Origin of the sequence: Clostridium intestinale (assembly GCF_035905475.1) — a bacterium.
Classification (GTDB): Bacteria; Bacillota; Clostridia; order Clostridiales; family Clostridiaceae; genus Clostridium_T; species Clostridium_T intestinale.
The window spans coordinates 689,749-746,785 of sequence record NZ_CP121166.1; the positions used below are offsets into that span (position 1 = coordinate 689,749).

A 57,037-nucleotide genomic window follows, 5' to 3' on the forward strand; every position below is an offset into this window, starting at 1 on the left:
ATTGAAAAAGCTCTAAAAAGGTACGGTAGTTACAATGCAGCAGGAAAGGTGTTAGGATTAACTCATAAAACAGTAGCTGCTAAAGCAAGGCAATATGGAATAGAAAAAAAGATAAGTTGGGAATAAGTATCAGGGTAAAAAGGAACAACTTGATATTTATTCCCAACTATAACTTAAACATATTTGTAAACATTTACTGAATAATGAAGATTAACAATGATTGGTTATTATTGGCTTGAGTTTTGCTATATATATTATTGGGGCAATTAATTTATATATTTAAGGGAGGAAGAGGTTTATGAAAAAGATAATAAATAATCCAGAATTAGTAGTTGAGGATATGTTAGCAGGAATGATAGCTGCTCATCCGGATTATGTGAGAAAGCTAGAGAATGCAACAGTGCTAGTAAGAGCAAATTCACCAGTTCAAGGAAAGGTAGCTTTAGTTAGCGGTGGAGGAAGTGGACATGAACCATCTCATGGTGGATATGTTGGAAAAGGAATGCTTGATGGAGCAGTTGCAGGAGCAGTATTTACATCACCAACTCCAGACCAAGTATATGAAGCTATAAAAGCTGTTGATTCAGGAAATGGTGTGCTTCTAGTTATCAAAAACTACACTGGAGATGTAATGAATTTTGAAATGGCAAAAGATATGGCTGAGATGGAAGGAATACAAGTAAGCACTGTAGTTGTAAATGATGACGTTGCAGTAGAGAATAGTACTTACACAGCAGGAAGAAGAGGAATTGCAGGTACAGTATTTATACACAAATTAGCAGGAGCAAAGGCTGAAACTGGAGCAAGCTTAGAAGAAGTTACAAGAGTTGCTGAAAAGGTAATTGATAATGTAAGAAGTATGGGTATGTCTATATCCTCTTGTATAGTTCCAGCAGCAGGAAAACCAAACTTTACTTTAGCTGAAAATGAAATAGAAATAGGTATGGGTATTCATGGAGAACCAGGCACTCATAGAGAAGAAATAAAAACATCAGATGAAATCACAGAACATCTAGTTAATAAGATTTTAGATGACATGCACCTAGAAGATGGTACAGAAGTTGCAGTAATGGTAAATGGACTATGTTCAACTCCTCTTATGGAACTTTATATAGTAAATAAGAAGGTTAATGAAATGCTAACTGAAAAAGGAATCAAGATTCATAAAACATTTGTAGGTGAATTTATGACATCTCTTGAAATGGCAGGATTCTCTGTAACCATATTAAAACTTGATGATGAACTAAAAGAATTATTAGATGCACCTGCTGATACTCCAGCTTTAAGGGTACTTTAATTACAATACAATCTATGGGGGAGATAACATGAGTATAAACGGCAAAAAAGTTATAGAAATATTAACACAAATAGCAGTAAAAATAGATGAAAATAAAGGGTATCTTTCAGAACTAGATGCAACCATAGGGGATGGGGATCATGGTATAAACATGAGCAAGGGCTTCAAGGCTGTAACTGAAAAGTTAAAGGAGGATAATGGCGTAGATATAGCAGGAATTCTAAAGAAAACAGGAATGGCTTTAGTATCCACTGTTGGAGGTGCATCGGGCCCTTTATATGGAACAGCTTTTATGAAATCATCCATGAGTGTAAATGGAAAAACAGAAATAGATATCAAAGATTTTTCAAACATGCTTAAAGATGCTCTTGACGGAATTAAGATGAGAGGTAAGGCTACGGAAGGGGAAAAGACAATGATAGATGCTCTAGAACCGGCACTAGAAGCTATAAATAAAGGAATAGAGCAAGGATTAGAATCTAAAGAAATATTAAAACTTGCTAAAGAAGCTGCTTATAATGGAGTAGAATATACTAAAACTATAATAGCTACAAAAGGAAGGGCAAGCTATTTAGGTGAAAGAAGTATAGGACATCAAGATGCAGGAGCAACTTCATCTGCAATAATACTAAAAACAATATATGAAGCTATTGAATAATAAGGAGAGTAGTCATGGTAGGAATAGTAATAACTTCACACAGTAAAAACATAGCAGAAGGCGTAAAAGAACTAGCTCAGCAAATGGCACCAGAAGTTCCTATAGCTGCATCTGGAGGAACCTCTGATGGAAGAATAGGCACAGATTTTATGAAAATAATGAATGCAATAGAAAGTGTTTACTCAGAAGATGGAGTAGTTCTCATATTTGATTTGGGAAGTGCCTTTATGAATGCAGAAATGGCAATCGAGATGATGGATGAAGAAAAAGCAAAGAAAATAAAAATAGTAGATTGCCCAATAGTTGAAGGAGCTGTAACTTCAGCTGTAGAAAGTAGTATAGGAAAGTCAATAGAAGAAATAGAAGAGGCATTAAAACCTATGAACCTAGGGAAAATGCCATAAAATAAACCGCAAATAGTTTAATACTGTTTGCGTTTTTTTTGCTATTAATTTATTAGTCATCATCTTTTATTAATAATTTCTTTATGTTTTTTAAGATTTATTTAGAAGCCTCTTAAGAATTTACTGATAAGATTATCAACAGACAGTTAAATATTTAGGAGGGAAAATAATGGAAATTAGTAATAGAAAAGCTGGTATAAAGTTAACTAAGATATTGTTTATAATTTATTTAATTGCATTATTTTGGATTATAGTATTTAAATTTAATATACACTTACCTTCTTTGAGAAATATGAGAAGTATAAATTTAATTCCATTCAGTGAACCTCTAATCTTAAATGGTAGACTTGCCTTTGGTGAAATGATTATGAATGTAGTAATTTTTATACCACTTGGAGTATATGCGGGAATTTTATTTAAAAGATGGGGTATTTGGAGAAGAATTATCTTGTTTTTCTTAATTAGCTTAGTATGTGAAATATCCCAATATATTTTGAATATAGGGGCTTCTGACATTACAGATATAATTAATAATACTCTAGGCGGAATAATTGGATTAATCATATATAAAATCATTGAAAAACTATTTAAAAATGGTGTTAAAGTTGAAAGATTTATAAATATAATTGCATCAATAGGAACTGTTTTAATGATTTTATTTTTATCATTACTGAAGATAAATAACATATGGCTATTTAGGCATTAATACTTTGTGTTGGGATAATATGTTATAATTGATTTAAATAAGTATGGTTAATTAATGGAGAAGTAGTTTGTTATGAATTAATAGAAATAAAACGTTAAGACATAACTTTCATTATACTATTTAAAAAGGAGAAAAAAGATGAACACAGAACAAAAACACAAAAAGATTATAGAGATAGTTAAAGATAAATTAACTTGTTCAGCACATAACTTAGATCACGTATTTAGGGTTTATAACCTTTGTTTACTTATAGCTAAACATGAGGAAAATGTTGATTTAGATATTTTGATTCCATCGGCATTGTTACATGATATTGCTAGAGTAGAAGAAAGCAATGATAAAACAGGAACAGTAGATCATGCAGTTTTAGGTAGTGAACAAGCAGAAGAAATATTAAAACAATTAGGTTATGATGAAGAAAAAATTCAAAAAATAAAACATTGTATTAAGACCCATAGATTTAGGACAGGTAATGTACCAGAAACTATAGAAGCTAAAATTCTATTTGATTCAGATAAATTAGATGCAATAGGAGCTACTGGAATAGCTAGAAGTTTTATGTTATCAGGACAATTTGGACAAAGGTTAGCATTTGATAGTTCAATTGATGATTATTTAAAGGAAAATACAGCTGAAAATGGAAGAGTGAAGGACATGTCTAAACATTCTCCACTAATTGAATATGAAGTAAAGCTTAAAAAGATTCCAAACAAACTATTTACAGATAAAGCTATAGAAATAGGAAAAGAAAGAATTAAAATTATGGAAGCTTATTTTGATAATCTGAAATTAGAGTTAAAGGGACTTAAGTAGAATGGTTATGATGGGAAAAGAGTTATAGATTATGGGAGGAAATATGAATAAGGTTTATTTTGTGAGACATGCTAAACCAGATTTTTCAGTTAAAGATGATTTAATAAGACCACTTACGAAAGAGGGAATTAATGATTCTAAAAAGGTAACTGAGTTTTTGATGGATAAGAATATAACAAAAATATATTCAAGTCCATACAAAAGAGCAATAGATACAATAAAGGACTTTTCAGAAAAATTCAAATTAGATATTAATGTTATAGATGATTTTAGAGAGCGAAAAATAGATAGTATGTGGATTGATGATTTTGTAAGTTTTTCTAAAAATCAATGGAAGGACTTTAATTATAAACTTTATAATGGCGAAAGTTTAGGAGAAACTCAAATAAGAAATATAAAAGCTCTTATAAACATATTAAAAGAAAATCAAGAAGGAAATATTGTGGTAGGGTCCCACGGAACTGCATTAAGTACTGTAATAAACTACTTTAAAAAAGATTTTGGATACTACGAGTTTGAAAGAATAAGAGATATAATGCCTCTTATAGTTTGTCTCACCTTTGAGGGACAAGATATTATAGATATAGAAGAGTTTACTTTATAAAAGAGGATTAAAAAATGATTAAATACTTAATGGAAAATCGACTATTACATATAGGAATGCTTGAAGTAATTAATAGAAATTCAGCAGAAATATTATATTCTGAGGATGATGGAGTGTTATTAAAAGAAAAGATAAGCGGAGCATATATGCTTTCAGTTGAGAGTTTCTATAAAGGAAAAAGTTTAATAGATGAGTTAAATGAAGGTAATCTATTTTTAGTTCATCAAGAATTTATGACAGATTATATTATTAAAAAGTTTAACTTAGCGCATAAGCTTGAATGTTTTCAAGCTTCCTACATGGGCAAAAATAAACTTAAAGTGAAATCTGAACTTGAAATAAGACCTTTAAATATAAATCAAAAAGAAGTTATTTTAGAGAATTATAATAAACTATCTGAAGAAGAAATAGATATTTTATTAAATACTGAAAGTTTATTTGGAGGTTATAAAGAAGATAAGCTTGTAGGATTTATAGGTAATCATCTAGAAGGCAGTATAGGACTTTTAGAGGTTTTTCCAGCTTATAGAAGGCTTGGCTACGGGGAAACACTTGAATGCTACATGGTAAATCATATGCTTGAACAAGGTAGGGTACCTTTTGGACATATAGAGATAGATAATGATAAATCCATAGCACTACAAAAGAAGCTTGGATTTACTTTATCAGAAGATAAGCTTTATTGGTTATTCTAATATTTAGATTTATTAGAAGATGCCAATTATATAAAACAGTTAAGTTTCAGGAGGTGATTCTAATGAGATTACTTGGTAGTTTGTTTTTTATATGTGTAGGTGTAGTACTTCTTATTATTAGTTTTAATACCTACAAAAAGAGAAATGAATATAATAAAGGTACTGTTAAGTTAGGTGAGAGAGAAAAATTTAGAATAGGATTGTCTGTAGTTGAGAGTATGATAATTATAGTAATAGGATTAAATTCATTAGTAGTTAATATTGATTTTCAGTTAATTATTCTAGTTTTTTGTGTAACTGGGCTTGTAGATATTATAATAAGTCGTAAACTAGAGAAAAAGATAAGTGAAGAATAACTGTAAGTTATATAAAAAGATATATGATTAATGACAAAGATAGGTTTAAAGAAATATTTAAGAATGTAGAGGTATCTAAATTAATGTTTAAGATATCAGATAATTTTGAAGATAAAGAATATATTAGTAAGCTTCAAGAGTTATTTAATAATTATTGATTTAAACACTATTACTAAAGTAATGGTGTTTTTTAATTTCAGATATCTTAAAAGACACGTAATCTAGGTGCCTTTTAAGATAGGTATACTTCACCATTACCTACAATGACAAGCCTATAATCAGCTTTTAATGGAGCTAAATTATACTTATCTGACCTTGGAGGTAGCTGAAAAGCCTGAATTCCAACTTGATTTTCATTAAAAACTATAACGTAGATATTTTCGTTTGAAATGTTTTGAATAAAGTACTTATTATCAGGAGCTGGATTAAAGTCAGATAACTTATAAACCCCTTCTTTAAATGTATTAGGAGAGGCGTTAGATATAATAAAGTTTAAATTTACAAATATAAATAAGGTTATTAAAAATGAATAGATAAATTTTTTCATATGAGTGCACTCCTTTCAAGCTTAGTGTGATTAAATGAATAGTTAAATATACCTTTTAAAGCAATAAATAATTTAAAGGAAAGTTTTATGGATAATTACTGTTTTATTGCTTAAAATTAACAGGTAAATTGTGTATAATATTTATAGGATAAAAAATATGCAAAAATAAGGAGATGATATATAGTGATAAATATATTATTAAGTGGCTATAATTTTGGGGAAGAATGGGCAAAAGAAACGATTAAAAAGTACATAAGCTCAGAAGATAAAATTGTAGTTATTCCTTTTGCATTTAGTGAAGCGTGGATAAATAATTCTAACGAATGGGACAATGCTTATAGTAGAGAGTATGGTAAGTATTATAGAGAACTAATTAAACCATTTGGAGAGATTGGAGTAAGTGAAGATAACATTACATGGATTAATTTTTTTAAAGATAAAAAAGAGGATATGAAAAAAGCTATTGATGAGAGTGATGTTGTATTTTTTACAGGAGGGCTGCCTGATAGAGCTGTTGAGCGTGTATTAGATAAAGGACTACTTAATTATATTTCTAAAGCTAAAATAGTAATGGGTGCAAGTGCAGGCGCTTTAATGCAGCTAAAGGATTATCATATATCACCTGATGAAGATTATTCAGAATTTAGTTATCAATCTGGATTAGGTTTAATAAAGAGTAATTTTTATATTGAGGTGCATTATGAAGATACAGAAGTTCAATATAGTTGCATAAAGAAGGTTTTAAAAGAAAAGACTGATACAGTTTATGCTATAAAAGAACAAGGTGGAATTATTTTAGATGATGACAAGCTTATATTACTGGGAGACGTAACTACCTATCAAAATAATTAGGAGGTTAATTATGATTAAAGCAAAAAAAGTTATTATCACTTTTATTATTTCATTTATAGTTTCTTATTTGATAGTAGGATATGCTGCAAATAGTATGTTTGTAGGTATAAAGTGGGTAGAAGATATCACTATTTGGGGGAAGCTTAAAGAGTATTATGTGAGAACTGCTTCTTTTAATACATTACCTACATTAATATTGTCTATAATAGCTACTTGTATTATTAATTATCCCTACAATAGAACTAACGAGAATATAGTTTAAAACTGAATGTTGAATAACCTTTAGGGAATAAAAGGAGTTTAGTATGGAGTTAGATATTTTTACAAAGTTAGATGGAATTTCAGTAACTAAAGAAAATAAAACTAATGTAGACTATTTTATTTTTGATGAATTTGAGATTCACTTAAATAAAATTCCTCCAAATACAAAACAAGAATGGCATAAACATAAGACCATAGAGGAAGTATTAGTTGTAACTAAGGGGGAACTTATAGTTAGATGGAAAGAAAATGAGTCAATAGAGACAACAACTGTATTTAAAGATAATATAGTAAGGGTAAAAAAATCTATTCATACTATTGAAAATCATACTGATGAATGGGCTGAGTTTACTGTGTTTAGAATGGTACCATCAGGTGAAGACAAGAGAGAGATAATAAAGAGAGATAAAGTAATCATAGATATTTAGATTAAGGAGAAAGATAATTGAAAAATCCTTGGGAAAAAATAGATTTAGAAGTTTATGAAAAGCATATGTCTCATGACAATGTATATCAACTGCAAAAATTAAATGAAATTATGAAAGAACAGTTTCAAGATAATAAACATGAAAATGTTGGAGTTCTTGGAGTAGCAGGGGGAAATGGACTTAATAATATAGATATTTCCAATGTCAGAAAAGTTTTCGCCATAGATGTTAATAGAGAATATCTTAATGTTTGTAGAGAAAGATATGATTATATGGGAGAGATACTGGAAACTATTTGTAGAGACATAAATGACAAGGAATTTAGTTTTCCAAAAACAGATTTGATTGTGTGTAATCTTATTATTGAATATATTGGGGAAGAACAGTTTGTAGCTATTGTTGAGAGAAATAAGGAAAATATAAAATTGATATCTTGTGTCATTCAAGATAATGAGAAAAATTCTTTTGTAAGCGACTCAGAATATTCTTCACATTTTACACCTATAACATCAATAAATCATGACATAAATGATAATAAACTTAAAAATTTGTTTGCTAAGATAGGTTTTAATTGTATTAAGATTAAAAGCTACAATCTTCCTAATAATAAAAGTTTCATTAGAATGGATTTCAAGAAAGTATAGTGTTATTGATAACAAAATATTTAATATATATCAAACACCTCCCATGTATAGTGGTATTAAAAAATACACAGTATACATGAGAGGTGTTTTTTATGAAAGTAGCAATTATGGGAGCTGGAATATCAGGTTTATCTTGTGCTATAACTTTAGAGAAAAATGGAATAGAGCCAGTGATCTTTGAGAAAAGGTCTAGAGTTGGAGACCGATTTATTAATGCTGAGGCAATGTTTAGTATTTTAAATAGACCAGCTAAAGATTGTTTAAAGTTAATAGATGAAGATTATGGAATTCATTTAAGGCCTATAGATGAGGTTAATAAGTTGTTTATTCACTCAAAAACCGAAGTGTCAAGTATAAATGGAAATATAGGATATACAAATATTAGAGGAAGACATGATGATTCTTATGAGCATCAGTTAGAAAAACAAATAAAAAGTAAAATAAATTTTAATTCCAAGGAAAGCTATGAAGACCTTTGTAGAACTTTTGATTATGTAGTTTTAGCAACAGGAGATGGAGCTTATGCATCAAGTATTGGAAACTATAGAGCAGATCTTACCTGTACTATCAAAGGTGCAATAGTAGAAGGTGATTTTCAAAAAGATAGTTGTAATGTATGGTTTAACTATGAAATTATACCTAAGGGATACGCATGGCTTATACCTTTTAATGAAAAAGAAGGAAATCTAGTGATTGCTTTTCCTGAGTATCCCACTAACATAAAATTATCTATTAAAGATACGTGGGAAAAGTTTTATGGCTTAGCTTGTAAGGGTTTGCAACAGAATTTTAAGATAACTGATAGCTTTGAGGTTAATAATTATATTATGGGAATATGTAATAAACCATGTATAGAAAATACTTATTTTGTAGGGAATTGTTTTGGAGCTATATCTCCTGGATTCGGGTTTGGTCAATTTGTATCAATTTTAACAGGTATATATGCTGCCTATGATATATGTGGCTTAGGTGATTATGAAAAACTCACAAAACCATTATTTGACAACTATAACAGCTCATTGGTTTTAAGAAAAAGCTTAGAGAAACTAGATGATAATAAGCTTGACAACATAATTAGATCTATAGACAGCAAGTTATTAGATAAAGCTATAGATAAAATGTTTAGCAATGATAAAAGTATGGATTTGTTAGGGTTACTTACTCCATTTATGAAAATTAATAATAAGAGGTAAGGTATTAAAAGGGTATTAAAGATGTTATAATTAAAAAGATTATAAGGCGATTTATAGTAATAATTCCATTTCGTGAGAGAGGTAGGAAAAGTAGTATGAAGAAAATGTCTATAAGATTTAAACTTATGATATTAACATTAATACCCTTAATACCCTTCACCATTCTTCAAACTATAGGAATAAAAAATAACTTCAATAGAAGCATAGAGCAGAAATTTGAAGAAAGTGAAGAGTTAGGCAGATCGATATCTAAATCATTTGTTAATTATATAGAAGAATTATGGTTTCAAGAATTGATTATAAGTAAACATATAGTTGAATATGAAGATAAAATAGATGATATTCAAGCATATTTAGATAAAGTATTAGATACTGATGAAACTACTATGGAAAGATTGTCTTTTATAAATACTAATGGGGTTATAATTGCAAGTACTACTAAAGAGCTTGTCGGAAAATCAGTAGTTAATCAAGATCACTATGAAAGAATAAAAGCTGGAGAAGATAAAGTTTTAACTAATCTTGTTAAAGAATATAATGGTGGATCAGTTGTATTTCCTGTATCTAGAGCAGTTAAAAAGGATGGACAACTTATGGGGGTAGTAGCAGGTGTTATAGATGTTAATAAATTTGTATCAAAAATGCCTGATTTTAAGAAAAATGAGGGTGATATTTTTTCATTAATTGATGGAAATGGCTATAGAGTGTATTATAGTGCAAATTTAAATATGTCCTTTGAGGAAAGATTAAGTCCAAAGGATGCTCCTACATGGGAGGCACTAAAGGGAGAGGAAGTAAGAATTTACAAACGGAAATCTTCTTTTGATGGTAGTTATAGAATGGGCATAGATTATCCTATTAAAGAATTTGGATGGGATATTATGATAAATTCAAAACGTAGTGTAGTTTTGAAAGACGCCTATATACAAGTTATAGAATCTATAATTACTCTTATAATTATAATAATAACAGCACTAATAGCTTCTTATATATTTGGCAAAAGAATTGTTGATCCTTTAATGTTGTTAAAGAGAAAAACAGATGAATTAAAAAATGGTGATTATAGTGTTAGAACTAATATTAAGGGTGAAGATGAGATTTCATCTATGGCTGAAGCTTTTGATCACATGGCACAAAGCATACAAGAGTATGACAATATGAAAGGGCAGTTTTTTGCTAATCTGTCCCATGAACTTAAAACACCTATAAATGTTATATATTCAAGTACCCAGCTAATAGATAGTATCAAGAACTCAAAGGATTTAAATAAGTTTAAAGAAAAAACTATAAAATATATGATAGGAATAAAGCAAAATAGTTTTAGGCTTATGAAACTAGTAGATAATATGATTGATGCAACAAGATTTGAAAATGGATATATAAAAATGTCTTGTAGGAGTACAAATATAATAGGTGTAATAGAAGATATAAGTTTATCTGTTGTTAGATATGCAGAACAAAAAGGAATAAAGATTATTTTTGATACTGATATAGAGGAAAAAGAAACTTTCTGTGACCCATATATGATAGAGAGAATAATATTAAATATCATATCTAATGCTCTTAAGTTTACTGATGAGGGTGGGTACATATATATAAATGTTGAGGACCATGAAAACAAGATAATAGTATCAATAAGAGATACAGGTATAGGTATACCAAAAGATAAGCTAGAAGAGATATTTGATAGATTTAGACAAGTAGATACATCTTTAAATAGAAATCATGAGGGTAGTGGATTAGGGTTATCAATAGTAAAATCATTAGTTGAAGCCCATGGCGGAAATATAAATGTAAAAAGTCAGTTAGATGATGGTACAGAATTTATAATAGAATTACCAATAGTTAATGCTCCCAAAGATTATATTAAAAATAAACAAGAGGTTTTAAATAGTGAAAGCAACACAATTCATAAGATAGAAATTGAGTTTTCAGATATTTATTCAATACAATTTGATGATTTTAAAGATGATAATTGATGGTACATCAAATGAAAAAGATTAGGTCACATAATAATGATGGGCCTAATCTTTTTTTGTTACTCAGTTTTATGAACAGGTAATAAAAGTGCTGGGAATAATGCAATAATTGCAAAACCTACAGACCATAAAAATGCTACGTGATAGGCATCTAATAAACCTTGAATACTTGTCGCATTATTCACTAAAATTTGATGTTGAACAATTGTTGCAAGAACAGCTGAACCAAAGGCTCCTCCTATTGTTTGAAGTATTCTTGTAGCAATACTAGCATCGGGGATTTTACTTCTATCTACCCCTTCATAAGCAGAAGCCAATATAGGTATTGTTACGCCTCCTAAACCAGCACCGCGTATAAGCAAGGCAAGGAATAAAGTAAAACTTTTTGTATCTTGATTAGCAAAAGCAAAAGGCACAGTCCCTAATATAGTTACAACTAAGCTAACAAGTACTATTACCCTAGAGCCTATTTTATCAGTTAATTTACCAACTTGACTTCGAGTTAATAGCATACCTACCCCTTGAGGGATAAGAGCTACTCCAGTTAAAAAAACACTTTGCCCTCGAACTTGCTGATAATATAAAGGTAAAAGCAGCATTGCTCCATTTACAGCTATTCCTGATAAGAATAACAAAAAGGAGGAGGCAGAAAAGTTAACTATTTTAAATAGACGAATATCTATTACAGTGTTTTCTTTATTTAGTGAATACACTGTAAATATAACAAGGAGAATTAAGCCAATCATAGAGGGGATGATAACTTCTTTATTATTAAATCCTCCATTAGAACTTACCTTTGATATTCCGTAAATAAGTACAGCAAAGCCAGAAGATAATAGAGAAATACCTATAACATCTAGCCTTTGTTTTAATTCTTTGCTTTTATCTTTAGGTAATCCAAACCATGATAGAAAAAGTGCGATAACGGTTATAGGGATATTAACATAGAAAATCCATCTCCAGTTTAAACTATCTACAATTATTCCTCCAAGCATAGGACCAAGTATAGGACCAAGAACTGCTGGAATACCAACTAGAGACATTAAACTTCCAAGGCTTTTTCCACCAGAAGCTTGTACAAGAAGTGTTTGAAGAGTTGGTATTAATAGACCAGCTCCAGCTCCTTGAATGATTCTAAAAGCTATAAGGCTTTCTATGTTCCAAGAAACAGCTGATAAAACAGAACCAACTAGAAATAAAAAAAGTGAAAACATATAAACATACTTTCCGCTAAATCTTTGTATAGCCCATCCTGATATAGGAACAACAACTGCCATAGCAAGTACATATCCAGTTGTTACCCACTGAATAACTGATACAGTACTGTTTAAATCAACAGCAATTGTTTTAATTGCTATATTTACCATGGTGGAGTCAAGTAGTGGAGCTAAAGAGCCAAATATCATTATTAGTGAGATTTTAACTAATAAAGGATCAAGTTTTTCTTTTTCCAGAGATGAAATTTTTTCTGCATTATTTTCCATGATTAAACTTCCTTTCATAAAATAAGATACGATTAGTTTCTTATTTTATGTTATAATAAATTTATAAGTAATGCAATATAAAAAAGTTTTTGAGGTAATTTAGGCATGGATAAAAATGATATAGATAAAAGAATAATAACAAGGCGGCGTGGAGATGAGCTTGTTGATGCAATACTTAAGGCTTCTTGGGATGAACTTTCAGAGATGGGATATACAAGCTTAACCATAGAAGGTGTTGCAGCAAGAGCAAAAACTAATAAGGCTGTAATATATAGACGATGGGAAAATAAAAGTAGGCTTGTCATTGAAACATTAAAAAAATATATCCCTAGATCTGAAAAAGTAACTCCTAATACAGGAAATCTAAGAGATGATGTATTTCTACTATTAAAAAGAATTGCAGTACCACTACAGATGATAGGGGGAGAAACTATTCATGGTCTTATGGTAGAGTATTTCAGTAAACATATAATAAATTCATTTCCTCAGATTATGAGCGGAATTGAAGGTAGATTTGAAAATTATATGAGAGATATTTTAAAAAATGCTGAATTAAGAGGAGAGGTTGATTTAGAAAAAATAACTTCTAGAATTATTTCCTTGCCTTTAGATTTAGTAAGGTATGAAATTCTTACTACTCATAAACCAATAACAGAGAATGTACTGAATGAAATTGTGGATGATATTTTTATGCCATTAATCAAATAAGTGGCTTTTTATTAGTTTGTAAACAATTTCTGTACCATATTAAAGTATACTGGTCTTAAATTGTTGACATAAATTATTAAAATATAGGGGGAGAATTAGTATGTTAGAAGAATTAAAGAAAGAAGTTGTAAAAATAGCTAAAGAAGCAGATCAATCAGGGTTATGTAAGCACAAGTCAGGAAATTTTAGTATAAGGGATAAAGAAACAGGATATATTGTAGTTACACCAGCTGCTGTAGATAGAGCAGAATTAACTTATCATGATATTTGTGTAGTAGATTTAGATGCAAACATTATAGAAGCAGTAACTGATTTGAAGCCTACAAGCGAACTTTTAATGCATTTAGAAATTTACAAAACAAGAGAAGATGTAGGGGCTGTTGTACATACACACTCACGTATTGCAACCTCATTTGCTGTAGTAAATAAACCAATACCTGCAATAATATATGAATGCGCAACTTTAGGACTTAAAGATGCCATGATTCCTGTTGCACCTTATGGAAGACCAGGTACAAGGGAACTATCAAACAGTGTTATAGAACCTATAAAAAGATCTGATTGCATTCTTTTAGAGGCCCATGGTGCAGTAGCTGTAGACAGTGAACCGAAAAATGCATTATTAAAAGCTCATTATATAGAAGAGCTAGCTGAGGTATATTATAGAGCTTTGGTTATAGGTGGAGGAAAAGAACCTAGAGCTTTTGCTCCTGAAGAACTTGAGAGATGGGAATATCCATCTGAAATTAAACTTAAATAAGTAAATCAAAATACAATAGGGACTTAATTATAAAAACATCTGGAAATAATTGTCTAAAAATGTTGATATAAGTCAAAATATTTATTTTCTTAGGAACAATTATAAATATAAACGCGTATTATGAACAGAGTGCACTCACATTAAATCATTTTAGAGGAGTGATATTTTGTGAATAATATAGATTTTAACAAAATTAGAGAAGAAGTGCTAGAATCACTAGGAACTAAAAATGGATCAAGTTGGGATTATAATGATTTTGCATTAGCTTTTTCAGCTGCATTTGCTTTAGCATTTGCAAAAGCTGAAGCAGAGGCTAGGGCAGAAGCTAAAGCAGCTGCTGAGAACGAAATTTATGATTATGAAAAGGAAATAGAAGAAGAATATCATAAACAAAAACAATACAACAAACAAATTAACTATAACTATATCTCACAGAGGCAATATCAGGGACAAAAAGCTGAGAACGATGCAGATAATGATGCAGATAACGATGCAGAAAGTTATTCAGACAGTGATGCCAAAGCAGAAGCAGAAATCAAAATCGAAAAAGAAGAAGACAAAAAGAAGTGCTAGAAAATAGCAGAGTATAGTGGAGAGTTTCTCCGCTATACTTTTAAACTAAGAACACCTTAATTTTAGGAGGTGCAAAATGTATACAAGCAATAGAGGAAATGAAAAAGTTCCTATGGTAAAGGTTCCTCAAAATAGAGAAGCAGATAATAATATTCAAAAAAGTTCACAAGAGAACATCCAAGATCTTGATCAAGAGCAAACTGTAAATCCAGTTCAATTTAGTTCACAAAATATACAATTTGTTGTTGGAGATAATAAGATTAATTATTCAGCAAAAATCTCAGGAACAACTTATATAGAGAAATATAATAAAATAGTTGAAAATGTGATTATATGGTTGTTTTTTGGTAATGATACCAAAATTCCAGTATATAAAACTAGCTCTGATAAGAATGGAAAATTCTATATAGATGATATTCCACCTGGATACTATACTATAAAGGCATATCTTGAAGAAGATTATATATATTCATCTCATTATATTAGGGTTTTGCCATGTGAAAGTATAGACCATTCTATATTCTTGAAACTTGGTAGAAAAAGAAGCGACTATGAGTAATTACAAGTAAGTAGGGGATTAAGCGTATTTAAAGATAACTTCTAAAAATATATATAGGAGTTATCTTTTTATTTTTGTAATAAAATATGAATAATTGGGAAAAATACCAAAGTCGCGTTAATTATGGATAGGAGGTGCATTATGATAGGTGTATCTAAACTGCTATGTGGAACAGAAAGTTTTGGAGATAAACTTAGATATACTCATGGTGCAAATGAAGCTAAACATGGCGTTAGTTTAGATAGAGGCCCAGTAGTTGTTTGGAACTGTACTAGAACTTGTAATTTGAAGTGCAAGCATTGTTATGCAGACTCAGATAACAAGAAATATGAAGGTGAACTTACTACTTATGAAGGAAAAAAACTAATAGAGGATTTACACCATTTTAATGTACCTGTAATACTATTTTCAGGAGGTGAACCCCTTATTAGAGAAGATATTTTGGACTTAGTTGATTATGCTAGAAGGTACAATATAAGAAGTACCATATCAACTAATGGAACACTTATTGATAAGGAAATGGCAAGAAAACTTAAAGAAAGAAAAGTTGGGTATGTTGGAGTTAGCTTAGATGGAATAGGAAAAAGACATGATGATTTTAGGGGCAGTAGAGGTGCTTTTGATAGTGCACTTCAAGGTATAAGAAACTGTCAAGAGGCCCATCAAAAAGTCGGATTAAGATTTACTATTAACAGTAATAATTATGATGAACTTGAAGAGATTTTTTACCTTGTTAAAGACGAGAAAATTAAGAGAGTATGTTTTTATCATTTGGTGTATTCAGGCAGGGGTAGTGAAATGATGAAGGAAGATATATCTCATGAAGAAACAAGAAGAGCTATGAATATAATAATTAATAATGCAATGAAACTAGGAAGTGAAGTTGAGATTTTAACGGTAGATAATCATGCTGATACAGTATATCTATATCTAGAGGCAGAGAAAAAATACCCTCATCTATCTCAAAATATATTAAAGTTAATGAAAATGAATGGGGGAAATCGCTCAGGGATAGCGATAGCTAATATAGATTACAGGGGAAATGTACATAGTGATCAATTCACTACGCAGTATACATTTGGAAATGTTAAAGAAAGAAATTTTAAGGATATATGGACAGATATATCAAATCCAATTTTAGCAGGATTAAAAGATAGAAAGAGACTTCTTAAGGGAAGGTGCAGTAAATGCAACTGGCTTAATGTGTGTAATGGCAATTTTAGATCTAGAGCAGAGGCTGTGACGGGAGATTTTTGGGCATCTGATCCTGCGTGTTATTTGACTGATGAAGAAATAGGGGTAGGGGAGAAACTTGGATTAGTTTAGGAGGATATCAATGATTATATCATGGAACACAACTAATAAGTGTAATATGCATTGCAAACATTGCTACAGAAACTCTGGAATTAAAGCTGAGAGAGAATTAAACACCTTAGAAGGAAAAAAACTTATAGATGAAGTTAAAAAAGCTGGCTTTAAAATAATGATTTTTTCAGGTGGAGAACCTTTAATACGTGAAGATATTTATGAGCTTATTGAATATGCTTCTAATAGTGGACTTAGGCCTGTTATAGGAAGTAATGGAACACTTATAACTGAAGAAATCGCAAAAAAATTAAAAGATTCAGGTGCAATGGGTATAGGAATAAGCTTAGACAGCCTTAATTCTAAGAAACATGATGAGTTTAGAGGCTTTAAAAGTGCTTGGGTGGAAGCTGTTAAAGGTATGAAAAACTGTAAAGAGGTAGGATTACCTTTTCAAATACATTCAACTGTGATGAAGTGGAATAAGGATGAGATACTTAATATAACTAATTTTGGTATTGGACTTGGGGCGGTTGCTCATCATATCTTCTTTTTAGTTCCTACAGGAAGAGGAGAAAATATAGAGGATCAATCTTTAACCTCTTTTCAATATGAAAAACTTCTTAAAGATATTATGATAAAGCAAAAACAAGTAGACATAGAATTAAAACCAACCTGCGCGCCACAATTTATGAGGATTGCAAATGAACTTAATATGAGATCAAGATTTAGAAGAGGATGTTTAGCAGGGGTTAGTTATTGTATTGTAAGTCCAGTTGGTGATGTGCAGCCTTGTGCTTATCTGGATAAACCTATAGGAAATGTTAGAGAGGTTCCTTTCAGTGAATTATGGAGAGACAGTCCTGTATTTAAGGAACTTAGGACTTTAGAATATGAAGGAAAATGTGGAGAATGTGAATATAAAAAGAGCTGTGGAGGATGTCGTGCTCGTGCAGCCTTTTATAATGATGGAGATTATATGTCATCAGATGAGGTCTGTCTATACTCAGCTAATGAAGAAGTTGAGGTTATTAATGGATAAGATATGTGTTGATTTACTTAATTTAATTCAAAATGAATTTCCATTAGAATCAAGACCTTATTTAAAGATATCAGAGAAACTAGGAGTAAGTGAAAATCAGGTTATAGAACTTCTAAAAGATCTTAAAAGGGATGGTTATATAAGGCGTTTAGGAGGAATAGTTAATTCTAAAAAGATAGGTTATTATAGCACTTTATGTGCGGTTAAAGTTCCAAAGAAAAAAATTAAAGAAGTTTCAAAAATCATAAATAGCTATGATGGAGTTACCCACAATTATATTAGAGAGCATAGCTTTAACATGTGGTTTACTTTAACAGCATCATCTAGAGAAAGTGTTAAAAGAATACTTGAGGAAATTAAAAATAATACAGGAATAGAAGAGATAATGGAATTACCTTCTATAAATTTATTTAAGATAAATGTGAGTTTTAATCTTAAGGAGAAAAGCTATGTTTAGTTATTTAGATAAAGCTGTAATTAGAAAACTTCAAGAAGATTTACCACTAGTTCCTAAGCCATATGAAGAGATAGCCTGTGAACTTGGAATTACAGAAGAAGAACTCTTAGATAAGATAAAAGAACTTAAGGATAAAGGAGTTATAAGAAGATTTGGTGCTTCTTTAAATCACAGAAATGTTGGAATAAAAGGGAATGGAATGGTAGTATGGATTGTTCCAGAAAAAGAGCTTAAGAGAGTGAGTAAGATTATGGTTTCTTTTTCAGAAGTTACTCACTGTTATGAAAGACCAACTTATCCTAATTGGCCTTATAATGTATTTACTATGATTCATGGAGAAGATAGAAAAACTTGTGAGAAAATAGTTGAAAGAATTTCAAAAGTTTCTGGGATTAAAACTTACAGCATATTATATAGCACTGAAGAACTTAAAAAAAGCAGCATGAAATATTTTGTAGAAGAGCATATATAACAAAACCTACTCTAAAGTTTAATAATAAGTAAAGGATTATTGAATTGATGTCCTATGTAATGTAAACTATTTATATAGGAAAAAGGAGGTAGCAAAATGGTAAGATTTGCGGTAATAGGTACTAATAAGATAACAGATGGATTTTTGAATGCGGCTATGTTATGTGAAGATTTTAAGTTAGCAGCTGTTTATTCAAGAAGTAAAGAGAAAGCGTTAGAGTTTGGAAGTAAATATGGAGTTACCTTAGTTTATGATGATTTAGATGAACTTGCAGCAAGCAATGAAATAGATGCAGTGTACGTAGCTAGTCCTAATAGTCTACATGCTAGTCAATCAATAAAAATGTTAAATGGTAAAAAACATGTTTTATGTGAAAAAACCATAGCATCTAATATTAAGGAGTTAGAAGCTATGTTAAAAGCTGCAGATGATAATGGAGTTATTTTATTAGAAGCAATGCGTCCAGTTTTTGATCCTGGATTTAAAGCAATACAAGATAACCTTCATAAGATAGGAAAAGTAAGAAGACTTACATTCCAGTACTGCCAATACTCTTCAAGATATGATAATTTTAAAAATGGTGTTATAGAAAATGCCTTTAATCCTAAATTTTCAAATGGAGCACTTATGGATATAGGTGTTTACTGTATCCACCCAATGGTAAAACTTTTTGGAATGCCTAAAAAGATAGTAGCAAGTGCTATAAAATTAGAAAATGGAGTAGACGGAGCAGGAACTATTTTAGTTGAATATGATGGTATGCAAGGTGAGTTATTATATTCAAAAATAACTAATTCAAAGCTGCCTAGCCAAATTCAAGGGGAAAAAGGCTGTATGATCATAAAAGAAATACCAGATACAAGAGAACTTTCAATCATCTACAATAACGGAGAAACAGAAGAAATTGAAATAAGTAAACATCCTAACAACATGTATTATGAAGTTGAAGAAATAGTAAGATTAATAAATTCAAAGGAAAATGCACATAAACATAATAAGTATTCAGTTATGGAAGTAAAAATAATGGACGAGGTTAGAAGTCAATTAGATATTAAGTTCCCAGCTGACCTTTAAAAATACTATAGAAGCTGGAGTTATGGATAAGCTATAACTCCAGCTTTATTATTATAGATTAAACCTAATTCTTCACAAGTGATAAAGACTGTTTTGGGCAAGTTCTTACACATCTTTTGCATTTAACGCAAACCTCATTGTCAATTACCCATGTACGTTCATTTGGATTTACTTTTATAGCATTGGCTGGGCAAATTTTTTCGCACTTTCCACAATACACGCAGGAGCTTGTATAATTTTTTATATTTCCTTTTGATTTTAAAATAGAATGCATGAACTTAAACACAATGTATTTCTCCCTTCAAGTTAAGAAAATCTTATATTTATGAGGAATCCTCCTAAATATTTAATAGATATAGAAAATACTTAGGCACCAACATAGTTTCCTGAGAAACTAAAATAATATTAACACAACATGGTTTCCTTGTAAACAATAAATTTCACCTTGTTGATATAAAAATATTAAAATGATATAATTACATTGTTTCTTAGGAAAGTATATATTTAGGAGAAGAATTATGAATAATAAAGTTCAAGATATAACAAAAAAGATGAATAAGTTGATAAATAGATTAAGTACTTTTGATGATGAACATGAGAAGGCTTTAGAAGAGATGTTAGATAAGTATGAAATAGCGGAACTATTAAATAAAAATTTAACTTTGTCAGAAGTTCATGTTATTGATTGTATAGGTAAAAATAAATTTTCTAATACCACATTTATATCAAAAGAATTGAATATGACGAAGGGAGCTATATCTAAGATAACTACTAAGCTCCTTGATAAGGATTTAATAAAGTCAGATAAACTTGAAAGCAATAAAAAAGAAGTTTATTACATATTAACAAAGTTAGGTAGAGAAATATTTTTTATACATGAAAAAATTCATAAGGCTCAGAATGAAAAATTTGAAGATATGATTTCAAAATATAGCACAGAAGAATTGGTTGGTATAAATAAATTTTTAGATGACTTAACTAATAATATTTAAAGGAAAAGATAGCTGTATGAAAAACTATTATAAAATTGGAGAGGTAGTAAAAAAATTAAATATAAATAGGGAAACTATAAGATATTATGAGAATATAGGATTATTAACGGAAAACAAAAGGGATAAAAATGGTTATAGACTTTATTCAGAAGACGAGGTTGAGAAAATTGAATTCATTCTAATGGTTAAAAGTTATGGTTTTTCTTTAAAAGAAATAAAAGTGATTTTTGATGAGGTATATGAGGACATTTTAGGTGGACATATTGAAGGTATAAAGAAAATAGTTGAAGAGAAAATCAGGGAATTACAGCATAAAATAGAAGCTTTAAGTGAAACAAAAAAGCTTTTAGAAAAAGTTAATGATAATGTACTATCAGAAAATAGAGAATGTTATAGAGAAGAAAATGAATGATAATAATTATTGTTTAATAACACATATTATGGTATAATAAAACAAAAATAGACAATACAAACTATTTAGAAGCTAGGCAGAAAGGAGAGATTATAATGAAATTTTTAAGATGGTTAGGTGGAATTGTAGTTTTCTTTTGGTTATTAGGTCTTCTATTTAGAATAGGAGGAGGGCTTATACATATATTATTGGTAGTTGCGGCTATTGTATTTTTGTATGATAAGTTTTTAGGTAACAGAAGAGAATAACTAGTATATCAAAAGCTTTCTTGAGGTATTTCAAGAAAGCTTTTATTTTGCCCTTGACTCTGTAGTATGGTACAAGGTGTATACTTGCTGTAAAAGAAGAAGGGGGCATTTATGATGATTATTAACGAAGATACTATACTTTACTTTTCAGGTACAGGAAACAGTTATCAAGTAGCAAAAGATATACAAAATAGCTTATCTACTCTTAATTTATGTAAGATAGCTTCTATGAGAAATGAGGAAAAGATAGAGGTTAAATCAAAAATTCTTGGAATAATATTTCCTGTTTATTATGCACGGTTACCTTTAATAGTTGAGAAGGTAATAAAAAGCTTAAGCTTAAGTGAGGATACCTATGTTTTTAGTATAGTAACTCATGGAGGTGCACCTGCTAAGGTGTTATTTAAACTAAAAGATTTATTAGAAAAAAATCATGGACATCTAAATTCAGGATTTTTAGTTAAAATGCCTGCAAATAATATCTTAAAATATGATACTAAAGACATGCACAGTTATGATGATATTTTTCAACAAGAAAAGAAAAAGATAGAAATGATATCAAAAATAATTAAAGAAAGAAAAAATCACCCGTGTGAGGTGACGAGTTTAGTTCTTGATAGATTAGTTGATAAGATCTTTATAAAACAAACTAATAAAATAGTTGAAGGCTTTCATGAAAGTGATAGAAACTTTTGGGTAACTGATGATTGTAATGGTTGCAAGCTTTGTGAAAAAGTTTGTCCAGTAGAGAACATAGAATTTAATGGAGAAAAACCAACATGGAAACACAAGTGTGAACAATGTACAGCATGTATTCAATATTGTCCTAAAGAAGCTATTCAATGGGATAAGAAAACCATAAAAAGAAAAAGATATAGAAATCCTAATGTTAAGATATTTTAATTAGGCCCATCAAGAGGTGCATCAGGGATATGAAGATAAAAATTAGGTATAAGAAAAGGTGCATGAAAAAATATGAGAGGTCAAAGAAGATAGAATCTCTGACCCCTAATACTTAATAGTTGAAATAAATTAATGAAACTTAAAAAATTTTGGTGTTTAGTCACCAATTCTGAATGCAATCAGTGTAGCAGTCATAAAAATATCCTGTGAAGAGCCAAGGGAGCCCATTCTTATAGCATTTAAACCAACATTTTTTACTGTGATTACTGAGTTTGCTGTGATTCTTCTAAGGGTAGCATGAGAGAGGGCTGTTACTCCACTTCCTAAGTTCCCGGTTACAATATTGAGATATCCATCAATATACGGAACATCGTTGATACAAAGTGCTAGAATAGATGATTGATCGTAATAAACGTTCACTTTATATCGAATATAATACATTCCGTTTAATTCAATCTGAAGACCATTTGGGACAATCGTAATATTATTTGATAAACTACTGCCCCCACTAAAAGGGAGAGGTTCTCCAGTTGCAACTAGTATAGAACCAGCTGAAAATGTTGAGCCAACTGTTTGAAGTCCCCAAGCACTTGAGAAAGGAGGGGCTTCGGGAATAACAAAATCTAGAGTGACGTCGCTGGTAGAACCACTATTGGTAACATTGGCTGTACCATTAGTGCTTACGGTCACAGTACCGATGTTAATGATAGCAGCTTCGCCAGTAATACCAGTAGCTCCAGTAACACCTGTGACCCCAGTAGAACCAGTTACACCTGTAACTCCTGTGACGCCAGTAATGCCTGTGGCACCAGTAGAGCCGGTAGTTCCAGTAATACCAGTTGCCCCGGTGTCTCCGGTAGAGCCAGTGGCGCCGGTAACACCTGTAGTACCAGTAAAACCCGTGTCTCCAGTAGGGGAAACTATATCATCTTGTATTATGATTAATGTTGCTTTAACTGGAACTAAAGAGCTTAAAACCGCAGTTCCATCGCTTATATAATTTAGTGTTACAGTAACAGGTGCGGATATTACATCAATGATTCCAAAACCAACAACTTCACCAGTCTTAATAGGAGAGTTTCCTTCAAGCACATCTCCTTGAGAGGAAGTTAAAGCAAATACAACAAAATTAGGGCTTGTAGCTGTTTGTGTTGATACCCACCAATTTAAAACGTAACGTCCAGCTTCAGTAAAAGTTACTACGCCAGTAGATATATCATAAGAAATATTACCTGAATTATAAACCACATTATCAAATACTACACTTGAACCAGAGGGAATATATTCATCATTTAAACGTTCAAGATGTAAAGCTGAATTACTCATATGAATCCTCCTTTTATAAAAATAATCAGGACATAGAGAAAATAATCCTGTATTTTATTTTATGGGTATTAAAAAGGTATTGTGTCAAGAAGTGTAAAATTTTATATGTTTATAGGGGATTATGAACAGTATTTAAAATACAATTAGTTTGTAATCAAAAATAAGGCCAAGTATTTTGAAGTTAGTAAAAGTATAATTGTGAATAATTATCTAAAAAGTAAACAGTAAGGTATTAATAAAACATGGTATAATTTAATCATAATTATGATGCGAGATAGAGAAATAGTAAATTAAAAGAAATTTGGAGTATAAAATGGAGTTTAAAGTAAATAAATTTGAAGAGAAATATTTAGAAGGGTGTGTTGATTTATTTATAGATACATTTTCAAAAGAACCTTGGAATGACGAATATGATTCAAGAGAGCAGGTAAAGACCTTTTTCATAAATCATATGAAAAACAATTATTTTTTAGGTTATATAGGTTTAGTAAATAATAAAATTGTAGCATTAAGTATAGGTATGAAAAAGCCTTGGATATGTGGCATGGAATATTATATAGATGAGTTTTGTATAAGTTATGATATCAAGGGGAAGGTATCGGAAGTTTATTCCTAAATCATATAGAAAAATTATTATTGGATGAAAATGTTCAAGGAATGATACTTAATACAGAAAAAGACTATCCATCTTATAAGTTTTATAAAAAGAATGGATTTCGTCCTTTAGGAAATCTTATTGTTTTAGGAAAATAGATTTAGAATATTGAAAAGTTGAAATAAAGTGTAAGGTACTGTATTTTAATTAATAATCGGAATAAGAGGTATAATAGATAAAAATTAACTTTAAAGGGGAAAGATATGGATCAGATATTTATGTTTTTTGGTGTGCAATTATTTTTTTATGTACAAGGGCTATGGACAATTTTTGATAACTTTATAATCAGTATGTTAATAATAATCTTAAATATATTAATACTGTATTTTTTAAAGGTAAAATATATAATAAGATATTCATTAGTATTAATTATAATGCTACCTTGGGTTCAAGTAATTTCTATTTTTATAAATAATGAGATATCAAGGATTTCAAAAGGGGTAATATTAAATTCTAAAACATTGCTTTGGGATTATTTGTTAATTATCGTGCAACTTATAATCCTATTAATTATTATAGTTGTATCAGCACGAAATTATATAGAAAAAAGAAATGATTTTAAAGAAATAAAGTTTTTAATACTAAATTATTCTATAAACATATTATTAATAACATCATTAATATACTATAATTTCATTCAGGTTCCCAAATTAAGTTTGCTGTAAATATGTTGAATTTATCTTTATTTATATATGTAACAAGTGAGATGTATTGAGTTTTAGAGGAGAGGATTTTATGATAATAAGAGATATTTTAGATAAGGAATGGAATTGTGAATGTCTAGGCTGCTCCATAGGAAATGGTGAGTTTACTCCACCTGGTGATATAATAAAAAGTACTAAAAATTTCGTTCTTCATCAAGACCCAGAAGTTCCAATTAAGGCATTTTTAATAATTGATTCAAAAAAACATATTAAGTCAATCTCAGAATTAACTTATGAGGAATCACAAGAACTATTTTATTTGGCTTACAAGGCAAGAGAGGCATTAAAAATCATAAAGGATATTAAAGAAGTAACAATTATTCAAGAAGAAAGGTCAAGGCATTTTCATCTATGGCTGTTGCCAAGATATGAGTGGATGGATGAGAAGTTTGCAAACTCTTTATCTGCAGTTCGTGATATGTTTATTTATGCCAAAGAGAACAACAAAACTGAAGAAAACATCAATGATATATTATCAACTGTAGACACAATAAGAAATTATATGAAATAAGTCATAGATTGGAAGCAATTTAAGAATTAGGCTTTGTAAGGGAGGAGAATTAAAACATGGGTGCTGATTTTATAAACCTAACAAAAGAAAACCTTGCCAATGAGCATGTATGCTGCATTATACGTAGTAAAAAGCCACATAAAGGTATTGATTCAAAAAAAGAATGGCTATCAGAACGGTTAAATGAAGGTCATGTCTTTAGAAAATTAAATGAAAAAGCTACTGTTTTTATTGAGTATGCTCCTCTTGAAACAGCTTGGGTTCCAATAATCGGAGACAACTATTATTATGTATATTGTTTATGGGTTTCTGGTAATTACAAGGGAAAAGGTTATGGAAATTTGTTGATGGAGTATTGTTTAGCTGATGGTAAAGCAAAGGGAAAATCAGGAATTTGTATGCTTGGAGCAAAAAAGCAGAAGGCTTGGCTTTCAGACCAATCATTTGTTAAGAAGTTCGGCTTTGAGGTAGTTGATAATACAGATAACGATTATGAATTGCTTGCGCTTTCTTTTGATGGTACAATGCCAAAATTCTCACCAAGTGTTAAAAATCATAAAATTGAAAGTGAAGAATTAACAATTTATTATGATATGCAATGTCCATATGTTTATCAAAGTATTGAGATGATAAAACAGTATTGTGAAATAAATGAAGTTCCTGTATCTTTAATTCAAGTTGATACACTACAAAGGGCAAAGGAGTTGCCTTGTGTTTTCAATAACTGGGCAGTTTTTTATAAAGGAAATTTTGAAACTGTGAATTTGTTAGATATAGCTTATTTAAAGAGGATACTTAAAAAATAAATCATCATCTTGATTACTAAAATGAAGTTTATCTAATTAGGTCAATCAAAAGGTACATCAAGAAAATAAAGGAGAGATTTCATGATATTTAAGAAACCATGGTTTTATATAATTCTATATGCTATTATTTTTCTGTTATTTAGGTATTTAGATTACTCAATAATTAAACAACCAAGGCTTTCATATTATAACTTCATAACATCAATGATTGCAATGATAGTAATATCAATTATTGCTATTATATCATCATTTAAGGAAATGAAAATAAACAAAAGAGCTGGTCGTGGTTATCTTATTTTTTCAATTTGCTTAAATATTTTTGCTTCAGGATGGTTATGTTTAATTTTATCAATTCAGTCATATTACAATTAATACTTAGTTCCATTGAAAGGACTTTCTTTGTTAATTGGTTCGATTATATTTGTTTTAGGTAAGGGATATCAAGATTCAAAAAAGAAATTATAATATTGATTATTAAAACAAAGTTGATTTTACTAGGGTTCATTAAGAGGCCCATCAAAAGGTACATCAGATATGAGGTCCAAGAAAAGGTATATGAAGAAATATGAGAGGCTCATGATAAGGCTTTTTATAGTCACGGAGAAAAGCATGTCTCCAAGTTAGCAATAAAAGAATAAAGAGAACTTAATACAAGTTCCCTTTAAGATCTTATTGTTTTTTTACAACTGGTATCCATATCTCACTTCTGTAGGTTGGAGAAGAGGTATCTTTACTTTCATTCCATAAAATTTCAGGACCCTCAGCTACTTCATAGTTAGATGATGGGAACCACTCAGAGTAAATACGTCCCCATATATTTTGAAGTGTTTCTGGAAAAGGCCCAACAGCTTCAAATACAGCCCAAGTTGATGTTTTAACTTCAAGTTTCTCAAATTTATCTGGACATTCTTTAGTTGAAGCAACTCCTATATAGTGATCAAGTTCACCTTTTTCCTCCATTCTTCCTTCAGAGAAGTTTACAGAAGCACTTATAAGTCCTGATGGTTCAATATCTGAAAGTGCTTTAAGTTCAGTTATGATTTGCATGTTTAGACTTTGCCACATCTTAGAAATCTCAGGATTAACCCCTTCAAAAACTATAGGAACCCTCTTTTTTAATCCAATAATATTAAATTTTTCTTTTTCTACAATACGATAATTCATTTCGTTTCCTCCCTTAATAGATAATTGGAAGGTCATAGGTGGATAAGCTTTTAATGAATGACTATTATCTCTAGCTTCTGATGGAGTAACTCCATGTAAACTTTGAAAGGCCCTTGAAAAAGCATCAGGAGAATTATATCCATACTTAACAGCAAGGTCTATCACTTTTATATCACTGTTCGTAAGTTCAAAAGCAGCAACTGTAAGTCTTCTCCTTCTGATGTATTCTGATAGTGGAATTCCAGCTAAAAAAGAAAACATCCTTTTAAAATGATATTCAGAACATAAAGCAAGTCTAGCCATCTCCTTATAATCTATTTCATATTCAAGATTTTTTTCAATGTACTTTAGAGCATCATTCATATTTTTAAGTGAATCCATTAAAATCCCTTCCTTTCATATACAGGATAACAGAAGCAAAAATAGAGAATCCGACATTTTAGGTATAACTATTGTAGGATGTATTGTTTTATATGAACATCAAGCTTTAATTATCTTCTATACCAATTTTTATATAAGACTCTCCCCACTTTTCCATAAGATCAAGTACTGGAATAAAACTTTTGCCTACCTTTGTTAGTCTGTATTCAACCTTAGGAGGAACTTCATTGTAGATTTTTCTTTCAACAATATTATCATCTTCAAGTTCCCTTAAATGCTGAGTGAGCATTTTTTGAGTAAGGGAGGAATCATCAAAGGCCCTTTTTAATTCTGAGTGCCTCATAACTTCATTTCTGGCTAAAAACCATATTATAGATAACTTCCATTTACCCAAGATTATTCTCTGGGTTAACAATAAAGGACATCCTTCTTCCCATTCATTTACTATCATAATTATCTCCTTAGGTACTTTTTTGTAACTATAGCACAATAAAGTACCTAATTTCAATATTTTAGAACCTAAAATATAATATTTTTAGGAGGTGTTTTAGATGGAAAAAATATTATTAGGAAGTTCATCATTAAGAGTATCTAATATTGGACTTGGAGCAATAAATTTTGGAACAAAGACAAGTGAAGAGGACTCATTTAAGTTAATGGATGATTATATTAATGAAGGGGGTAACTTTATAGATACAGCAAACAACTATGCAGTTTGGAATGGTGGAAGTGGTGGTGAGAGCGAGAGAGTCATAGGAAAATGGTTAAATAAAAATAATAACAGAAAAGAAACTATAATAGCAACAAAGCTTGGTGCACTACCTAAAAACATTGAAAATAGAGATTTTTCTAATATGCAAGGATTGGGCCGTAAAGTTATATTAGAATCTGTACAAAAGTCTTTAGAAAATTTAAAAACGGATTATATTGATTTATTATATTTACATGTAGATGATTATAACACTCCGCAGGAAGAAACTTTAGAAACTTTAAATGAACTTGTAGAAAAAGGGTTGATTAAAGAGATTGGATGTAGCAATTTTAGAACTTGGCGTATTGAACGAGCAAGAAATATTTGTATTAAAAAAGGTTATAAATTCTTTTCAGTAATTCAACAGAGATATAGTTATTTAACACCAACTATTGATGCTGATTTTCACCCACAAGTTGCTGTTGATGGAGATCTTAGTGATTACTTAAAATATCATAATGATTTAACTTTAGTTGCTTTCTCTCCATTACTTAAAGGACAATATAATAAAAGAGAGATAGAAAAAGATGAATATAATACATTGTATAATCAAAGGAAGCTACAAAAGTTATTAGATAAAGAATCAGATCCTAACTCATGGGTAATAAAATATATTACTGAACAATTTGGAGGGAGTGTAGCCCTAGTTACAACTTCTAATAGAAAGCATCTAATAGATATAATGAAATTTTAATGTATAAGTTTCCCCTAGAGAAGATGAGTGAGTTATTATTTGAAATGGTCTATTTCTACTTTTAGATTTGTTCATAGTACCATTAAAGAAATAACACAAATTTTTACCCATATGTGTTATAGTAAATTTAGTAATAGAGGAAAGGATATTAACGCTATATAATTTCCTTTGAGGTAAGAGATAAATTTGTTTAGGGGGATACAAATGAAAACAAAAAAGAAACCGCTGATTTTTGATGGAGCAATGGGTACTTATTACAGTGTACTAAGTAAAAATCCATCAACTAAGTGTGAGCTTGGAAATCTTTATGATAGGCAAACAGTTTTAGATATACACAAGGAATATATAAATTCAGGTTGTGGGGCTATAAGAACTAATACCTTTGGTGCAAATAAAGAGGCATTAGAAAGTGATTTTGATGTAGTTAAGAGGGTAATCAAAGAGGGTTATGAAATTGCAAAAGAGGCAACTCAAGGTACATCAGTTTCAGTTTTTGCTGATATTGGGCCCATCAAAGAACTAGAAGGACATGAATTATTTAAAGAGTACCAAGAAATAGTAGATGTATTTCTTAATTTAGGCGCAGATAACTTCATATTTGAAACCTTTAGCCAAGAGGAATGTGTAGTTGATATCTGCAAATATATAAAAAGTAAAAATCACAAAGCTTTTATTCTTGTGGAGTTTGCTGTTTCTCCAGAAGGGTATACAAGGCTTGGAAATTCAGGAAAGAAGCTTATAGATAAACTTTCAAAGATTACTGAAATTGATGCTTTAGGTTTTAACTGTTTTTCAGGTCCCTACCATCTTCTTCAGTATATAAAAGAGTTTAATATTGAAGATAAAACCATATCCATAATGCCAAACTCAGGTTATCCGACTATAATAAATAACCGTACTTTTTTTGATAACAGCAAAGAGTATTTTGCAAGTCAGATGTTTGAAATAGCGAAATTAGGAGTAAGTATTTTAGGTGGGTGCTGTGGGACAACTCCAGAGTATATAAAAGCAATGGTTTTAAAACTAAAAGAACTTAGTTTAGATGATATTATTTATGACAAGATATCAAAACCATCAGAAATCAAAAAATCAGAGGTGAAAAATAAACTTATCGAAAGGTTAGATAAAGGAGAGAAGATAATTGCAGTTGAATTAGATCCTCCTATAGATACAGAAATAGACTTTTTTATGAGTAGTGCAAAGAAACTAAAAGATCAGGGAGTAGATGCTATAACTATAGCTGATTGTCCTATTGCAAGGGCTAGAGTTGATAGTAGTATACTTGCTTGTAAGCTTAAGAGAGAACTAGATATAACACCAATTCCTCATATGACCTGTAGAGACAGAAATATAAATGCTACAAAAGCGCTTCTTTTAGGTCTTAATATAGAAGGGGTGAACAATGTTTTAGTTGTAACTGGAGATCCTATACCTTCTGCAGAAAGAGATGAAGTTAAGGGAGTATTTAGTTTTAATTCATCAATACTTGCAAACTATATAACAAACCTAAATGAAACAACCTTTAAAAGTCCATTTAATGTTTGTGGGGCCTTAAATATTAATGCAAGAAACTTTAATGCTCAGATGGTACAAGCAAAGAAAAAGATAGAAAATGGAATAACCATGTTCTTAACCCAACCTGTGTTAACTAAAGAGGCCCTAGAAAATCTAAAACTTGCAAGAAAAGAACTAGATGTAAAAATACTAGGTGGAATTATTCCAGTTGTTAGTTATAGAAACGCCTGCTTTATGAACAATGAAATATCAGGAATCAACGTTTCAGAAGAGATAATTGAGATGTATAAAGATATTTCAAAGGAAGAGGCTACAGAGCTTGCAGTGAAATTATCCACCCAAATTGCAGAAGAGATTTCTGAATATGTAGATGGGTATTATTTAATAACTCCATTTAAGAGGATAGATATAATTACTAGAATAATTGAGAATATAAAAAACAAATAAATCTTCATGAAAAAGAAACCTAGTGAGGTTTCTTTTTTTGTACATGGATATACTAGTAAATATAGTATATAGTGAGGATGATGTCTAAAGTGTTTAAGAAGATGATAAACCCCATACTTTTTCAAGGGGATTTAAAAAAGAAAAACTATTTTGAAGGTTGGTATTATAAACAGGTATCAGAAAATCAAAAAAATGTTATAAGTTTTATACCTGGGATAAGTTTATTTCATGGAGATTATCACAGCTTTATTCAATATATATTTGTAAGTGTAGATAAGAATGATAAAAGGACAACCAAAACAGGGTATGTACGATTTAAATTAGAAGATTTTAAGTATCAACAAAACCCTTTTAGGATAAGTATAGGAGAAAATATATTTTCTGAATCAAAAATCTCAATTAATATAAAAGATAAAGATTGTGATATAAAAGCTGATATAAATCTAGGTACCTTTACTCCTTTAAAAAAATCTATAGTATGTCCTAATATAATGGGCTTTTTTGCATACATACCTAATATGGAATGTTACCATGGGGTCATCAGCATGAACCATGAGGTTTCTGGAAAGATTAAGATAAACAATGAGGAAATAGATTTTAATGGGGGAAAGGGATATATAGAAAAAGATTGGGGAACATCATTCCCTAAGGAGTATCTATGGATTCAATGCAATAATTTTGAGGAGAAAGGAACTAGCATTTTTTTATCAGTAGCTGATATACCTTTCGGAAAAAAATCTTTTAGAGGTTATATAGTGAATTTCTTAGTTCATGGTAAGCAATATAGATTTGCTACCTACAATAATAGCAAGCTAGAAATAGAAGAAATAAATGATAAAAAAATAAAAATATCTTTAGAAAATAAAGAAGGTATTCTAAAACTTGAAGGTAGATTAACTCAACCAGGGGGACTATTAGCCCCTAAAAAAGGAGAAATGAACATACAAGTAAAAGAAGAGTTATCTGGAGAAGTGAAACTTTACTTTTTGAGCAAAAGAAATAACCAAACCTATGAAGGGAAAGGAAGTATAGTAGGTATTGAAGTAGTAGGATTTAATTCTTGACAGGAATATACTTCGGTATGTAATAGAATAATTAATATATTTTTCTTAAAACAAAGCCTCGTAGTAATTTGCGAGGCTTTTTGTGAATTTAATTCATTTCTATTTGAATCCCTCTATGATCAACTGGGGTAGAAAATACTATTTGAGTTTCAGTATTTCCAAATCTCTGTATTTCATTAATAAAACCATCAAGTTCTTCAGTGGTGTGAAAGGAAACCTTTATAAGCATAGAGAACTTTCCTGTAACACAATTACATTCAAGAACATTGGGACAGGCGGCTATAAAAGGATAAAACTCAGGTTTTTGCTTTGGGCTAACTTCAAGATTTATAAATGCCTTTATATTGTAGTTAAGTTTAGGTAAGTTAACTTGAGCTGAATATCCCTTAATTATTCCAGATTCCTCAAGTTTTAGTATACGAGAAGACACTGCGGGCGTTGATAAGAACACTTCTTTAGCCAAATATTTAAGCGAATATCGAGCATTTTCTTGAAGAAGTTTAATAAGTTTTAAATCTATTTCATCCATAATAATAGGCACCTCTTTTTAGATTTATTTAAAAAATTCCTTTATAGTTAATATAATAAAGTTTTAGAGGTAATGATACAAGCTTTTTGCATATTTTGGATTAAAAATATTAAGTTTAAAGGCTAATATTAAAAAAATCCCCTTAATAAAATTAATTAAAGTATGATAAAAAATATTTTTAATTAAGTTAGGTATGCATTTTTTCACCTTTTTTAAGTAAATGCTTTTTAAAGATTTACATGAGTAGAAAATAATGATAATCTCGCTATTGTATTAATAAATAAAATAAAAGCGAGGGTATTTATATGGAGACTAGAATAGAATTTGATTCAATAGGAGATATGCATGTACCGGTAGAAGCTTATTATGGTGTACAAACTTTAAGAGCAAAAAACAATTTTCATATTACAAATAGAACAATCCATCCAGAGCTTATAATAAGCCTAGCTGAAATAAAAAAGGCGGCGGCTATTACAAATATAGATATAAATAAATTAAATAGAAAAGTTGGATCAGCTATTATACAAGCTTGTAATGAAATTATTTCAGGAAGACTTCATGATGAGTTTATAGTAGATCCAATACAAGGGGGAGCAGGAACCTCTGCAAATATGAATGCAAATGAAGTTATAGCTAATAGAGCTATTGAAATACTAGGCGGAAAAAAGGGAGACTATAGTTTAGTTCATCCAAATGACCATGTAAATATGGCTCAATCAACTAACGACGTGTTTCCAACAGCAGGTAAACTAGTAATTATAAAAATGTTAGTTAATGCAGTTTATGAACTTGAACGTTTATATGAAGTTTTAGAAGAAAAATCAATAGAATTTAATGATGTTATTAAGATGGGACGTACTCAACTTCAAGATGCAGTTCCTATAAGACTTGGGCAATCTTTTCATGCGTTTGCATCTGTTATTAAAAGAGATATAAACAGATTGACTAAGGTTCAAGAAGAGATGTTAACTGTAAATATGGGTGCAACAGCTATAGGAACTTCAATTAATGTAAGTTTAGATTATTTAAAAAATATCACTTTAAATCTTAAAAAGGTTACAGGTTTAAATCTAACTCAAGCAGAAGATTTAATAGATGGAACTCAAAATCTTGATGGTTTTGTAAGTGTATCTGGAGTATTAAAAACTTGTGCAGTTAATTTATCTAAAATGGCAAATGATTTAAGACTTTTATCAAGTGGCCCTAAGACAGGTCTAGGAGAAATCAATCTTCCATCAATGCAAAATGGCTCATCAATAATGCCAGGAAAGATAAATCCAGTTATTCCAGAAGTAGTTTCTCAAGTAGCCTTTAATATTATGGGAAATGATTTCACTATAACTATGGCAGCAGAAGCAGGACAATTAGAACTTAATGCTTTTGAACCAGTATTATTTTATAATTTATTCGAATCAATAGAAACTCTGAGAAATGCAACAAAAACTTTTGTTGATAATTGTATAGTAGGAATTACAGATAATAAAGAAAGATGTGCACAACTTGTAAATGATAGTGTAGGAATAGTAACTGTGCTTTGTCCTTATATAGGTTATAAAAAATCAGCAGATATAGCTAAGGAAGCTTTAAAAACAGGAATATCTGTAAAAGAAATTATATTAAGAGAGGGTATTTTAAGTATAAGAGAATTAGATGAAATATTAGATCCAGTTTCAATGACAGAGATTGATAGGAAAGAGCCTGTTAAGATAAACAGCCTTGCAATATAGTTTTTTATAAGGTATAGATAAGTCTATGCCTTATTTTTTCGTTTATATTAAGGGATTTTAGGAATACTAAGATATAAACAAACTTAAATGGAGGGCAAAATATGGAGAGTAAACATAAAGGATTGTCTGCTTGGCAGTTAACTATGATGGCATTAGGAACAGTAATAGGAGGATCTTTTTTTCTTGGGTCTTCTGTAGCTATTCATGCAGCAGGGCCATCTATATTAATAGCGTATATATTAGGAGGAATATTAGTTTATTTTATATTGTTTGCAATGTCAGAAATGACTGTAGCAAATCCAGATTCAGGCTCATTTAGAACTTTTGCAGCTAATATTTTTGGAGAAGGTACAGGTTTTGTTGTAGGATGGGTATATTGGACGGGAATGGTTTTAGCTATATCCAGTGAAGCAACAGCAGTATCTATTTTGGTTAGGGAATGGTTTCCTAATGTTTCTATTTCCTTGCTTGGAGGAATCATAATAGTTGGAGTTACATTACTTAATTTATTAGGTGCAGATAAACTAAGTAAGCTAGAAAGTGGGTTAGCAGCTATAAAAGTATTAGCTATAATATCTTTTATATTCGTAGCTTTTTTATTAATAGTAGGAATAATATCAGGAGGCGGAGCGGTTGGAGTTGGCGAATTAAGTAGAGAGGAATTTATGCCAGGAGGAATACAAGGGCTTGCAGGAAGTATGCTTATAGTTATGTTTTCTTATGCAGGTTTTGAAATAATAGGATTAGTTGCATCAGAAGCTAGAGATCCAAGGAAAACAATACCTAGAGCAATAACCTATACAGTGTTATGTCTTGTGGTGTTTTATGTAATTTCAATAGGAGTTCTTCTTCCATTAGTTCCAACTGCGGAGTTAAGTGAAAGTATAAGTCCTATGGTTGTAGCACTAAATAGATGGGGAATAAGCTGGGCTGGAACTGTTCTTAACTTGGTTTTAATTACAGCTATATTATCAACTATGCTTGCAGCTATGTTTGGACTTGGAAGAATGATAAGATCCTTAGCAGATGAAGGGCATGCTCCTAAATGGCTAAAGGATAATAAGGATGTGCCTCATAGAGGAATTCTGTTTTCAGGTCTTGGGATGTTAATAGGATTAGGATTAGGTATGTTACTTCCTAGAGTTTATTTATTTCTAATAAGTGCTGGAGGATTTGCACTTCTATTTACTTATGCTGTAATAATGGCTACTCATATAAGATTTCGTAAGAAAAATGGATGCCCACCAGAAGGGAAATGTCAGATGCCTGGATATCCATATACATCATGGATAGGACTTATAAGCATGATTATAATTATCCTAAGTATGCCATTTATATCAGGGCAAGGATCGGGTCTTATAGCAGGACTTTTTATGGTAGGAGTATATTCAGGTGCCTATATGGTATTAAGATATAGCAGAGCAAGGGGAAGTGTTCATAAACTTATAAAGACCAAGTATAAAACTAATCTATCAACTGAGTTTTCAGATGAAATATCAGAAAAAGAAGTAGGGACGAGTGAAGAGGAAAATTGAGCATAAACTATTCTGAATCATTAATGATGTTGATTAAACTCACTTAAGATATTTATAATTTAAGTAAATAGATTTAAGGAGAAAAATATGTTAAACATGAGAAATTTTTTAGAGTTAAATGGAAATATAGTTTATCTAAAAAAATTAGATAAAGAATATATAGAAGAATATTGGGACAATTTTAAAAATACTAGTATTGAAACAATGATTTTTACTGGAAGTGCTCAAGCTTTTAATAAAACAGAAATAGAGAATTACATTGATAGAGTAGCAGCTGATAGTGATAGAGTAGATTTTTTGATATTCTCAAAGCAAGATAATAAGCTAGTAGGGGAAGTAGTAATTAATGAGGTTGATAGAAATAATAGATGTGGTAATATCAGAATCCTAATTAATAGAAAAGAGGATTTTAGTAAAGGGTATGGTACAGAAGCTATGATTTTAGCTTTAAACTATGGGTTTGGAATGTTTAATCTTCATAGAATTGAACTTGAAGCTTATCCTTTTAATAATAGAGCTATTCATGTTTATGAAAAGATAGGATTTAAAAGAGAAGGTTTAAGAAGAGATGGGGCTTATTATAATCATAAATATTATGATATGATCACAATGAGTTTTCTTGAAAATGAATTTAGAGAGAAAGATATTTAAAAACTTTAGATTTAGAAGACTTTATTTAAAACTATCTTTGAAATGGACTTAAAACTAGATTAACAGCTAGTTTTAAGTCCATTTATTTTTAGTTCAAAACTATTTCTTTATTTCAAACTCATCTATCTTTTTGCCTTTTGAGGTTATTGCAGAAACTTTGATAGAGTATTCATCAATATCAACAACTAAAAAATGATATACAGCTACAGGAGCTACAACTATTCCTTTTTTACTTTTGTATTTATTACGTAACTTTTCACCGCCACCACCTGAGATTATCTGTGGTACTTTATTTTGATAAGTAAAACCACCTTCACTAAAGGAGCTGTCTATGACTCTTCTAGAATAGTTATGCTCATGACCTGAAAATACTATGTCTATATTACATTTGTCAACTATATCCCAAAACTCATTTCTATCTTCAGGATATAGATCAAGTGAGTGACCTAGATGGGCCCCAGTAGGAAACGCTGGGGAATGAATAAAAACAAGTTTATTTTTACTTGGTACAGAGGCCATGGATTTAAACCAATTAAGTTGTACCTTATCTATTTTATGAAGAGAAGAGGGGTGGAAGGAATTTAGAATAATTAATCTTGTATCATCAAAATCAACACAATAAACAGTGTTGTTGTAACCATTTAAAGAATAAGTAGGAGTTAGATTTCTGTAAAATTGATTGAGAACTTGTTCAAATCTATCATCCTCTGGTTCAATATTAACTTCATGATTACCTATAACGGGGAATAAAGATTTGTTTGGATGATATTTTGATATTATATCTCTAAAATCCATAAGTTGAATGGCTAGAGTTTCCTCTTTACTACCTCCAGCCACACTATCTCCGCATACTAGTATAAACTCAGGAGAGGGATACAATTTAGAACTTTCTTTCATAAGTGAATGTAGAACTTTTTTGTTTATACCATTTTCTTTACCTTTAGAATCTCCAAAAACTATGAATCTCATATTTTCTCCTCTTTTACTTAATTACTTATGATGGTTAATCCAATCATTATAGAGTTTAGGATTAAAAACTTTAACATGGTTTAGAAATTCCTCCCTGTAGCCCAAATCATTTAAACCACTTAGAATCAATTTAGGATAGGTACTTTCTTTAACCATAGCCCTAGCAGTATCAATAAGCCGAATATCTTCAGAAGGAGTTAGAAAAATATGAAATAATGCAGAGTCTAAGCGAGAGTAGCCTATTTTTTTCATGGCCTCATATAATCCAATAAGTTTACTTGAAATATCGGGAGTAAGGGGGTTAGAACTTAGATATTTATCGAGTTCTATGCCATCTATATATTCTCTTATTATATATCTATTGCCGTACTCATAAAGTATTGGAAAATGTTCATCCTTTTGTCCCATTACTAAAGTATATAGCTCAGCAGTGCAGATTTTCTTGCTTTTAAAGATCTTTATACATTTTTTAGAATCTATTTTATATACCTTACCTTGAGTGCCTTCACCTAAAAAAATAAGTTCATTTATGTTTAATCCAGAATAAATTTTAATAACAATCACCTAATTAATGTATTAGTATTACTACCAATATATGTATTGTTGCTATTTTTGACTTAACAAATTCTATATAAAAACCATTATTTTTTTGTTTAAGGTTGACAAACTAAGGAATAAAACATATTATGAAAGTGGAAATTAAATAAGCCTCGGTAGGTGAGGTTACTACAAGGATACGGATTGCTGCCGTAAAAGGATGGAAACATTTTGAACTGGTTAGCAGGTTTTACCGAACAAAGAAGGTTTAATCTAACGCAATTTCATTGCCTTGCAGAGCCAAAACTTGAACGAGAAAGTTATTATGGTAGCTTCGTCACGTTTAAGTTTGGCGAGGTTTTTTTATTTTTATTAAATTTTCGGAGGTGAAGAAGAATGGATATTTATAGTAGTAGTGACAGTGATGGCGGGGGTGCTTATTATAGAAAAAAACGGACAACTTCAGAATTAAGTTTAAATTATTCGTTTCTTAGCTTCGATTTAAAAAAGATTGTGAAAATATCCTAAGAATTTCTATATAAAACATTTCTATAAAGCTAATCGCTGCTTCTCAGGCTAATATAAATTTCAAAAATAGTAATACTAAGTAAATACAGATAGTTAGGTTAAAAATAATATTGTTTTAACCTGTATTAAGTGTTGTCATTTTTAAGTAGGAGGAGTGAATTATGCTAAAAAGAAAGAATTTTGATATAAATAAAAATGAAAAAGAAATAAAAAATAGAGTTTATGAAAATAGTGCTATAAGCATAAAAGAACTATATGATAAATTACAAACAAACATTTCTGGATTAGAAGGGCAGGAAGTATTAAATAGAAGAGAAGAGTATGGTCTTAATAAAATTTCCAAAGATAAACCTAAAGCTTGGTATAAACATTTATTTGAGGCGATTATAAATCCATTTATTTTGGTTCTTATTTCTTTAGCTGTAGTATCATTTATAACTGATATAGTAATGGCTTCAAAGGAAGAAAAAAGCTATATAACAATAGTAATAATTACGACTATGATAACTATTAGTGTACTTTTGCAGTTTTTTCAAGAACTTAAATCCTCAAATGATGTAGAAAAACTAAAAGGTTTAGTTACAACTACAACTGCTGTAAAAAGAAAGGAAAAGGGAGTAAATGAATTAAATATAATAGACCTTGTTCCAGGTGATATAGTTCACCTAGCAGCTGGAGATATGATACCTGCGGATTTAAGAATAATAAGTTGTAAAGACTTATTTATAAGTCAATCTTCACTTACAGGTGAATCTGAACCCATAGAAAAATTTCAAGAGTTAAAGAGAGATATAAAAGATGTTAACATATTTGATTTAGATAATATTTGTTTGCTTGGAACTAATATAATTAGTGGAAGTGCAGTAGCTCTAGTAATTGCTACTGGTGATGAAACTTATTTTGGATCTATGGCATCATCTTTTACAGAGGATAAAAAGACAACAAGCTTTGAAAAAGGCGTAAAAAGCGTAAGTTCTCTTCTTATAAAATTCATGTTTATTATGGTTCCTATAGTATTTGTTGTTAATGGTGTAACAAAAGGGGATTGGCTTGAGGCACTTCTTTTTGCTATATCAATTGCTGTTGGGTTAACTCCTGAAATGCTTCCAATGATAGTAACTACAAATCTTGCAAAAGGTGCAGTAGTTATGGCAAAAAGAAAAACTGTTGTAAAAAAACTTGATGCAATCCAAAACTTTGGAGCTATGGATATTCTTTGTACAGATAAGACCGGTACATTAACACTTGATAAAATAATTGTTGAAAAACACTTAAATATTCATGGAGAAGAAGATATCAGAGTTTTAAAACACGCTTATCTAAATAGTTTCTATCAAACAGGATTAAGAAACTTGATGGACATTGCAATACTTGAACATGGAGAAGAAAATGGGTTAATTGCTTTTAAAGAAAAGTATGAGAGAGTAGATGAAATTCCCTTTGACTTTGTAAGAAGGAGAATGTCAGTAGTATTAAAAGATAAAGAAGGAAAAAGACAGCTTATAACAAAAGGTGCTGTTGAGGAAATGCTTTCAATCTGTAGTTTTGCAGAGTATAAAGGTGAGGTTGTAAATCTTACGGATGAGATTAAGAAAAAGATATTAAAAACAGTAGAAAATCTAAATAAAGAAGGTATGAGAGTAATTGGGGTAGCTCAAAAAAACAATATACCTGATGAGAACAACTTTAGTGTAAAAGATGAATCTAACATGGTTTTAATGGGATATATAGCATTTTTAGATCCTCCTAAGGAATCTGCAAAAGATGCAATAAAAGCCCTTCATGAAAATGGAGTAGAGGTAAAAGTGTTAACTGGTGATAATGATGCAGTTACAGTGAAAGTATGTAAAGAAGTTGGTATTGATGTTAGTAATGTTCTTCTTGGAAATGAAATAGATGATATGGAGGATGATGAACTAACAAAAGCTATAGAAACTACAAATGTTTTAGCGAAGTTATCTCCTATACAAAAATCAAGAATAATAAGATTGCTTCAAGAAAAGGGGCATGTTGTTGGATTTATGGGTGATGGTATAAATGATTCCCCAGCGCTTCGTCAATCAGATGTTGGTATATCTGTTGATACGGCAGTAGATATAGCTAAAGAATCAGCTGATATCATCTTACTTGAAAAAAGTTTGATGGTACTAGAAGAAGGAGTAATCGAAGGAAGAAAAGTTTTTGGCAATATAATGAAATATATAAAGATTACTGCAAGCTCTAATTTTGGTAATGTATTTAGTGTACTTGCTGCAAGTATATTTTTACCTTTCCTTCCTATGCTTCCAATACAACTTTTAATTCAAAACTTATTTTATGATGTTTCACAGATATTCATTCCATGGGACAATATGGACAAAGAATATTTAATGAAACCTAAAAAGTGGAATGCAGATGATATAGGTAAATTTATGGTTTATATAGGCCCTATAAGTTCAATATTTGATATAATAACATTTTTATTGATGTGGTATGTGTTTAAAGCTAATAGTGATGCTACACAAGGTTTATTCCAGTCTGGATGGTTTATTGTTGGATTGATATCTCAGATATTGATTGTTCATATTATAAGAACCAAGAAAGTTCCTTTTATAGAGAGCAGAGCATCTACACCAGTTGTAGTTTTAAGTTTAGTTATCGTGATTTTAGGAATAAGTGTGCCATTTATAGGTTTTGGGGAAGCCATAGGTTTAGAAGCATTACCTATGAATTACTTCTTTTGGATAACATTAATATTATTGATGTATTGTGTTGTTGTTCAGATGGCCAAAAAGATGTATATCAAAAAATTTAATAAATGGATTTAAGCAAGATAGACAAGTCAAATGAGGCTTGTCTATTCTCATTTACCAAAGAAAAAATGCATTAGGAAAATCTCTGTGATATAATTAAGAAAAAAAGCAGAATAAGAGGAATTATGAAATTACAAAATAAGATAACTACCATGGTTATGATTATAATTATTTCTGTTGTATCTTTAGCTACTTTTATATCAGTACTTGAGATTAATAGAAAAATAAGAGAAAAAGTTGAAAATGGACTCATGGACATGGCGATAACGTTGTCAAAAAGTCCTGTATTAATTGATAATGTTGGAGAGCTAGGTGGAGAGTTAATAATAAACCCTTACGTAAATAATATAAGAGAAGAAGCGGGGGTTACCTTTATAACTGTTACAGATATGGATAGGGTGAGGTATTCTCATCCACATATTGAAAAAGTAGGTGGGCAGTTTTCAAATAGCACTATAGATAGAGCAATAAAGTATGGTGAGGTTTATGCTGATGAAGGAATTGGAACAATGGGAGCAACAGTTAAGGCTTTTTCGCCAATATTTAGAGGAGATAGACAAGTAGGTGTTGTTTGTGTTGGTACATTAAAAGTAAATATATTTGATGAATACATACAATTCTCAAAAAATCTTCTTCCTTTTATTATACTTGTTGCTTTATTTGGGTTGTTTCTTGCTAAGTTTGTTGCCGTAAGTATAAAGAAAACAATATTTGGTTTAGAACCAGAGGAAATTTCACTGTTATTAAAGGAAAGAGAAGTAACCTTAAATAATATAACTGATGGAATCATCGCAGTAAATAAAGATGGTACAATATCATTAATCAACAATAAGGCTATGAAAATATTAGAGGTTCATCAAGATATCAAAAACATGAGTGTAGATAATTTAGATAACAATATAGGAGATACTTTGAGAACGTTATTAGATAAGGAAGAATCAATATTAAATCTAGAACAAACACTAAATAATAATACGAAAATTATAAGTAACTATTCAATAGTTAAAGACAACGAAACAACTGTAGGGGCAATTGTTTCATTTAAAAATATGATAGATGTAGAGGAGCTTGTTGAAGAACTTCAAGTTATTAAAAAGCTTAATTGGGATTTAAGAGCACAAAATCATGAGTTTATGAATAAACTTCATACTATTTTAGGGTTAATACATTTAGAAGCCTATGATGATGCAAAAGAATATATTCTTAAAACTAGCAAAAAGCGAAATGAGGTAATGCTTGTTTTGGATAACATAAAAGATAAATCCATATCAGCCTTATTATTAGCAAAGTATAATAGAGCTGCTGAGGCAAAAATCGATATGGTGATTGATAAAGAAAGTAATTATGAAAATGTTGATAATCCTATAGGCCAAGATAAAATAGGATGTATAATAGGAAACCTACTAGAAAACTCAATTGAGGCTCTTAAAGGAATAAAGAATGGTAAAATACATTTTTCAATAATTCAAAAGGATAAGTTAAAGATAACGGTTAAAAATAACGGACCTAAGATAGAGGATGAGGATTTTGAAAAGATATTTAAAGCTGGCTTTAGTACAAAAGGCGAAAATAGAGGACTAGGTTTATTTAACGTAATCAATATAATAGAAAATGCTAATGGAAAAATATATGTTGAATCAGATGAAGAAGAAACTGTGTGGCATGTAGAGTTATGAAGGGAGAAATGTTAATATGATAAAAATAATGATTGTTGAAGATGACCCTATGGTTAGAAAGATAAACGAAAATTATTCAAATCAATTTGAAAGTATGAATATTGTTTCTTCAGTTTCAGATATAGAGGAAGCAAAAGAATATCTCTTGAAAAACGAAGTGGATTTAATACTTTTAGATGTTTTTCTACCTTCAGGAAATGGACTAGATTTTCTAAAGTGGATTAGAGGAAATGAAATTTCTTCAGATGTAATATTAATAACGGCAGAAAACAAAATAAATTCTATAAACGAGGCCTTTAGGTATGGGGTTATGGATTACTTAGTTAAACCCTTTACTTTTGAAAGATTTGAAGAAGCAATGAAAAAATACCTTGTAAGATATAAGGATATAGGCTGTTCTGATAGAATAGGACAAGAGTATATAGATAAATACATAACAGGAATAAATCTTAATAAAGATAAAAAAGAATCAAAAGAAAAGGTACTTATAAGAGGATTAAATATAGATACCTATAACCAAATTAAAGATCATATTGATAGTTTAGATGACAGCAATACAGCAGAAGTAATTGCAGATGGAGTTGGACTCGCTAGGGTTACAGTTAGAAGATATTTAGACTACATGGTTAAAGAAGGAGATCTAAAACTTATTAGGGTTTATGGAAAAGTCGGAAGACCAATACATCTTTATAAAAAGAAATAATATAAGAAACTGTAATATCAATAGTTATTTAAAGTTGATATTACAGTTTTTTTCATGTCCTAATATTAGCTTTCATGGCACTTTTGATAAAACATAAAAGGCCCATCATAATGTGCATCAAAACTTTCATCAAAAAGTATATCAAAGAGGACCATCAGAAGGTATATCAAGAGGCCCAACACAAATATGGAAAAGAAATTAATATTGATGGTACAAGTAAAACATCAGACCAAAAAGATAAAAAAGATTAAAAAGACCTTAAGATTGAGTTTTTTTTAACAATCAAATAGTATGTATTTGGTGGTAAAAATAATGCGGAGGTAATGAATATGAATAAGAAAAAAATAGTTATCGCGTTAAGTCTTGTAGTAATGTCTATGGCTACAATGATGGGATGTGGAGCAAAATCAAAATCAGAAAGTGCTGACCTTGTAATAATAGGTGCAGGTGGAGCAGGACTAGCAGCAGCAGTACAGGCAAAGGAAGAGGGCGTAGAAAAAATAGTCGTTCTTGAAAAAATGCCTATGGTTGGAGGAAACACAAATAAAGCAACTGGTGGTATGAATGCAGCAGAGTCTACACCTCAAAAAGCAGCTGGTATAAAAGATAGCATACAAACTATGATAGATGACACAATGAAGGGTGGAAAGAACCTTAATGACCCTGAATTGGTTAAAAAGTTAGCAAATGAAGCTAAAGACGGAGTAGACTGGCTAATTGGGTTAGGCGCAGACTTAAACGAAGTTGCAAGAGCAGGTGGAGCTACTAATGACAGAATACATAGACCAGTAGGTGGAGCTGCTGTTGGAGCAACAATAGTTAAAACTTTAAAAACTGAAGCTGAAAAACAAGGAGTAGATATAAGAACTCTTAATGAAGCGACTGAAATAGTTAAAGATTCAGAAGGAAACATTTCAGGAGTTAAGGCTAAGGACAAAGAAGGAAAAGCGTATACAATAAACACTAAAGTTGTAGTAGTTGCAGCTGGTGGTTTTGGAGCTAACATGGAAATGATTACTGGGTACAAAGCTGAGTTAGAAGGTTTTGCTACTACAAATCATCCAGGAGCTACAGGTGATGGTATAAAATTAGTTGAGAGTCTTGGCGGTGCATTAAGAGATATGGAACAAATCCAAACTCACCCAACAGGAGTAGCTTCACAAGGGCTTCTTATTAGTGAAGGTGTTAGAGGTGATGGTGCAATATTAGTAAACAAAAGTGCAAAGAGATTCTATAATGAATTAGATACAAGAGATAAAGTATCTAAAGCAGTTTTAGGACAAGAAGGTAAAGAAGCATTTTTAGTTTTTGATGATAATGTTAAAGATGGATTACACGCAATTGAAGAGTATGTTGGAGCTGGAGTTGTAGTTGAAGGAAATTCTGTAGAAGATTTAGCTAGCAAAATAGGAGTAGATGGAGCTACATTAAAATCAACTATAGACGAATACAATACTTCAGTAGATACTCAAAATGATCCATTAGGAAGAACAAGTCTTTTAAAGAAATTAAACAAAGGTAAGTTCTATGCTATACAAATCACTCCAATAATACATCACACTATGGGTGGAGTTGTTATAAATACAAATGCAGAAGTTTTAGATAGTAACGGAAAAGCAATAAAAGGATTATTTGCAGCTGGAGAAGTTACTGGAGGAGTACATGGAGCAAATAGACTTGGTGGAAACGCAGTAGCAGATATAATAGTATATGGTAGACAAGCTGGAAAAAGCGCAGCAGAATTAATTAAATAATAAGAATGTGGATTTAGGAGGAATAGAATATTATGAAAATAAAAGCATTGATACCAGTAGCAGTTTTAGCAGCAACTTTATTAGTAGGTTGTGGTGGATCAGATAAATTTAAAGATGGAACATATAAAGGTAAAAGTGACGGTCTTAAAGGACCTATAGAAGTTGAAGTTAAAGTTGCAGATGGAAAATTATCTGATATTGTTATTCTTGATAATAAAGAGACTGAAACAATATTTGAATCAATCAAAGAATATTTAATTCCAGATATGATTAAGAAAAATACATCCGAAGTTGAGACAGTAAGTGGAGCAACAACATCTAGTAAAGCAGTTATTAAAGCTGTTGGAAATGCTTTAGAAGAAGCAAAATAGTAGTTTTCATTTGAGTAATTCCCCGATTATTCAATAGATTTAAGGGCAAGTTTAGAAGTAGCAACTAAACTTGCCCTAATTTTATAAAAATTTATTGAGGTAGAACATTAATTTGCTTGTTCATATAATATCAGTGGAATATATTGTAGTAAATTATATGGAGGAAAAAATTTATGGGTACAGATATAAATACAAGTTTTCCGGATAGATATATGTTATATGGAAGAGTTCATATGGGATTTGGAACCTATGGAACACCAATAGTTAGAACATGGGGAGAAAACACAACACTTGATATAGGGAAGTTTTCTTCTATAGCAGATGCAGTAACAATATTCTTAGGGGGAGAACACAGGAGTGATTGGGTTACAACTTATCCATTTAATGCGTTTTTAGATGAATATGCTTATATAACTGGGCATCCAAAAACAAAAGGAAATGTGATAATTGGAAATGATGTTTGGTTATGTCATGGTGCAACAATACTTTCTGGAGTTACTATAGGTGATGGAGCTGTTATAGGATGTAATTCTCTTGTAACAAGAGATGTACCTCCATATGGAGTAGTTGCAGGAAATCCAGGGAAGGTAGTTAAATATAGATTTGATGAAGCTACTATTAAAGAGTTACTTGAAATTAAATGGTGGGATTGGGATCTAGAAATAATAAAAAAATCAGTTCCATTACTAATGAATGAGGATATTAAATCCTTTATAGAATATGCTAAGAAAATAGAATGTCCATAGTCGCCTTGAGTATCTTTTTATTATATAATTAAATATAAATATGTATCAGGAGGCAGTTTCGTGAAAAACGTTGCAAACATTATATCTATAAGCAGAATAATATTGTTATTTGGATTATTTTTTACTTTCAATAATATTATAGTATTTATAAGCATTTACCTTATATGTGGATTTACTGATATTTTAGATGGGTATATCGCAAGGAAAACTAATACCCAAAGTGTATTAGGATCTAAATTAGATTCATTTGCAGATCTGATTCTTTTTTTAGTAATAACAACTTCTATAATCATATACTTAGGAGAAAAAATATTGGTTTTTATTCCAGGAGTTATTGTAACTTTTATAATTCGTATAATTAACATGGGGGTAGTGGCATATAAATATCACTGTTTTGGAATTTTGCACACTTGGGGAAATAAACTTACAGGCCTCCTTCTTTTTGTAGCTCCATTATTTATTATGTTTAATAAAATTCAATTATTATGGATCATAGTTTTAGTTGCAGCTTTATCATCTATAGAGGAACTAATTATACACCTTACTTCTTCAAAACTTGAATTGGATAGAAAGAGTATATTTAAATCATAATTGCAACTAGAAGTTGTCAACTTTGTAAGCTTTATTTGGTAGAGGTTTGTATAAGACACTTATATAATTAAATAGAGGTGATTTTATATGAGTTTTAAAAATAAATTGCAAAATATTAGAAAAGAAAAAGGGTTATCACAAGAGAGTATAGCTGAAAGAATAGGTGTATCTAGACAAGCTGTTGCTAAGTGGGAAACAGGACAATCTTATCCAGATGTAGAAAATTTGATTTTAATAAGTGATATGTTTAAGGTCAGCATAGATAAACTAGTAAAAGAGGACTTTGATGAGTGCGAATATAATGATATAAAAGAAGAAAAGGAAATTGATGATAAAATTATTGAGTTTTTATGTAGGGCAAAAAAGGTAACTTATGCTGGAAAAGGAGCTGAAGTAGAATCATCAAGACCTAGATCACATGATTTTGAGCATTCAGAAGGAGAGTTAAAATATATAGATACCTATTTAGGCGGAGAAATATTTTTAGGAGAAGAAGGAATATGGAAAGATAACGCTCCTATATGGGCAATGAATTATAAAGGAAGAGTTTTAGAGGAGGGCTTTTCAGGGGACTTCTTAAAGGAAACTCTATCCTTAGTTAATAAAGAAATGCCATATAGAGGACCCCTTGTATATGAAAACGGAGATTATAAATATCACTGTATTGTTCAAGGGGATTTTAAATGGTTTAAAGGATACGAAGAAATTTTCTATAATAATAAAAAAGTATATGAATGTATGTTTCATGGAGGAGCAATTAAGTAATTTTTTAAGTTAAAATAGGGCAAAGTAACAACATAAATATGTTGTTAGGGAGCTGAAGAAATGGATTTATTTAAGGACTTTATGATAGTATTTTTAAGGATTTTTACTATTTTACCATTCATGCTTATGGTTACTTTATTCATGGGAAGAAGAACAATAGGAGAAATGCCTATATTTGATTTTTTAGTAGTTATAGTAATAGGAGCATTAGTTGGTTCAGATATATCAGAGCCTAATATACCACATATACACACAGTTGTAGCGCTTATCTTTGTAGGGATTTTGCAAAAAATAATATCTACTCTCATGATTAAATATAGAAAAATTGGAAAGCTAATAACCTTTGAGCCGGTGATAGTTATACAAGATGGGAAATTTATAGCTAAAAGCCTTAAAAAGATTGGATATTCAGTAGACAATGTACTTCAGATGCTAAGGGAGCAAGAAGTATTTGATGTTGGAGAGATACATTTAGGAATAATAGAGGCTAGCGGTAAGTTGTCTTTACTTAAAAAACAAAACAAGGCAACTGTTACTATAGAAGATATGCACCTAATTAAGAAGAGTCCATCTTTATCCTACGTTGTTATAATTCGAGGAGCGGTAATTAAAGATGCACTAGATAAACTTAAGCTTTCAACAATATGGTTAGAGGAAGAGTTAATGAAGCTTAATATTACTGCAATTGATGATGTGTTTTTTGCTACAGTAAATGATAATAAAGAACTTAGTGTATCACTAAAAGAATATACAGGGGAAGAAACAATCCCTATATATAACTAAATCATGGTATAATTTACTTTGAACAATATAGTTTAAAGGGTGGCTTAAAGATGAAATATGATATAAGAAACGATATTAATATATATAAAGAAATACTAGATTTAATCTACATATGTATAAATGAAGAATATGAAATTAAAAATAGGTTGGATAACTATGAAAAATCAGGTGTAGATTATAACGTTTTTGAAAAGAAATACTGTGATAATATAAATAAATATATAAAAAACTTCAAAAAGCTTATAAAAATTAATAAAGAGGATGCTGATTTTTATTTTACTTCAGAGATAGATTTGGTTTATGGAATAGGGCAAATTCTTTTAACTGATTTTGAGCTTGAGGAACTTGGAAATATAATAGAAAATATAGACTTTTTAAGCATTGAATTCTTAAGAGATAAATTGATTAAGGCATTAGAGGAAACCTTTGAACTTGAGAATAGAGAAGGATTAAAAATAGAGTCACTTTCTCATTATATTAATTTTATTAATAAGTTAAATATTAGTGAAAATGTAAAATGGAGATTTGTAAAAATTTATGATGATCCGAAGTTTTATTATGAAAAACTTCTAAAGATAATCAGCAATAATTATGTAGCTTTTACAAAAGCATATGAAGAAGTTAAAGAGGATGTTAGAGATTTTATTAAATATTTATTAGATAATGCAGAAACTAATTTCAAACTTTTAGATGATAAATATGGTATTAAAATTCAAGAAAACACTATTATTTATCCGTCAGTAGTAAGAAATAGATTTATAGAGGCAACATATCTTGCTAAAAGAAATGTTATCTATTATGGGATATTATTCAATAAATCTATGGAGTTTTTAGATAGTAATAAACTTGATAATGAAAACTTACTACAATTTCTAAAAGCTATAAGTGATAAAAGCAAGTTTGAAATAATTAAATTATTAAAATCAAAAGAAATGTATGGTCAAGAATTGGCTGCAAAACTGGATTTATCTACAGCAACAGTTTCTCATCATATGAATGCATTGTTAGTTACTAATATAGTTAAAGTAAAAAGGGAAAATGGAAAATCCTATTTTTATTTAAATGGAGAATCTATAAAAAAATTTCTTAAGGAATTAGGAGATAATATAATCTAAGAAAAAAGATCTGTTGGATTAGCAATGGATCTTTTTTATTTGAATATAATTAGATGTATATCTAATTATGTATTTGATATATATCTAATTAAGGTGTAAAATGATATAAAAGATATTTTAGGGGGAATTAGTATATGAGAAGTAATTTATTAACAGCCGATGGTATTGGATACAATACTTTAATAAGAGAGAGGAATTATTTTAAAGAAACATTTGCCGCAGCTATATCAAGGTTTGGAGATGGAATAGATACAGTTGCATTTTCATGGCTTGCCTATGAGTTAACTGGATCAACATTGTTGGTAGCAACTTTATTCGCTGTAAATGGATTACCAAACTTAATTTTTGGAATGATTTCTGGCGTGTTATGTAAATATATATCCGATAAAAAGATAATGTATATATGTGATATAGGAAGAGGGATATGTGTTACATTGATAGCATTTTTACTGTATACAAAAACGATTCAAATATGGCATTTATATTCTATAACATTTCTTAATTCATCTTTTGAGTCTTTTAGAAATCCAGCATCTACAAATATAATTCCTAAAATTCTAAAAAAAGATTATTTAGAAAAAGGATTTGCTTTAAGAACATCAATATCTAAAGTTTTAGAACTAGGAGGACTTGCAATAGCACCTTTGTTAATAACACTGATAGGTGTTTCAGGTGCATTACTAATAGATTCTATAACCTTTTTTATCTGTGGAATAATTATAATGTCAATAAAATTGAATTCGCAAAGTGAAAAAGCAGAATATATTGGGATGAAAACATATTTGATAGATTTGAAAGAAGGCTTTAATTATGTAAAAAACAATAAAATAATATTAAATATTTGTGTTTTCACATGTATTGTTAATGGATTATTTGTACCAATTAATACCTTTCAAGCGCCTTATGTGACTGAAGTATTAAAAAGAGGTAGCGAAGCTATATCTATTTTAAACATAGGAGTTATTATAGGTATGGTAGTAGGACCTATACTTACACCTCATTTAAAAACAAGGTTTGCTGGACGTATTATATTTATTGGGTCAGGAGTAATAATAGGTTTAGGAGTTTTTGTATTAGGACTTTTAGATAATGCTCCCGAAAATCTAGTAGGTGTCTTATTATTTATGAATATGTTTATGGTAGGGTTAGGGGCTGTAATGATAAATTTAATTATTCAAGTTGAAATATTTAAAAGAGTTGAATCTAGTTATTTATCACGTGTAAGTTCCATAATTTCAGCATTAGCACTGTGTATAATTCCTATAGTTTCTTGTATAGTTGGAATTATATCCAAGTGGGTAGCTATAAAAACTCTATTTATAACTTTTGGAATTATAATAGTAGTTATATTTTCCCTTCAGGTTCTTAATAAATATGTGAGGGAGTTTCAATAAATTTGATGACTTTATTGACAATATGAAAGCAGCATGATAACCTTAATATATACTTATTAAAAGACTTTTAAAAAGTATTTTAATAAAAGGAGGAGTAAATGAAAAATATAGGAGGAAATTCTTTAGTTATTAAAGAAATAAATATAAATCTTGTAAAAAAAGCTTTGAAGATTGAAAAATACGCAACGAAGCAGGAAATTGCAAAAGTTACAGGATTAAGTATTGTTACAGTAGGTACAGTTCTTCAGTATCTGGTAAAGGAAAATGAAGTTATTGAAACTGAGTTAATTTCTTCTAAAGGGGGAAGACCAGCTCAGCAATATAAATATAACGAAGATTTTAATCTTGTACTTGTAATTTTCCCTTATGATAAAGATGATAAAAGCATAGTAAGTGTTTCAGTAGTAAATCTCGGAGGAAATTGTATCTATGAAAAAGAACATAGAGTTAAGGTTGTAAATATTGCAGTTCTAGAAGATATAATTAAGCCGATTTTAGATGAGTATAAACTTATTAAATCAATAGGATTTGGTAATCCAGGAGTTGAGATTGATGGAGAAATCATACACTCAGATTATTGGATGTTAAAAGGGGTAAATATAATTGAATACTTTAGTAATCTTTATGGAATTAAAGCTGTGATTGAAAATGATGTTAATGCAGCTGTTGTTGGATTTAGTAATTCCAACAATTTAAAAGATAAAGGAACTTTTGTGTATTTATATTTTCCAGATAAATATCCTCCTGGTGCAGGTATCTTTATTAACGGAAAAATATTTAAAGGTGGAAGAAATTTTGCTGGAGAAGTTGCAACTATTCCTTTAGGAATAACTTGGAATAAGGAGCTTTATGATAAATTTGAGGATTTTTGTGAGGCTGTATCTAAATTAATAGTTTCGGTTAGCAGTATTTTAAATCCAGATGAGATCATTATGAATGGTACTTTTATAAGTGATAAACATATTGAATTAATTAATGATAAATGTGAGAGAAAGCTTATAAAAAACATATTGCCTAAATTTTCTCTTTCAAATAACTTCTTAGATGATTATAAAAAAGGGTTAATTGTTGAAGCTTTAAGTGTGTTAGAGCCAGATGTTACATTAATTAAAAATAAATAAAAGAAAGTGAGGATTTATTATGAGGTATATAGACTTGCATATGCATTCATTTTACAGTGATGATGGAGAATTTAGCCCTAAGGAATTGGTTGACTTATGTGTAGGTAAGGGCATCAAATATTTCTCTATAGCTGATCATAATTCGGTTAAGGGTATAAAAGAAGCAAAGGAGTATTGTAAAGATAAAGAGATAAATATAATTCCTGCAGTTGAATTAGATTGTACAATTGATGGAGTGAATCTTCATGTATTAGGATATGGAATAGATTATAACAATGATGTTTTTGATAGAATAGAAGAAGATATCATAAAACAAGAACAAGGTGCATCAAAAAAGAGAATGAAGTTAATAAGAGAGCTTGGAATTGATTTTTCTGATGAAGTAATAAAGAAATTATCTAAAAATGGAGTAGTTAATGGAGAGATGATAGCTGAAGCTGCCATGGAATTTGATAAACATAAAAAAAATCTATTACTACAACCTTACTATGAAAATGGGAATAGAAGTGATAATCCATACGTAAATTTTTATTGGGACTACTGCGCTCAAGGAAAACCAGCTTATGCTGAGGTTAAATATATAAGTTTAGAAAAAGCAATAGAAGTAATTAAAACAAGTGGTGGAATTCCTGTTTTAGCTCACCCAGGAAATAATGTTAAAGAAAAGCATTCGCTTCTTGAATCTATAAGAGTTTGCGGAATAGAAGGAATAGAAGTTTATAGCAGCTATCATAGTAAAGAGCAGGTTGAATATTATAAAGAATATGCTATGAAGAATAAACTTATATTAACTTGTGGTAGTGATTTTCATGGAAAAACCAAACCAAGTATAGCTATTGGATCTACAGATTGTGAAAACAAAGAAAATGATATTATTTCAGAAATAATCAAAGAGGTTTAAACTTTAATGCAGATGAGTGATGATCATCTGCATTTTTGTTACAAAACAATTAATATTACTTAAAGGTGTTGATAAATTACTTAAAATTACTTAAAATTAAAATAAGAGGTGATATCATGAATGATAAAAATGAAATTATAAACCTGTATAAAACTACTAAAGAAGTTGTTAACTTATCACATGAAGAAAGACTTCAATTAAATATTTCAGAAAAAAAGAGTATAGCTGAAAAGGCCTTGATATTTGTTCATAATAACAAAAAGTATTTTTTAGACTCATCTACAAGTGTCCAGCTTTTAGCAAATCTTATAGAAAAGTCTGTAGATGTATATACAAATTCTCTAGATAACATAGAAATTCTTTCTAAAAAAGAAAATGTTGTTATTCATACAACAGGAGAATATCTAAATAAGAATAATAGATTTTTCTATAATAAAGGTGATGTCAGTTATTTCAGTGATGATACAGAGTTTGATGTAGCTTTTTTAGGTGCATCAGCGGTACATGAAGATGGTGTGTACTATGTAGATGAAGAAGATGTTGTAATAAAAAAAGAGGTAGTAAGTAAATCAAAGAGGGTGATATTACTTGCCGAACATCAAAAATATCAAAGAAAAGCTATTTATAAAGGGCTAGACTTAAAAGATATACACATCATAATTCTTGATGATATATCATCAAGTCATTTTGCTGATATCATGAACTCAGAAAACATCAAGATAAAACCAGAAACTTTATTGATTATGTAAGGAGATGTTTTTAGATGTACCAAGAAGAAAGACAGTTAAAGATATTAGATTATTTAAATGAAAACATCAATATGTCTGTACATGATATATGTGAGCTTCTTGATGTATCTAGAGATACAGCTAGACGTGATATATTAAAGCTCATAGAAAAAGGTGCTGCCATACGTACTCATGGAGGAATTTCTCTGCCTGTAATAAGAAATACTATTGAAGCTTACAAGGAAAGAGTATTAAAATATTCTACAGAGAAAAAAGATATAGCCAATAAAGCTTTGGAATTTATTAATGAGAAGGAGCACTATTACTTTGATGTTTCTACTACAGTATGTTATTTAGCTGAACTAATTGATAAGAAAATCACAGTAGTAACACATTCCTTAGATAATATACAAATACTTTCAGAAAATCATAAAGTAAATATATGTTCAACAGGAGGAGCCTTCAATAAAAACAATAGATTTTTTTATGGAGATAATGCAAAAACATATATTGAAAATAGATTTTTTGATGTAGCTTTTTTGGGAGCAGGAGCAATAATGCAAGATGGGGTTTATCTCATAGATGAAGAAGATGCAGTAATAAAGCAGACTGTAATAAGAAGAGCAAGAAAGGTTATAGTTCTTGCTGACTCAAAAAAGTTTAATATTTTAAGCTATTATAAAGGTGCAAGTTGGAATCAAATAGACGTTATAATTACAGATAAAAAGCCGCCGGCAATCTTTTTAGATATTATTGAAGATAATAATATACAACTTATTATTACTTAAGTTTAAAAGCTTTTACATATTTTATGTAAGGCTTTTTTTATTATAAATAGGAATATAATGGAGTTTTGTAGATATATTTATAAAGATTGATATTAAATATAGTTAAGTTTTAAAAGAAAGGTATAATTATGGATAAACAAAAAATAAAATCTAATAAAACTTTATTAATGCTTTTAATATTGCTTTCAATATCTATTTTAATATATTTTATGATGTCATTATATTTCATGAAACATTTTTATTTTGGCACTGTAGTTAATTCTGTTAATATTTCTGGAAAAAGTCTAAAAAAAGCTAATGAAAAGATGGAAAATGAATTTAATAACTATACAATCACTCTTAAAGAACGTGGTGATGATGAAAAGATTAATGGAGTTGATATAGTACTAAAATATATACCTAATAATAATCTTGTAGAGTTAAAAAGACAGCAAAATCCATTTTTGTGGATGACTATGTTTTTTAATAAAGAATCCATAAATTTAGATATACTTACTTATGATGAAAAGCTACTAAAAGAAAGTTATGATAAACTTTCTTGCATCACAAACCCCAATATAATAAATCCTGAAAATCCTAAATTAAAGTATGTAGAGGGTGGATATGAAGTTCAAGAGGAGATTTATGGAAATAAGATAAAAAAAGAAAATCTATATAATAGTATAGTAGAAGCTATTAAAAAAGGAGAAAAGACTTTAGATTTAGAAACTAATAATTGTTATGAGAACCCTAAGTATGTTGCATATTCTAAAGAAGTTGTTGATGCTAAGGAGCTTCTTAATAAATACATTAAAGCTGAAATAACTTATATTGTTGGAAACGAATCTGAAGAACTTGATGGATCCATAATAAATAATTGGATAAATATTAAAGATAATTATGAAGTTGAGATTGATGAAAACAAGGTCAAAAGCTATGTAAAAGAACTAGCAAATACCTATGATACCTATGAAGCGGAGCGAGATTTTCTAACATCGGTAGGGAAGAACGTAAAGGTTTCTGGAGGAAATTATGGCTGGTTAATTGATACTAATAAAGAAACGAAGGAAATTATTTGGACTATAAAACAGGGAGAAAAAGTTTCTAGGGAACCTATTTATGCACAAACTGCTCTTTCAAGAGAAGAAAATGATATTGGGGATACCTATGTAGAAATCAATATGACAAGACAGCAGCTTTGGTTTTATAAAAACGGTAAGCTTTTAACAACAGGAGATGTTGTTACAGGAAATATCAACAGAAGTAGATCAACCCCAACAGGTGTCTTTAGATTAAACTATAAACAAGAAAATGCAACTCTGCAAGGAGAAAACTATAGTGCACCAGTTAAGTTTTGGATGCCTTTTTACGGAAATGTTGGTATTCATGATGCTACATGGAGATCTTCATTTGGCGGTAATATATACAAAACAGATGGCTCTCATGGATGTGTAAATGCACCTCTTTATTTAGCTAAAACAATTTATGCAAACATTGAATCGGGAACTCCTGTAATTTGTTATTATGAATAAACAATAAGAAATGATTGTACTTTGACAGTAGTACAATCATTTTTTCTATGTTACTATTTATTTATAAGTAAATATGGATATTTTTAGGAGTGATAGCGTTGGTGTGGTTAATAGCAATTATGATTCTAATTTTTCTTTTATATATAGCAAAGAAAAGAATTAAAGGAAGCAAGATTCAAATGATAGCCAGTATATTTGCAGTAGAAGCGATGGTGTTTGCAATAGCATATATGACGAGTCGAGAAAGTAAATACAATTTAATTTGTTTTATATGTTTATTAAGCAAGGTAATACTAGATATTTCAGAGAGGTTTATCTCTAAAAGGAGAAAAGTATGAGTGGATCAATAAAGGAGATTTTTGTAAAATATATATTTTC

Annotated in this window: 69 protein-coding genes and 1 riboswitch (2 of these 70 running past the window's edge); of the genes, 60 read left to right on the plus strand and 9 right to left on the minus strand. The window is 29.9% G+C overall.

Features of this window, described 5'->3' with window-relative positions; translation table 11 throughout:
* From P8F83_RS03475 to P8F83_RS03520, 10 genes are all read left to right on the plus strand, one after another.
* A protein-coding gene (locus tag P8F83_RS03475; RefSeq protein WP_326513478.1) for an HPr family phosphocarrier protein crosses the window boundary here: on the plus strand, positions 1–126 show its end. Its footprint begins 1,923 nt before the window's first position; the window shows 126 of its 2,049 coding nt (coding positions 1,924–2,049); its start codon lies off the left edge, out of view; its stop codon occupies positions 124–126.
* Between the two features lie 172 nt (positions 127–298).
* Complete coding sequence (gene dhaK, locus P8F83_RS03480) at positions 299–1,297, plus strand: dihydroxyacetone kinase subunit DhaK (RefSeq protein ID WP_326513479.1); 999 nt, start codon at positions 299–301, stop codon at positions 1,295–1,297.
* Between the two features lie 28 nt (positions 1,298–1,325).
* Positions 1,326–1,955: a dihydroxyacetone kinase subunit DhaL gene (dhaL, locus tag P8F83_RS03485; protein WP_326513480.1), complete on the plus strand. Its 630-nt coding sequence runs from the start codon at positions 1,326–1,328 to the stop codon at positions 1,953–1,955.
* Between the two features lie 14 nt (positions 1,956–1,969).
* The gene (gene dhaM / locus P8F83_RS03490; protein ID WP_326513481.1) at positions 1,970–2,359 is read left to right on the plus strand and encodes a dihydroxyacetone kinase phosphoryl donor subunit DhaM; all 390 of its coding nucleotides are present in this window, start codon (positions 1,970–1,972) and stop codon (positions 2,357–2,359) included.
* Positions 2,360–2,528: 169 nt separating this feature from the next.
* A complete protein-coding gene (locus P8F83_RS03495; protein ID WP_326513482.1) occupies positions 2,529–3,065 on the plus strand; it encodes a VanZ family protein in 537 nt (178 codons plus the stop codon).
* 138 nt (positions 3,066–3,203) lie between these two features.
* The gene (locus P8F83_RS03500; RefSeq protein ID WP_326513483.1) at positions 3,204–3,878 is read left to right on the plus strand and encodes an HD domain-containing protein; all 675 of its coding nucleotides are present in this window, start codon (positions 3,204–3,206) and stop codon (positions 3,876–3,878) included.
* Positions 3,879–3,921: 43 nt separating this feature from the next.
* Positions 3,922–4,482: a histidine phosphatase family protein gene (locus tag P8F83_RS03505; RefSeq protein WP_326513484.1), complete on the plus strand. Its 561-nt coding sequence runs from the start codon at positions 3,922–3,924 to the stop codon at positions 4,480–4,482.
* A gap of 14 nt (positions 4,483–4,496) precedes the next feature.
* On the plus strand, positions 4,497–5,177 hold the full coding sequence (locus P8F83_RS03510) for a GNAT family N-acetyltransferase (RefSeq protein WP_326513485.1): 681 nt from the start codon (positions 4,497–4,499) through the stop codon (positions 5,175–5,177).
* A 62-nt stretch (positions 5,178–5,239) separates the two neighbouring features.
* Positions 5,240–5,533 carry a hypothetical protein gene (locus tag P8F83_RS03515; RefSeq protein ID WP_326513486.1) on the plus strand — a complete coding sequence of 98 codons (294 nt, stop codon included), beginning with the start codon at positions 5,240–5,242 and terminating at the stop codon, positions 5,531–5,533.
* Between the two features lie 23 nt (positions 5,534–5,556).
* On the plus strand, positions 5,557–5,691 hold the full coding sequence (locus tag P8F83_RS03520) for a hypothetical protein (protein WP_326513487.1): 135 nt from the start codon (positions 5,557–5,559) through the stop codon (positions 5,689–5,691).
* Positions 5,692–5,765: 74 nt separating this feature from the next.
* On the opposite strand, the gene P8F83_RS03525 is transcribed toward P8F83_RS03520, so the two are convergent.
* Positions 5,766–6,080 (minus strand): hypothetical protein, encoded by a 315-nt coding sequence (locus P8F83_RS03525; RefSeq protein ID WP_326513488.1) that lies wholly within the window; start codon positions 6,078–6,080, stop codon positions 5,766–5,768.
* 183 nt (positions 6,081–6,263) lie between these two features.
* Here P8F83_RS03525 and P8F83_RS03530 point away from each other — a divergent pair, with 183 nt between their 5' ends.
* The 6 genes from P8F83_RS03530 to P8F83_RS03555 all read left to right on the plus strand — a co-directional run bounded on the left by P8F83_RS03530 (position 6,264) and on the right by P8F83_RS03555 (position 11,437).
* Positions 6,264–6,932 (plus strand): Type 1 glutamine amidotransferase-like domain-containing protein, encoded by a 669-nt coding sequence (locus tag P8F83_RS03530; RefSeq protein WP_326513489.1) that lies wholly within the window; start codon positions 6,264–6,266, stop codon positions 6,930–6,932.
* A gap of 10 nt (positions 6,933–6,942) precedes the next feature.
* Positions 6,943–7,194 carry a hypothetical protein gene (locus P8F83_RS03535; protein ID WP_326513490.1) on the plus strand — a complete coding sequence of 84 codons (252 nt, stop codon included), beginning with the start codon at positions 6,943–6,945 and terminating at the stop codon, positions 7,192–7,194.
* Between the two features lie 43 nt (positions 7,195–7,237).
* On the plus strand, positions 7,238–7,621 hold the full coding sequence (locus P8F83_RS03540; RefSeq protein WP_326513491.1) for a cupin domain-containing protein: 384 nt from the start codon (positions 7,238–7,240) through the stop codon (positions 7,619–7,621).
* A gap of 17 nt (positions 7,622–7,638) precedes the next feature.
* A complete protein-coding gene (locus tag P8F83_RS03545) occupies positions 7,639–8,265 on the plus strand; it encodes a class I SAM-dependent methyltransferase (protein ID WP_326513492.1) in 627 nt (208 codons plus the stop codon).
* A 92-nt stretch (positions 8,266–8,357) separates the two neighbouring features.
* Entirely contained in the window at positions 8,358–9,458 is a 1,101-nt protein-coding gene (locus P8F83_RS03550) for an NAD(P)/FAD-dependent oxidoreductase (RefSeq protein ID WP_326513493.1), read from the plus strand.
* Between the two features lie 95 nt (positions 9,459–9,553).
* Positions 9,554–11,437, plus strand: a complete 1,884-nt coding sequence (locus P8F83_RS03555) for a sensor histidine kinase (protein WP_326513494.1) — start codon at positions 9,554–9,556, stop codon at positions 11,435–11,437.
* 59 nt (positions 11,438–11,496) lie between these two features.
* On the opposite strand, the gene P8F83_RS03560 is transcribed toward P8F83_RS03555, so the two are convergent.
* Complete coding sequence (locus tag P8F83_RS03560; protein WP_326513495.1) at positions 11,497–12,921, minus strand: DHA2 family efflux MFS transporter permease subunit; 1,425 nt, start codon at positions 12,919–12,921, stop codon at positions 11,497–11,499.
* Between the two features lie 105 nt (positions 12,922–13,026).
* Between P8F83_RS03560 and P8F83_RS03565 the strand changes: the two genes are divergently transcribed.
* The 9 genes from P8F83_RS03565 to P8F83_RS03605 all read left to right on the plus strand — a co-directional run bounded on the left by P8F83_RS03565 (position 13,027) and on the right by P8F83_RS03605 (position 19,871).
* On the plus strand, positions 13,027–13,629 hold the full coding sequence (locus P8F83_RS03565) for a TetR/AcrR family transcriptional regulator (protein WP_326513496.1): 603 nt from the start codon (positions 13,027–13,029) through the stop codon (positions 13,627–13,629).
* Between the two features lie 100 nt (positions 13,630–13,729).
* The gene (locus tag P8F83_RS03570) at positions 13,730–14,389 is read left to right on the plus strand and encodes a class II aldolase/adducin family protein (protein WP_326513497.1); all 660 of its coding nucleotides are present in this window, start codon (positions 13,730–13,732) and stop codon (positions 14,387–14,389) included.
* Positions 14,390–14,557: 168 nt separating this feature from the next.
* Positions 14,558–14,962, plus strand: coding sequence for a hypothetical protein (locus P8F83_RS03575; protein WP_326513498.1), 405 nt, complete (start codon positions 14,558–14,560; stop codon positions 14,960–14,962).
* A 76-nt stretch (positions 14,963–15,038) separates the two neighbouring features.
* Positions 15,039–15,521: a peptidase associated/transthyretin-like domain-containing protein gene (locus P8F83_RS03580; RefSeq protein ID WP_326513499.1), complete on the plus strand. Its 483-nt coding sequence runs from the start codon at positions 15,039–15,041 to the stop codon at positions 15,519–15,521.
* Between the two features lie 141 nt (positions 15,522–15,662).
* The gene (nirJ1, locus tag P8F83_RS03585) at positions 15,663–16,847 is read left to right on the plus strand and encodes a putative heme d1 biosynthesis radical SAM protein NirJ1 (protein ID WP_326513500.1); all 1,185 of its coding nucleotides are present in this window, start codon (positions 15,663–15,665) and stop codon (positions 16,845–16,847) included.
* Between the two features lie 10 nt (positions 16,848–16,857).
* The gene (gene nirJ2, locus P8F83_RS03590) at positions 16,858–17,868 is read left to right on the plus strand and encodes a putative heme d1 biosynthesis radical SAM protein NirJ2 (RefSeq protein WP_326513501.1); all 1,011 of its coding nucleotides are present in this window, start codon (positions 16,858–16,860) and stop codon (positions 17,866–17,868) included.
* Positions 17,861–18,325, plus strand: a complete 465-nt coding sequence (gene ahbA, locus P8F83_RS03595) for a siroheme decarboxylase subunit alpha (protein WP_326513502.1) — start codon at positions 17,861–17,863, stop codon at positions 18,323–18,325. The genes nirJ2 and ahbA overlap by 8 nt, the downstream gene beginning before the upstream one ends.
* Positions 18,318–18,797 carry a siroheme decarboxylase subunit beta gene (gene ahbB, locus P8F83_RS03600; protein WP_326513503.1) on the plus strand — a complete coding sequence of 160 codons (480 nt, stop codon included), beginning with the start codon at positions 18,318–18,320 and terminating at the stop codon, positions 18,795–18,797. The genes ahbA and ahbB overlap by 8 nt, the downstream gene beginning before the upstream one ends.
* A gap of 96 nt (positions 18,798–18,893) precedes the next feature.
* On the plus strand, positions 18,894–19,871 hold the full coding sequence (locus tag P8F83_RS03605) for a Gfo/Idh/MocA family protein (RefSeq protein WP_326513504.1): 978 nt from the start codon (positions 18,894–18,896) through the stop codon (positions 19,869–19,871).
* A gap of 64 nt (positions 19,872–19,935) precedes the next feature.
* Here P8F83_RS03605 and P8F83_RS23525 read toward each other — a convergent pair whose 3' ends face one another.
* Positions 19,936–20,145, minus strand: a complete 210-nt coding sequence (locus P8F83_RS23525; protein ID WP_420022616.1) for an NADH-quinone oxidoreductase subunit I — start codon at positions 20,143–20,145, stop codon at positions 19,936–19,938.
* Between the two features lie 244 nt (positions 20,146–20,389).
* Here P8F83_RS23525 and P8F83_RS03610 point away from each other — a divergent pair, with 244 nt between their 5' ends.
* The 4 genes from P8F83_RS03610 to P8F83_RS03625 all read left to right on the plus strand — a co-directional run bounded on the left by P8F83_RS03610 (position 20,390) and on the right by P8F83_RS03625 (position 22,426).
* Positions 20,390–20,863, plus strand: coding sequence for a MarR family transcriptional regulator (locus P8F83_RS03610; RefSeq protein WP_326513505.1), 474 nt, complete (start codon positions 20,390–20,392; stop codon positions 20,861–20,863).
* Positions 20,864–20,879: 16 nt separating this feature from the next.
* On the plus strand, positions 20,880–21,275 hold the full coding sequence (locus P8F83_RS03615; protein WP_326513506.1) for a MerR family transcriptional regulator: 396 nt from the start codon (positions 20,880–20,882) through the stop codon (positions 21,273–21,275).
* 95 nt (positions 21,276–21,370) lie between these two features.
* Positions 21,371–21,523, plus strand: coding sequence for a lmo0937 family membrane protein (locus P8F83_RS03620; RefSeq protein ID WP_326513507.1), 153 nt, complete (start codon positions 21,371–21,373; stop codon positions 21,521–21,523).
* A gap of 111 nt (positions 21,524–21,634) precedes the next feature.
* Positions 21,635–22,426 (plus strand): EFR1 family ferrodoxin, encoded by a 792-nt coding sequence (locus tag P8F83_RS03625; RefSeq protein ID WP_315108058.1) that lies wholly within the window; start codon positions 21,635–21,637, stop codon positions 22,424–22,426.
* A 156-nt stretch (positions 22,427–22,582) separates the two neighbouring features.
* On the opposite strand, the gene P8F83_RS03630 is transcribed toward P8F83_RS03625, so the two are convergent.
* Positions 22,583–23,752: a complement C1q domain-containing protein gene (locus tag P8F83_RS03630; protein WP_326513508.1), complete on the minus strand. Its 1,170-nt coding sequence runs from the start codon at positions 23,750–23,752 to the stop codon at positions 22,583–22,585.
* 313 nt (positions 23,753–24,065) lie between these two features.
* On the opposite strand from P8F83_RS03630, the gene P8F83_RS03635 reads away from it, so the two are divergent.
* From P8F83_RS03635 to P8F83_RS03650, 5 genes are all read left to right on the plus strand, one after another.
* Positions 24,066–24,368, plus strand: coding sequence for a hypothetical protein (locus P8F83_RS03635; RefSeq protein ID WP_337250871.1), 303 nt, complete (start codon positions 24,066–24,068; stop codon positions 24,366–24,368).
* Positions 24,369–24,388: 20 nt separating this feature from the next.
* Positions 24,389–24,505 (plus strand): hypothetical protein, encoded by a 117-nt coding sequence (locus tag P8F83_RS23520; RefSeq protein ID WP_337250872.1) that lies wholly within the window; start codon positions 24,389–24,391, stop codon positions 24,503–24,505.
* A gap of 105 nt (positions 24,506–24,610) precedes the next feature.
* Entirely contained in the window at positions 24,611–25,072 is a 462-nt protein-coding gene (locus P8F83_RS03640) for a hypothetical protein (RefSeq protein ID WP_326513509.1), read from the plus strand.
* A 70-nt stretch (positions 25,073–25,142) separates the two neighbouring features.
* On the plus strand, positions 25,143–25,622 hold the full coding sequence (locus tag P8F83_RS03645; protein WP_326513510.1) for an HIT family protein: 480 nt from the start codon (positions 25,143–25,145) through the stop codon (positions 25,620–25,622).
* A 56-nt stretch (positions 25,623–25,678) separates the two neighbouring features.
* Positions 25,679–26,428: a GNAT family N-acetyltransferase gene (locus tag P8F83_RS03650; protein ID WP_326513511.1), complete on the plus strand. Its 750-nt coding sequence runs from the start codon at positions 25,679–25,681 to the stop codon at positions 26,426–26,428.
* Positions 26,429–27,097: 669 nt separating this feature from the next.
* On the opposite strand, the gene P8F83_RS03655 is transcribed toward P8F83_RS03650, so the two are convergent.
* Both P8F83_RS03655 and P8F83_RS03660 read right to left on the minus strand, forming a co-directional pair.
* Entirely contained in the window at positions 27,098–27,973 is an 876-nt protein-coding gene (locus P8F83_RS03655) for an AraC family transcriptional regulator (protein ID WP_326513512.1), read from the minus strand.
* A gap of 106 nt (positions 27,974–28,079) precedes the next feature.
* Entirely contained in the window at positions 28,080–28,424 is a 345-nt protein-coding gene (locus P8F83_RS03660) for a winged helix-turn-helix transcriptional regulator (RefSeq protein ID WP_326513513.1), read from the minus strand.
* Between the two features lie 100 nt (positions 28,425–28,524).
* Here P8F83_RS03660 and P8F83_RS03665 point away from each other — a divergent pair, with 100 nt between their 5' ends.
* The 4 genes from P8F83_RS03665 (at position 28,525) to P8F83_RS03680 (ending at position 32,444) form a co-directional block, all read left to right on the plus strand.
* Positions 28,525–29,418: an aldo/keto reductase gene (locus P8F83_RS03665; RefSeq protein WP_326513514.1), complete on the plus strand. Its 894-nt coding sequence runs from the start codon at positions 28,525–28,527 to the stop codon at positions 29,416–29,418.
* A 27-nt stretch (positions 29,419–29,445) separates the two neighbouring features.
* The gene (locus P8F83_RS03670) at positions 29,446–29,580 is read left to right on the plus strand and encodes a hypothetical protein (protein WP_326513515.1); all 135 of its coding nucleotides are present in this window, start codon (positions 29,446–29,448) and stop codon (positions 29,578–29,580) included.
* Between the two features lie 42 nt (positions 29,581–29,622).
* A complete protein-coding gene (locus P8F83_RS03675) occupies positions 29,623–31,380 on the plus strand; it encodes a bifunctional homocysteine S-methyltransferase/methylenetetrahydrofolate reductase (RefSeq protein WP_326513516.1) in 1,758 nt (585 codons plus the stop codon).
* An 89-nt stretch (positions 31,381–31,469) separates the two neighbouring features.
* Positions 31,470–32,444, plus strand: coding sequence for a tocopherol cyclase family protein (locus tag P8F83_RS03680; RefSeq protein WP_326513517.1), 975 nt, complete (start codon positions 31,470–31,472; stop codon positions 32,442–32,444).
* Positions 32,445–32,532: 88 nt separating this feature from the next.
* Here P8F83_RS03680 and P8F83_RS03685 read toward each other — a convergent pair whose 3' ends face one another.
* Entirely contained in the window at positions 32,533–32,973 is a 441-nt protein-coding gene (locus P8F83_RS03685) for an Lrp/AsnC family transcriptional regulator (protein WP_326513518.1), read from the minus strand.
* A 305-nt stretch (positions 32,974–33,278) separates the two neighbouring features.
* On the opposite strand from P8F83_RS03685, the gene P8F83_RS03690 reads away from it, so the two are divergent.
* From P8F83_RS03690 to P8F83_RS03700, 3 genes are all read left to right on the plus strand, one after another.
* Positions 33,279–34,700, plus strand: coding sequence for an aspartate ammonia-lyase (locus P8F83_RS03690; RefSeq protein WP_326513519.1), 1,422 nt, complete (start codon positions 33,279–33,281; stop codon positions 34,698–34,700).
* A 101-nt stretch (positions 34,701–34,801) separates the two neighbouring features.
* Positions 34,802–36,235 (plus strand): amino acid permease, encoded by a 1,434-nt coding sequence (locus P8F83_RS03695; protein ID WP_326513520.1) that lies wholly within the window; start codon positions 34,802–34,804, stop codon positions 36,233–36,235.
* Between the two features lie 87 nt (positions 36,236–36,322).
* Positions 36,323–36,886 carry a GNAT family N-acetyltransferase gene (locus P8F83_RS03700; RefSeq protein WP_326513521.1) on the plus strand — a complete coding sequence of 188 codons (564 nt, stop codon included), beginning with the start codon at positions 36,323–36,325 and terminating at the stop codon, positions 36,884–36,886.
* A gap of 99 nt (positions 36,887–36,985) precedes the next feature.
* On the opposite strand, the gene P8F83_RS03705 is transcribed toward P8F83_RS03700, so the two are convergent.
* Both P8F83_RS03705 and P8F83_RS03710 read right to left on the minus strand, forming a co-directional pair.
* Entirely contained in the window at positions 36,986–37,855 is an 870-nt protein-coding gene (locus P8F83_RS03705) for a metallophosphoesterase family protein (protein WP_326513522.1), read from the minus strand.
* Between the two features lie 21 nt (positions 37,856–37,876).
* A complete protein-coding gene (locus P8F83_RS03710) occupies positions 37,877–38,419 on the minus strand; it encodes a hypothetical protein (RefSeq protein ID WP_326513523.1) in 543 nt (180 codons plus the stop codon).
* Between the two features lie 138 nt (positions 38,420–38,557).
* Positions 38,558–38,718, plus strand: a riboswitch (M-box (ykoK) riboswitch).
* A 363-nt stretch (positions 38,719–39,081) separates the two neighbouring features.
* Here P8F83_RS03710 and mgtA point away from each other — a divergent pair.
* The 19 genes from mgtA to P8F83_RS03805 form a co-directional block, all read left to right on the plus strand.
* Positions 39,082–41,727, plus strand: a complete 2,646-nt coding sequence (gene mgtA, locus P8F83_RS03715; RefSeq protein WP_326513524.1) for a magnesium-translocating P-type ATPase — start codon at positions 39,082–39,084, stop codon at positions 41,725–41,727.
* Positions 41,728–41,837: 110 nt separating this feature from the next.
* Positions 41,838–43,388 carry a sensor histidine kinase gene (locus P8F83_RS03720; protein ID WP_326513525.1) on the plus strand — a complete coding sequence of 517 codons (1,551 nt, stop codon included), beginning with the start codon at positions 41,838–41,840 and terminating at the stop codon, positions 43,386–43,388.
* A 16-nt stretch (positions 43,389–43,404) separates the two neighbouring features.
* Positions 43,405–44,091 (plus strand): response regulator, encoded by a 687-nt coding sequence (locus P8F83_RS03725; RefSeq protein WP_286908221.1) that lies wholly within the window; start codon positions 43,405–43,407, stop codon positions 44,089–44,091.
* Positions 44,092–44,165: 74 nt separating this feature from the next.
* Positions 44,166–44,342 carry a hypothetical protein gene (locus P8F83_RS03730; protein ID WP_326513526.1) on the plus strand — a complete coding sequence of 59 codons (177 nt, stop codon included), beginning with the start codon at positions 44,166–44,168 and terminating at the stop codon, positions 44,340–44,342.
* Positions 44,343–44,420: 78 nt separating this feature from the next.
* Positions 44,421–45,845, plus strand: a complete 1,425-nt coding sequence (locus tag P8F83_RS03735; protein ID WP_326513527.1) for a flavocytochrome c — start codon at positions 44,421–44,423, stop codon at positions 45,843–45,845.
* Between the two features lie 32 nt (positions 45,846–45,877).
* Entirely contained in the window at positions 45,878–46,216 is a 339-nt protein-coding gene (locus tag P8F83_RS03740; protein ID WP_021802438.1) for an FMN-binding protein, read from the plus strand.
* A 173-nt stretch (positions 46,217–46,389) separates the two neighbouring features.
* On the plus strand, positions 46,390–46,962 hold the full coding sequence (locus P8F83_RS03745) for a CatB-related O-acetyltransferase (protein ID WP_326513528.1): 573 nt from the start codon (positions 46,390–46,392) through the stop codon (positions 46,960–46,962).
* A 60-nt stretch (positions 46,963–47,022) separates the two neighbouring features.
* The gene (locus P8F83_RS03750) at positions 47,023–47,553 is read left to right on the plus strand and encodes a CDP-alcohol phosphatidyltransferase family protein (RefSeq protein ID WP_326513529.1); all 531 of its coding nucleotides are present in this window, start codon (positions 47,023–47,025) and stop codon (positions 47,551–47,553) included.
* Between the two features lie 87 nt (positions 47,554–47,640).
* A complete protein-coding gene (locus P8F83_RS03755; RefSeq protein WP_315108102.1) occupies positions 47,641–48,318 on the plus strand; it encodes a DUF5680 domain-containing protein in 678 nt (225 codons plus the stop codon).
* Between the two features lie 60 nt (positions 48,319–48,378).
* A complete protein-coding gene (locus P8F83_RS03760; protein ID WP_326513530.1) occupies positions 48,379–49,101 on the plus strand; it encodes a DUF421 domain-containing protein in 723 nt (240 codons plus the stop codon).
* 50 nt (positions 49,102–49,151) lie between these two features.
* Entirely contained in the window at positions 49,152–50,216 is a 1,065-nt protein-coding gene (locus tag P8F83_RS03765; protein WP_326513531.1) for an ArsR/SmtB family transcription factor, read from the plus strand.
* A gap of 134 nt (positions 50,217–50,350) precedes the next feature.
* Positions 50,351–51,610 (plus strand): MFS transporter, encoded by a 1,260-nt coding sequence (locus tag P8F83_RS03770; protein ID WP_326513532.1) that lies wholly within the window; start codon positions 50,351–50,353, stop codon positions 51,608–51,610.
* A 98-nt stretch (positions 51,611–51,708) separates the two neighbouring features.
* Positions 51,709–52,731, plus strand: coding sequence for an ROK family transcriptional regulator (locus P8F83_RS03775; RefSeq protein ID WP_326513533.1), 1,023 nt, complete (start codon positions 51,709–51,711; stop codon positions 52,729–52,731).
* Between the two features lie 19 nt (positions 52,732–52,750).
* Positions 52,751–53,632: a PHP domain-containing protein gene (locus P8F83_RS03780; RefSeq protein WP_326513534.1), complete on the plus strand. Its 882-nt coding sequence runs from the start codon at positions 52,751–52,753 to the stop codon at positions 53,630–53,632.
* A gap of 116 nt (positions 53,633–53,748) precedes the next feature.
* Positions 53,749–54,381 carry a DeoR/GlpR family DNA-binding transcription regulator gene (locus tag P8F83_RS03785; protein ID WP_326513535.1) on the plus strand — a complete coding sequence of 211 codons (633 nt, stop codon included), beginning with the start codon at positions 53,749–53,751 and terminating at the stop codon, positions 54,379–54,381.
* A gap of 14 nt (positions 54,382–54,395) precedes the next feature.
* Entirely contained in the window at positions 54,396–55,148 is a 753-nt protein-coding gene (locus P8F83_RS03790; protein WP_286908206.1) for a DeoR/GlpR family DNA-binding transcription regulator, read from the plus strand.
* Between the two features lie 128 nt (positions 55,149–55,276).
* Entirely contained in the window at positions 55,277–56,659 is a 1,383-nt protein-coding gene (locus P8F83_RS03795) for a L,D-transpeptidase family protein (protein WP_326513536.1), read from the plus strand.
* A 119-nt stretch (positions 56,660–56,778) separates the two neighbouring features.
* Positions 56,779–56,997, plus strand: coding sequence for a hypothetical protein (locus P8F83_RS03800; protein ID WP_326513537.1), 219 nt, complete (start codon positions 56,779–56,781; stop codon positions 56,995–56,997).
* On the plus strand, positions 56,994–57,037 hold the 5' portion of the coding sequence (locus P8F83_RS03805; protein WP_238904142.1) for a hypothetical protein. It continues 148 nt past the right edge of the window; the window shows 44 of its 192 coding nt (coding positions 1–44); the start codon lies at positions 56,994–56,996; its stop codon lies off the right edge, out of view. The genes P8F83_RS03800 and P8F83_RS03805 overlap by 4 nt, the downstream gene beginning before the upstream one ends.

Bases quoted from the DNA above. Each gene is read 5' to 3' on its own strand.
- P8F83_RS03610 (WP_326513505.1), top strand. From the start codon at position 20,390: ATGAATAATAAAGTTCAAGATATAACAAAAAAGATGAATAAGTTGATA.
- mgtA (WP_326513524.1), top strand. From the start codon at position 39,082: ATGCTAAAAAGAAAGAATTTTGATATAAATAAAAATGAAAAAGAAATA.
- P8F83_RS03565 (WP_326513496.1), top strand. From the start codon at position 13,027: ATGGATAAAAATGATATAGATAAAAGAATAATAACAAGGCGGCGTGGA.
- P8F83_RS03580 (WP_326513499.1), top strand. From the start codon at position 15,039: ATGTATACAAGCAATAGAGGAAATGAAAAAGTTCCTATGGTAAAGGTT.
- ahbA (WP_326513502.1), top strand. From the start codon at position 17,861: ATGGATAAGATATGTGTTGATTTACTTAATTTAATTCAAAATGAATTT.
- P8F83_RS03785 (WP_326513535.1), top strand. From the start codon at position 53,749: ATGAATGATAAAAATGAAATTATAAACCTGTATAAAACTACTAAAGAA.
- P8F83_RS03775 (WP_326513533.1), top strand. From the start codon at position 51,709: ATGAAAAATATAGGAGGAAATTCTTTAGTTATTAAAGAAATAAATATA.
- P8F83_RS03765 (WP_326513531.1), top strand. From the start codon at position 49,152: ATGAAATATGATATAAGAAACGATATTAATATATATAAAGAAATACTA.
- ahbB (WP_326513503.1), top strand. From the start codon at position 18,318: ATGTTTAGTTATTTAGATAAAGCTGTAATTAGAAAACTTCAAGAAGAT.
- P8F83_RS03675 (WP_326513516.1), top strand. From the start codon at position 29,623: ATGAAAACAAAAAAGAAACCGCTGATTTTTGATGGAGCAATGGGTACT.
- P8F83_RS03520 (WP_326513487.1), top strand. From the start codon at position 5,557: ATGATTAATGACAAAGATAGGTTTAAAGAAATATTTAAGAATGTAGAG.
- P8F83_RS03730 (WP_326513526.1), top strand. From the start codon at position 44,166: ATGGCACTTTTGATAAAACATAAAAGGCCCATCATAATGTGCATCAAA.
- P8F83_RS03650 (WP_326513511.1), top strand. From the start codon at position 25,679: ATGGGTGCTGATTTTATAAACCTAACAAAAGAAAACCTTGCCAATGAG.
- P8F83_RS03760 (WP_326513530.1), top strand. From the start codon at position 48,379: ATGGATTTATTTAAGGACTTTATGATAGTATTTTTAAGGATTTTTACT.
- P8F83_RS03655 (WP_326513512.1), bottom strand. From the start codon at position 27,973: ATGGATTCACTTAAAAATATGAATGATGCTCTAAAGTACATTGAAAAA.
- P8F83_RS03555 (WP_326513494.1), top strand. From the start codon at position 9,554: ATGAAGAAAATGTCTATAAGATTTAAACTTATGATATTAACATTAATA.
- P8F83_RS03630 (WP_326513508.1), bottom strand. From the start codon at position 23,752: ATGAGTAATTCAGCTTTACATCTTGAACGTTTAAATGATGAATATATT.
- P8F83_RS23525 (WP_420022616.1), bottom strand. From the start codon at position 20,145: ATGCATTCTATTTTAAAATCAAAAGGAAATATAAAAAATTATACAAGC.
- P8F83_RS03745 (WP_326513528.1), top strand. From the start codon at position 46,390: ATGGGTACAGATATAAATACAAGTTTTCCGGATAGATATATGTTATAT.
- P8F83_RS03770 (WP_326513532.1), top strand. From the start codon at position 50,351: ATGAGAAGTAATTTATTAACAGCCGATGGTATTGGATACAATACTTTA.
- P8F83_RS03625 (WP_315108058.1), top strand. From the start codon at position 21,635: ATGATGATTATTAACGAAGATACTATACTTTACTTTTCAGGTACAGGA.
- P8F83_RS03525 (WP_326513488.1), bottom strand. From the start codon at position 6,080: ATGAAAAAATTTATCTATTCATTTTTAATAACCTTATTTATATTTGTA.
- nirJ1 (WP_326513500.1), top strand. From the start codon at position 15,663: ATGATAGGTGTATCTAAACTGCTATGTGGAACAGAAAGTTTTGGAGAT.
- P8F83_RS03515 (WP_326513486.1), top strand. From the start codon at position 5,240: ATGAGATTACTTGGTAGTTTGTTTTTTATATGTGTAGGTGTAGTACTT.
- dhaM (WP_326513481.1), top strand. From the start codon at position 1,970: ATGGTAGGAATAGTAATAACTTCACACAGTAAAAACATAGCAGAAGGC.
- P8F83_RS03780 (WP_326513534.1), top strand. From the start codon at position 52,751: ATGAGGTATATAGACTTGCATATGCATTCATTTTACAGTGATGATGGA.
- P8F83_RS03735 (WP_326513527.1), top strand. From the start codon at position 44,421: ATGAATAAGAAAAAAATAGTTATCGCGTTAAGTCTTGTAGTAATGTCT.
- dhaK (WP_326513479.1), top strand. From the start codon at position 299: ATGAAAAAGATAATAAATAATCCAGAATTAGTAGTTGAGGATATGTTA.
- P8F83_RS03705 (WP_326513522.1), bottom strand. From the start codon at position 37,855: ATGAGATTCATAGTTTTTGGAGATTCTAAAGGTAAAGAAAATGGTATA.
- P8F83_RS03615 (WP_326513506.1), top strand. From the start codon at position 20,880: ATGAAAAACTATTATAAAATTGGAGAGGTAGTAAAAAAATTAAATATA.
- P8F83_RS03535 (WP_326513490.1), top strand. From the start codon at position 6,943: ATGATTAAAGCAAAAAAAGTTATTATCACTTTTATTATTTCATTTATA.
- P8F83_RS03560 (WP_326513495.1), bottom strand. From the start codon at position 12,921: ATGGAAAATAATGCAGAAAAAATTTCATCTCTGGAAAAAGAAAAACTT.
- P8F83_RS03540 (WP_326513491.1), top strand. From the start codon at position 7,238: ATGGAGTTAGATATTTTTACAAAGTTAGATGGAATTTCAGTAACTAAA.
- P8F83_RS03755 (WP_315108102.1), top strand. From the start codon at position 47,641: ATGAGTTTTAAAAATAAATTGCAAAATATTAGAAAAGAAAAAGGGTTA.
- P8F83_RS03550 (WP_326513493.1), top strand. From the start codon at position 8,358: ATGAAAGTAGCAATTATGGGAGCTGGAATATCAGGTTTATCTTGTGCT.
- P8F83_RS03640 (WP_326513509.1), top strand. From the start codon at position 24,611: ATGGATCAGATATTTATGTTTTTTGGTGTGCAATTATTTTTTTATGTA.
- P8F83_RS03645 (WP_326513510.1), top strand. From the start codon at position 25,143: ATGATAATAAGAGATATTTTAGATAAGGAATGGAATTGTGAATGTCTA.
- P8F83_RS03620 (WP_326513507.1), top strand. From the start codon at position 21,371: ATGAAATTTTTAAGATGGTTAGGTGGAATTGTAGTTTTCTTTTGGTTA.
- P8F83_RS03570 (WP_326513497.1), top strand. From the start codon at position 13,730: ATGTTAGAAGAATTAAAGAAAGAAGTTGTAAAAATAGCTAAAGAAGCA.
- P8F83_RS03505 (WP_326513484.1), top strand. From the start codon at position 3,922: ATGAATAAGGTTTATTTTGTGAGACATGCTAAACCAGATTTTTCAGTT.
- P8F83_RS03740 (WP_021802438.1), top strand. From the start codon at position 45,878: ATGAAAATAAAAGCATTGATACCAGTAGCAGTTTTAGCAGCAACTTTA.
- P8F83_RS03720 (WP_326513525.1), top strand. From the start codon at position 41,838: ATGAAATTACAAAATAAGATAACTACCATGGTTATGATTATAATTATT.
- P8F83_RS03690 (WP_326513519.1), top strand. From the start codon at position 33,279: ATGGAGACTAGAATAGAATTTGATTCAATAGGAGATATGCATGTACCG.
- nirJ2 (WP_326513501.1), top strand. From the start codon at position 16,858: ATGATTATATCATGGAACACAACTAATAAGTGTAATATGCATTGCAAA.
- P8F83_RS03795 (WP_326513536.1), top strand. From the start codon at position 55,277: ATGGATAAACAAAAAATAAAATCTAATAAAACTTTATTAATGCTTTTA.
- P8F83_RS03800 (WP_326513537.1), top strand. From the start codon at position 56,779: ATGATTCTAATTTTTCTTTTATATATAGCAAAGAAAAGAATTAAAGGA.
- P8F83_RS03700 (WP_326513521.1), top strand. From the start codon at position 36,323: ATGTTAAACATGAGAAATTTTTTAGAGTTAAATGGAAATATAGTTTAT.
- P8F83_RS03495 (WP_326513482.1), top strand. From the start codon at position 2,529: ATGGAAATTAGTAATAGAAAAGCTGGTATAAAGTTAACTAAGATATTG.
- P8F83_RS03510 (WP_326513485.1), top strand. From the start codon at position 4,497: ATGATTAAATACTTAATGGAAAATCGACTATTACATATAGGAATGCTT.
- P8F83_RS03665 (WP_326513514.1), top strand. From the start codon at position 28,525: ATGGAAAAAATATTATTAGGAAGTTCATCATTAAGAGTATCTAATATT.
- P8F83_RS03660 (WP_326513513.1), bottom strand. From the start codon at position 28,424: ATGATAGTAAATGAATGGGAAGAAGGATGTCCTTTATTGTTAACCCAG.
- P8F83_RS03695 (WP_326513520.1), top strand. From the start codon at position 34,802: ATGGAGAGTAAACATAAAGGATTGTCTGCTTGGCAGTTAACTATGATG.
- P8F83_RS03500 (WP_326513483.1), top strand. From the start codon at position 3,204: ATGAACACAGAACAAAAACACAAAAAGATTATAGAGATAGTTAAAGAT.
- P8F83_RS03790 (WP_286908206.1), top strand. From the start codon at position 54,396: ATGTACCAAGAAGAAAGACAGTTAAAGATATTAGATTATTTAAATGAA.
- P8F83_RS03725 (WP_286908221.1), top strand. From the start codon at position 43,405: ATGATAAAAATAATGATTGTTGAAGATGACCCTATGGTTAGAAAGATA.
- P8F83_RS03605 (WP_326513504.1), top strand. From the start codon at position 18,894: ATGGTAAGATTTGCGGTAATAGGTACTAATAAGATAACAGATGGATTT.
- P8F83_RS03685 (WP_326513518.1), bottom strand. From the start codon at position 32,973: ATGGATGAAATAGATTTAAAACTTATTAAACTTCTTCAAGAAAATGCT.
- P8F83_RS03635 (WP_337250871.1), top strand. From the start codon at position 24,066: ATGGAGTTTAAAGTAAATAAATTTGAAGAGAAATATTTAGAAGGGTGT.
- dhaL (WP_326513480.1), top strand. From the start codon at position 1,326: ATGAGTATAAACGGCAAAAAAGTTATAGAAATATTAACACAAATAGCA.